Origin of the sequence: Cryobacterium breve (genome assembly GCF_027594785.1) — a bacterium.
In the GTDB taxonomy this organism is placed as follows: domain Bacteria; phylum Actinomycetota; class Actinomycetes; order Actinomycetales; family Microbacteriaceae; genus Cryobacterium; species Cryobacterium breve_A.
This window is the reverse complement of the sequence record NZ_CP075584.1, coordinates 2,068,231-2,125,041: the sequence shown is the minus strand read 5'-3', so window position 1 is coordinate 2,125,041 and position 56,811 is coordinate 2,068,231. Positions and strand designations below refer to the sequence as shown.

General features: G+C 68.8%; 46 protein-coding genes, 1 tRNA gene and 8 pseudogenes. 16 read left to right on the top strand and 39 right to left on the bottom strand.

Annotated elements, in window-relative coordinates; all coding sequences use genetic code 11:
* Positions 1-14: 14 nt before the first annotated feature.
* A complete protein-coding gene (locus tag KIV56_RS10370) occupies positions 15-872 on the bottom strand; it encodes a PhzF family phenazine biosynthesis protein (RefSeq protein WP_281533387.1) in 858 nt (285 codons plus the stop codon).
* Here KIV56_RS10370 and KIV56_RS10365 point away from each other — a divergent pair.
* Positions 754-1,488: pseudogene (locus tag KIV56_RS10365) on the top strand (alpha-amylase family glycosyl hydrolase); the annotation flags it as partial. The gene KIV56_RS10370 and the pseudogene KIV56_RS10365 overlap by 119 nt on opposite strands.
* Before the next feature lie 211 nt (positions 1,489-1,699).
* Positions 1,700-2,320, top strand: a complete 621-nt coding sequence (locus tag KIV56_RS10360; protein ID WP_348648563.1) for an alpha-amylase family glycosyl hydrolase — start codon at positions 1,700-1,702, stop codon at positions 2,318-2,320.
* Positions 2,321-2,459: 139 nt separating this feature from the next.
* On the opposite strand, the gene KIV56_RS10355 is transcribed toward KIV56_RS10360, so the two are convergent.
* From KIV56_RS10355 to KIV56_RS20390, 3 genes and pseudogenes are all read right to left on the bottom strand, one after another.
* Positions 2,460-2,798 carry a DUF2461 family protein gene (locus KIV56_RS10355; protein ID WP_281533386.1) on the bottom strand — a complete coding sequence of 113 codons (339 nt, stop codon included), beginning with the start codon at positions 2,796-2,798 and terminating at the stop codon, positions 2,460-2,462.
* Positions 2,799-2,856: 58 nt separating this feature from the next.
* Positions 2,857-2,952: pseudogene (locus tag KIV56_RS20395) on the bottom strand (DUF2461 family protein); the annotation flags it as partial.
* A 38-nt stretch (positions 2,953-2,990) separates the two neighbouring features.
* Positions 2,991-3,149: pseudogene (locus tag KIV56_RS20390) on the bottom strand (DUF2461 family protein); the annotation flags it as partial.
* A 103-nt stretch (positions 3,150-3,252) separates the two neighbouring features.
* Between KIV56_RS20390 and KIV56_RS10350 the strand changes: the two are divergent.
* On the top strand, positions 3,253-3,849 hold the full coding sequence (locus KIV56_RS10350) for a hypothetical protein (RefSeq protein ID WP_281533385.1): 597 nt from the start codon (positions 3,253-3,255) through the stop codon (positions 3,847-3,849).
* A 59-nt stretch (positions 3,850-3,908) separates the two neighbouring features.
* Here KIV56_RS10350 and KIV56_RS10345 read toward each other — a convergent pair whose 3' ends face one another.
* The gene (locus KIV56_RS10345; protein ID WP_281533384.1) at positions 3,909-4,397 is read right to left on the bottom strand and encodes an Lrp/AsnC family transcriptional regulator; all 489 of its coding nucleotides are present in this window, start codon (positions 4,395-4,397) and stop codon (positions 3,909-3,911) included.
* 146 nt (positions 4,398-4,543) lie between these two features.
* Between KIV56_RS10345 and ald the strand changes: the two are divergent.
* Positions 4,544-5,660: pseudogene (gene ald / locus KIV56_RS10340) on the top strand (alanine dehydrogenase).
* Between the two features lie 324 nt (positions 5,661-5,984).
* Here ald and KIV56_RS10335 read toward each other — a convergent pair.
* The 4 genes from KIV56_RS10335 to KIV56_RS10320 all read right to left on the bottom strand — a co-directional run bounded on the left by KIV56_RS10335 (position 5,985) and on the right by KIV56_RS10320 (position 9,495).
* Positions 5,985-6,521, bottom strand: a complete 537-nt coding sequence (locus KIV56_RS10335; protein ID WP_281533383.1) for a hypothetical protein — start codon at positions 6,519-6,521, stop codon at positions 5,985-5,987.
* Positions 6,522-6,618: 97 nt separating this feature from the next.
* The gene (locus tag KIV56_RS10330; protein ID WP_281533382.1) at positions 6,619-7,368 is read right to left on the bottom strand and encodes an alpha-amylase family glycosyl hydrolase; all 750 of its coding nucleotides are present in this window, start codon (positions 7,366-7,368) and stop codon (positions 6,619-6,621) included.
* Positions 7,369-7,397: 29 nt separating this feature from the next.
* Positions 7,398-7,946 carry a DUF1003 domain-containing protein gene (locus KIV56_RS10325; protein ID WP_281533381.1) on the bottom strand — a complete coding sequence of 183 codons (549 nt, stop codon included), beginning with the start codon at positions 7,944-7,946 and terminating at the stop codon, positions 7,398-7,400.
* 25 nt (positions 7,947-7,971) lie between these two features.
* Entirely contained in the window at positions 7,972-9,495 is a 1,524-nt protein-coding gene (locus KIV56_RS10320; protein ID WP_281536124.1) for an APC family permease, read from the bottom strand.
* Between the two features lie 392 nt (positions 9,496-9,887).
* Between KIV56_RS10320 and KIV56_RS10315 the strand changes: the two genes are divergently transcribed.
* On the top strand, positions 9,888-12,953 hold the full coding sequence (locus tag KIV56_RS10315; RefSeq protein WP_281533380.1) for a cell wall-binding repeat-containing protein: 3,066 nt from the start codon (positions 9,888-9,890) through the stop codon (positions 12,951-12,953).
* Positions 12,954-13,029: 76 nt separating this feature from the next.
* Here the strand turns inward: KIV56_RS10315 and KIV56_RS10310 are convergent, their stop codons facing one another.
* Genes KIV56_RS10310 through KIV56_RS10300 form a run of 3 tightly spaced genes read right to left on the bottom strand, consistent with a single transcriptional unit; the run spans position 13,030 to position 18,183 of the window.
* Positions 13,030-13,692, bottom strand: coding sequence for a TetR/AcrR family transcriptional regulator (locus KIV56_RS10310; protein ID WP_281533379.1), 663 nt, complete (start codon positions 13,690-13,692; stop codon positions 13,030-13,032).
* Positions 13,643-17,170 carry an EAL domain-containing protein gene (locus KIV56_RS10305; protein ID WP_281533378.1) on the bottom strand — a complete coding sequence of 1,176 codons (3,528 nt, stop codon included), beginning with the start codon at positions 17,168-17,170 and terminating at the stop codon, positions 13,643-13,645. The genes KIV56_RS10310 and KIV56_RS10305 overlap by 50 nt, the downstream gene beginning before the upstream one ends.
* A complete protein-coding gene (locus tag KIV56_RS10300) occupies positions 17,167-18,183 on the bottom strand; it encodes a hypothetical protein (RefSeq protein ID WP_281533377.1) in 1,017 nt (338 codons plus the stop codon). The genes KIV56_RS10305 and KIV56_RS10300 overlap by 4 nt, the downstream gene beginning before the upstream one ends.
* On the opposite strand from KIV56_RS10300, the gene KIV56_RS10295 reads away from it, so the two are divergent.
* Positions 18,176-18,457 (top strand): hypothetical protein, encoded by a 282-nt coding sequence (locus tag KIV56_RS10295; protein ID WP_281533376.1) that lies wholly within the window; start codon positions 18,176-18,178, stop codon positions 18,455-18,457. The genes KIV56_RS10300 and KIV56_RS10295 overlap by 8 nt on opposite strands.
* Here the strand turns inward: KIV56_RS10295 and KIV56_RS10290 are convergent.
* The 11 genes from KIV56_RS10290 to KIV56_RS10240 all read right to left on the bottom strand — a co-directional run bounded on the left by KIV56_RS10290 (position 18,433) and on the right by KIV56_RS10240 (position 29,310).
* Entirely contained in the window at positions 18,433-18,807 is a 375-nt protein-coding gene (locus tag KIV56_RS10290; protein ID WP_281533375.1) for a hypothetical protein, read from the bottom strand. The two genes, KIV56_RS10295 and KIV56_RS10290, sit on opposite strands and share 25 nt — an antisense overlap.
* Entirely contained in the window at positions 18,740-21,970 is a 3,231-nt protein-coding gene (locus KIV56_RS10285; RefSeq protein ID WP_281533374.1) for a hypothetical protein, read from the bottom strand. The genes KIV56_RS10290 and KIV56_RS10285 overlap by 68 nt, the downstream gene beginning before the upstream one ends.
* Positions 21,967-23,067 carry an endonuclease/exonuclease/phosphatase family protein gene (locus KIV56_RS10280; protein ID WP_281533373.1) on the bottom strand — a complete coding sequence of 367 codons (1,101 nt, stop codon included), beginning with the start codon at positions 23,065-23,067 and terminating at the stop codon, positions 21,967-21,969. Before KIV56_RS10280 ends, KIV56_RS10285 begins: the two co-directional genes overlap by 4 nt.
* Complete coding sequence (locus KIV56_RS10275) at positions 23,064-23,453, bottom strand: response regulator (protein ID WP_281533372.1); 390 nt, start codon at positions 23,451-23,453, stop codon at positions 23,064-23,066. The genes KIV56_RS10280 and KIV56_RS10275 overlap by 4 nt, the downstream gene beginning before the upstream one ends.
* A gap of 9 nt (positions 23,454-23,462) precedes the next feature.
* On the bottom strand, positions 23,463-23,831 hold the full coding sequence (locus tag KIV56_RS10270; protein ID WP_281533371.1) for an STAS domain-containing protein: 369 nt from the start codon (positions 23,829-23,831) through the stop codon (positions 23,463-23,465).
* The gene (locus KIV56_RS10265; RefSeq protein WP_281533370.1) at positions 23,824-24,279 is read right to left on the bottom strand and encodes an ATP-binding protein; all 456 of its coding nucleotides are present in this window, start codon (positions 24,277-24,279) and stop codon (positions 23,824-23,826) included. The genes KIV56_RS10270 and KIV56_RS10265 overlap by 8 nt, the downstream gene beginning before the upstream one ends.
* A complete protein-coding gene (locus KIV56_RS10260) occupies positions 24,276-25,406 on the bottom strand; it encodes a PP2C family protein-serine/threonine phosphatase (protein ID WP_281533369.1) in 1,131 nt (376 codons plus the stop codon). Before KIV56_RS10260 ends, KIV56_RS10265 begins: the two co-directional genes overlap by 4 nt.
* A gap of 267 nt (positions 25,407-25,673) precedes the next feature.
* Positions 25,674-26,006, bottom strand: coding sequence for an STAS domain-containing protein (locus tag KIV56_RS10255; protein ID WP_281533368.1), 333 nt, complete (start codon positions 26,004-26,006; stop codon positions 25,674-25,676).
* A gap of 9 nt (positions 26,007-26,015) precedes the next feature.
* Positions 26,016-26,852: a dolichyl-phosphate beta-glucosyltransferase gene (locus tag KIV56_RS10250; protein WP_281533367.1), complete on the bottom strand. Its 837-nt coding sequence runs from the start codon at positions 26,850-26,852 to the stop codon at positions 26,016-26,018.
* Entirely contained in the window at positions 26,849-28,060 is a 1,212-nt protein-coding gene (locus KIV56_RS10245; RefSeq protein ID WP_281536123.1) for an oligosaccharide flippase family protein, read from the bottom strand. The genes KIV56_RS10250 and KIV56_RS10245 overlap by 4 nt, the downstream gene beginning before the upstream one ends.
* Before the next feature lie 62 nt (positions 28,061-28,122).
* Positions 28,123-29,310, bottom strand: coding sequence for a glycosyltransferase (locus KIV56_RS10240; protein ID WP_281533366.1), 1,188 nt, complete (start codon positions 29,308-29,310; stop codon positions 28,123-28,125).
* 321 nt (positions 29,311-29,631) lie between these two features.
* Here KIV56_RS10240 and KIV56_RS10235 point away from each other — a divergent pair, with 321 nt between their 5' ends.
* Positions 29,632-32,763 (top strand): hybrid sensor histidine kinase/response regulator, encoded by a 3,132-nt coding sequence (locus KIV56_RS10235; protein WP_281533365.1) that lies wholly within the window; start codon positions 29,632-29,634, stop codon positions 32,761-32,763.
* 2 nt (positions 32,764-32,765) lie between these two features.
* On the top strand, positions 32,766-33,278 hold the full coding sequence (locus KIV56_RS10230; RefSeq protein ID WP_281533364.1) for a hypothetical protein: 513 nt from the start codon (positions 32,766-32,768) through the stop codon (positions 33,276-33,278).
* Between the two features lie 272 nt (positions 33,279-33,550).
* On the opposite strand, the gene KIV56_RS10225 is transcribed toward KIV56_RS10230, so the two are convergent.
* From KIV56_RS10225 to KIV56_RS10210, 4 genes are all read right to left on the bottom strand, one after another.
* Complete coding sequence (locus KIV56_RS10225) at positions 33,551-35,536, bottom strand: HNH endonuclease signature motif containing protein (RefSeq protein WP_281533363.1); 1,986 nt, start codon at positions 35,534-35,536, stop codon at positions 33,551-33,553.
* Positions 35,537-35,646: 110 nt separating this feature from the next.
* Complete coding sequence (locus KIV56_RS10220; protein WP_281533362.1) at positions 35,647-37,431, bottom strand: APC family permease; 1,785 nt, start codon at positions 37,429-37,431, stop codon at positions 35,647-35,649.
* A 174-nt stretch (positions 37,432-37,605) separates the two neighbouring features.
* Complete coding sequence (locus KIV56_RS10215; protein WP_281533361.1) at positions 37,606-39,225, bottom strand: carboxylesterase/lipase family protein; 1,620 nt, start codon at positions 39,223-39,225, stop codon at positions 37,606-37,608.
* A 93-nt stretch (positions 39,226-39,318) separates the two neighbouring features.
* Positions 39,319-40,053, bottom strand: a complete 735-nt coding sequence (locus KIV56_RS10210; protein ID WP_281533360.1) for a flavodoxin family protein — start codon at positions 40,051-40,053, stop codon at positions 39,319-39,321.
* 83 nt (positions 40,054-40,136) lie between these two features.
* On the opposite strand from KIV56_RS10210, the gene KIV56_RS10205 reads away from it, so the two are divergent.
* The 3 genes from KIV56_RS10205 (at position 40,137) to KIV56_RS10195 (ending at position 42,594) form a co-directional block, all read left to right on the top strand.
* Positions 40,137-41,591 carry an MFS transporter gene (locus KIV56_RS10205; protein ID WP_281533359.1) on the top strand — a complete coding sequence of 485 codons (1,455 nt, stop codon included), beginning with the start codon at positions 40,137-40,139 and terminating at the stop codon, positions 41,589-41,591.
* Positions 41,592-41,623: 32 nt separating this feature from the next.
* Positions 41,624-41,696, top strand: a tRNA-Arg gene (locus tag KIV56_RS10200).
* Positions 41,697-41,826: 130 nt separating this feature from the next.
* Positions 41,827-42,594 (top strand): DUF427 domain-containing protein, encoded by a 768-nt coding sequence (locus tag KIV56_RS10195; protein ID WP_281533358.1) that lies wholly within the window; start codon positions 41,827-41,829, stop codon positions 42,592-42,594.
* Between the two features lie 59 nt (positions 42,595-42,653).
* Here the strand turns inward: KIV56_RS10195 and KIV56_RS10190 are convergent, their stop codons facing one another.
* Positions 42,654-43,259, bottom strand: coding sequence for a helix-turn-helix domain-containing protein (locus KIV56_RS10190; protein ID WP_281533357.1), 606 nt, complete (start codon positions 43,257-43,259; stop codon positions 42,654-42,656).
* 78 nt (positions 43,260-43,337) lie between these two features.
* On the opposite strand from KIV56_RS10190, the gene KIV56_RS10185 reads away from it, so the two are divergent.
* Positions 43,338-43,886 carry a class I SAM-dependent methyltransferase gene (locus tag KIV56_RS10185; protein WP_281533356.1) on the top strand — a complete coding sequence of 183 codons (549 nt, stop codon included), beginning with the start codon at positions 43,338-43,340 and terminating at the stop codon, positions 43,884-43,886.
* Positions 43,887-43,975: 89 nt separating this feature from the next.
* Here KIV56_RS10185 and KIV56_RS10180 read toward each other — a convergent pair whose 3' ends face one another.
* The 5 genes and pseudogenes from KIV56_RS10180 to KIV56_RS20380 form a co-directional block, all read right to left on the bottom strand.
* On the bottom strand, positions 43,976-45,082 hold the full coding sequence (locus KIV56_RS10180; RefSeq protein ID WP_281533355.1) for a DNA alkylation repair protein: 1,107 nt from the start codon (positions 45,080-45,082) through the stop codon (positions 43,976-43,978).
* 191 nt (positions 45,083-45,273) lie between these two features.
* Positions 45,274-46,704: an HAD-IC family P-type ATPase gene (locus KIV56_RS10175; RefSeq protein ID WP_281536122.1), complete on the bottom strand. Its 1,431-nt coding sequence runs from the start codon at positions 46,702-46,704 to the stop codon at positions 45,274-45,276.
* Positions 46,684-47,021, bottom strand: a pseudogene (locus tag KIV56_RS10170) (cation-transporting P-type ATPase); the annotation flags it as partial. The pseudogene KIV56_RS10170 and the gene KIV56_RS10175, both read right to left, overlap by 21 nt.
* 154 nt (positions 47,022-47,175) lie before the next feature.
* Positions 47,176-47,424 (bottom strand): annotated as a pseudogene (locus tag KIV56_RS20385) (hypothetical protein); the annotation flags it as partial.
* Positions 47,399-48,016 (bottom strand): annotated as a pseudogene (locus KIV56_RS20380) (cation-transporting P-type ATPase); the annotation flags it as partial. The pseudogenes KIV56_RS20385 and KIV56_RS20380, both read right to left, overlap by 26 nt.
* A 193-nt stretch (positions 48,017-48,209) precedes the next feature.
* On the opposite strand from KIV56_RS20380, the gene KIV56_RS10160 reads away from it, so the two are divergent.
* Positions 48,210-48,602 carry a PLD nuclease N-terminal domain-containing protein gene (locus KIV56_RS10160; protein WP_281533354.1) on the top strand — a complete coding sequence of 131 codons (393 nt, stop codon included), beginning with the start codon at positions 48,210-48,212 and terminating at the stop codon, positions 48,600-48,602.
* Positions 48,603-49,947: 1,345 nt separating this feature from the next.
* On the opposite strand, the gene KIV56_RS10150 is transcribed toward KIV56_RS10160, so the two are convergent.
* The 4 genes from KIV56_RS10150 to upp all read right to left on the bottom strand — a co-directional run bounded on the left by KIV56_RS10150 (position 49,948) and on the right by upp (position 52,979).
* The gene (locus tag KIV56_RS10150) at positions 49,948-50,139 is read right to left on the bottom strand and encodes a DUF1918 domain-containing protein (RefSeq protein ID WP_281533353.1); all 192 of its coding nucleotides are present in this window, start codon (positions 50,137-50,139) and stop codon (positions 49,948-49,950) included.
* A 25-nt stretch (positions 50,140-50,164) separates the two neighbouring features.
* Positions 50,165-50,653, bottom strand: a complete 489-nt coding sequence (locus KIV56_RS10145) for a MarR family winged helix-turn-helix transcriptional regulator (protein ID WP_281533352.1) — start codon at positions 50,651-50,653, stop codon at positions 50,165-50,167.
* A gap of 440 nt (positions 50,654-51,093) precedes the next feature.
* Complete coding sequence (locus tag KIV56_RS10140) at positions 51,094-51,795, bottom strand: winged helix-turn-helix domain-containing protein (RefSeq protein WP_281533351.1); 702 nt, start codon at positions 51,793-51,795, stop codon at positions 51,094-51,096.
* Between the two features lie 551 nt (positions 51,796-52,346).
* Positions 52,347-52,979: a uracil phosphoribosyltransferase gene (gene upp / locus KIV56_RS10135; RefSeq protein WP_281533350.1), complete on the bottom strand. Its 633-nt coding sequence runs from the start codon at positions 52,977-52,979 to the stop codon at positions 52,347-52,349.
* A 33-nt stretch (positions 52,980-53,012) separates the two neighbouring features.
* Between upp and tadA the strand changes: the two genes are divergently transcribed.
* Complete coding sequence (tadA, locus tag KIV56_RS10130; protein ID WP_281533349.1) at positions 53,013-53,492, top strand: tRNA adenosine(34) deaminase TadA; 480 nt, start codon at positions 53,013-53,015, stop codon at positions 53,490-53,492.
* On the opposite strand, the gene KIV56_RS10125 is transcribed toward tadA, so the two are convergent.
* Both KIV56_RS10125 and KIV56_RS10120 read right to left on the bottom strand, forming a co-directional pair.
* Entirely contained in the window at positions 53,461-54,210 is a 750-nt protein-coding gene (locus KIV56_RS10125; RefSeq protein ID WP_281533348.1) for a glutamine amidotransferase, read from the bottom strand. The genes tadA and KIV56_RS10125 overlap by 32 nt on opposite strands.
* Positions 54,207-55,169, bottom strand: coding sequence for a cation diffusion facilitator family transporter (locus tag KIV56_RS10120; RefSeq protein ID WP_281533347.1), 963 nt, complete (start codon positions 55,167-55,169; stop codon positions 54,207-54,209). Before KIV56_RS10120 ends, KIV56_RS10125 begins: the two co-directional genes overlap by 4 nt.
* 57 nt (positions 55,170-55,226) lie before the next feature.
* On the opposite strand from KIV56_RS10120, the pseudogene proC reads away from it, so the two are divergent.
* Positions 55,227-56,097 (top strand): annotated as a pseudogene (gene proC, locus KIV56_RS10115) (pyrroline-5-carboxylate reductase).
* Positions 56,098-56,257: 160 nt separating this feature from the next.
* Entirely contained in the window at positions 56,258-56,809 is a 552-nt protein-coding gene (locus KIV56_RS10110) for a hypothetical protein (RefSeq protein ID WP_281533346.1), read from the top strand.
* The last annotated feature ends 2 nt before the right edge of the window (positions 56,810-56,811 follow it).

Below are 56,811 nucleotides of genomic sequence, written 5' to 3'. Positions count from 1 at the left end.
CGAGGAGAGCGAGTTCAGGAGATGACCGAGGCGGTGCCGGACACCACGATGCCGCCCGTCGCGGGGATGTCGACGGTGAGCAGGCTCGGGCGCCCGACGTGACGGCCCTGCCGGATCAGCACCCGCGCCGGGGCGTCGACGAGGCCGAGCGTCCGGAGGTAGCCGCCAACGGAGGCCGCCGCGGATCCCGTAGCCGGGTCCTCGGTCATCGTCCCGACCGGGAACAGGTTGCGGGCCTCGAATTCGAGCGGCCCCAGCACGCGGAGGGTCGTCACGGTGCCCGCCCAGCCCTCGGCATCCATCAGGGAACGCACCGCGGCCGGGTCGAATCGGAAGCCGTCGAAGGTCGCCGTCTCCGCGAAGACGAGCACCGGGTGCACGTTGCCCGCGAAGGCGAGCCGGGGCGGGTAGTCCGGATGCAGGTCGGCGGCGTCGACGGCGAGCAGCCGCAGCAGGTGCTCGAGCACGGATGCCCCGACCGGCTCCACCCGCCGCTCGACACTCGTGAACGAGGCCACGATCCCGTCAGCGGTGCGCCGGGTGTCGATCCGCACCTCACCGATGTTCGTCTCGAACACGAAGGATTCCGCGTCACCGCGGCCGGCGAGCGCGACGGCGGTCGCGATCGTCGCGTGACCGCAGAACGGCACTTCCGCCGTGGGGGAGAAGTAGCGGATCCCCGCCCGGCCGGGCTCCTGCCGGGTCGGCGGGCGGGTCAGGAACGCGGTCTCCGCATACCCGAGCGACGCCGCGATGCGCTGCATCTCGGCGTCGGGAAGTGCACTCGCGTCGAGCACGACGCCGGCCGGGTTCCCGCCGTGCGGTTCGGAGGCGAAGGCCGTCAGGCGCAGGATCTCGGTCTCGTCGGACATGCCCACCACCCTAGGCCACCGGTGCCACGCCGCCCGGGGGAGTGCCAAGCTGAGAGACATGATGATCAGCACCACGGATGCCGCCGGGCGCGTCGAACCCGACTGGGTACGCCACGCGATCTGGTGGCAGCTCTACCCGCTCGGTTTCGTCGGCAGCTACCCGATCGCCGCGGGCGAACCCGTCCCGACGGCCGGCGAGCACCGCCTGCTGCGGATCGTGGCCTGGCTCGACCACGCGATCGAGCTCGGCGCCTCGGGCGTGGCCCTCGGCCCGATCTTCGCATCCACGACCCACGGCTATGACACGAGCGACTACTACCGCATCGACCCGCGCCTCGGCGAGGACGCCGACTTCGACACCCTCGTCGCCGAAGCGCACGCGCGCGGGCTGCGGGTGCTCCTCGACGGGGTGTTCAACCACGTCGGGCCCGACTTCCCGCGCTACCGTGAGGCGCTCGAGCAGGGCCCCGGCAGTGACGCGGCCGCCTGGTTCCAGACCGACACCCCGGACAGCGCCCAGGGAGGCGAGGCCGGCTTCGGGACCTTCGAAGGGCATTCCGGACTCATCAGTCTCGACCACGGCAACCCGGAGGTCGCCGACTATGTGACCGGCGTGCTCGAACACTGGCTCGACCGCGGCGCGGACGGCTGGCGGCTCGACGCCGCGTACGCGGTCCCCGCCGAATTCTGGGCCGGAATCCTGCCCCGGGTGCGCGAACGACACCCGCAGGCGTGGTTCCTCGGCGAGGTCATCCACGGCGACTACCCCGCGATCGTCTCGGCGGCCACCCTCGACTCCGTCACGCAATACGAGGCTCTGGAAGGCGATCTGGAGCAGCCTCAACGACCACAACCCGCACGAGCTGGCCTGGTCGCTCGACCGGCACAACGGCTTCCTCGACAGCTTCACCCCGGCGACCTTCGTCGGCAACCACGACGTCACCCGAATCAACAGCCGCCTCGAGGACCCCCGGCACCTCGCGCACGCGCTCGCCGTGCTCTTCACGACCGGCGGCACCCCGTCGATCTATGCGGGCGACGAGTACGGGTACACCGGGCTCAAGACCGAGGAGTTCGGCGGCGACGACGCGATCCGGCCGGAGTTCCCGGCGGACGGCCCTCCGGCGCTGACCGACCCCGAGCGCGCGGTCTACCGGCTGCACCAGGGCCTGATCGGGCTGCGCAGGCGGCATCCGTGGCTGCACGAGGCCAGAACCCGCCTCCTCGACAGCGGGGCCGACCACCTCGTCTACGAGGCGCGGTCCGGAGATGATGCGCTTGTCGTCGCGCTCAACCTCGGCGACGAGCCGTGCGGCGTCGACCTGGGCCGCTCGGGGCTGGCCCCGCTCCTGCCCGGGGGCACGCCGACGCCGCGGGGGTCGCGTGCCACGATCGCGCCGCACGGCTGGCAGGTGCTCGCGCCAGCGGTCGACGACTCGGCACGGTAGACCCGATGCGGCCAGGGCCGGTCGGGTTCTGCAGGCCATGCTGGCGATGACGTAGGTCGAGATCCGGGTGCTCGAGGGTGCCTACGACGGTTCGTAGCGGCATCCGCCGGGCGACCGGCCGGGGCGGCGCATCCCCCCGTCAGTGGCGCTGCTCGAGGCGCAGCGTGGCCAGCGGCACGTTCAGGAAATCGACCAGGGGCGTCAGCGCCTCGAAGCGTTCGATCACGAGGGTGAGGAAGGCATCCGTCTCGGCGACCGATGCCGGCAGGGTCGCGAAGGTCGCCCACTGGCGGCGGCGCAACAGGTCGACGGCGGGGTGGTCGACGGGGTATCCGCGCGGCGGACGCACGAGCGGATTGCCGTCCACGGGGTCGAACAGGCCCGTGACGCGGGGATCGGCGAGCAGGGCGCGAAGCTCCCCGTGGTGCGCGACGATGTGGTCGCGAATCGCGGTGAGCCTGCTCGGGGGAGGGTGCATAGCATCCGCCCGCGATCAGGACCTCATGGCCGGACACGCTGAGGAAGTAACTCGCACCGGTCTTCTCCGAACCCCCCAGCGGCCAGGATGCGGCGACGTTCGTCTTGTACGGGGACTTGTCCTTCGAGAACCGCACGTCGCGGTAGATGCGCATGATCGCCTTCTGCGGCGGCCGCACGTGCCGGGGGCGAATCCCGCGAGGGACTCGTTGACCCGGTCGACCAGGTCGAGCATCGGCTCCCGGACCTCGCTCAGGTACACCGGCTTGTGGTCCTCGAACCAGCCCCGGTCGTTGTGTCCTTCCAACTCGCGCAGGAACTGCAGCGCCTCACCGGAAAAATGCGTCGTCATACTCTCGCCTCCTCTCGTAGTCTGGCAGCATCGCTGGGCGGGCCGTCGCCCGGATGCGGTCCAACGCTGGCCAGTGTCCGTGGCCCATGCTACTTTTTGCGACATGGAGCAGAGAGAGCTATTTCTTCAGTCGGATGCCGCGTTGCGCTCCGTCATCGACCGGATCACGCCGGAGCAGCTGACCCTTCCTGCCCCCGCGGAGTGGACCAGTAAAGAGGACCCCACGATCAGGGACATCCTCGCCGCGCACGCACGTGACGAGGCCTGGGTCGGGGACGTGCTCGCGGGCCGCACCATCGAGGAGGTCGGTGACCGTTTCAACGGCGACCTGCTCGGGTCGGATCCGATCGCGAGCTACGACCGGATCAACGACGAAGCCACGGCCGTCGTGCTGCAGGACCTCGATCCCGCTGCGATCGTGCACCTCCAGTACGGCGACTACCCGCTCGCCGAGTACCTGCAGCACACGAGCATCTACCGCGCCTTCCAGGCGTGGTCGATCGCGAACTTCCTCGGCCAGAAGTATGCGCTGCCGGCTCCACTTGTCGATCTGCTCTGGGAGCAGATCCTGCCCCAGGTGGACGAGTGGCGCCAGTATGGCGTGTTCCCCGCCGAGGTCGAGGTTCCCGCAGACGCCGACAAGGAGACCCGGCTGCTCGGCAAGACCGGCTTCTGGAAGCCCAGCCGCAGCACGGACTGACCAGGCCGACCGACTGGGCCAACCGGCACCGCCCGGCGAGACTCCTCGACGCCCGGCTGCTACTTGCCCGAAGAGAGCCCGTTGTAGTGGTGCTCGAAGACGAGGCTGGTGCGCGTCGAGGCGACCGCAGGGTTCGCCGACAGGTTCTCGAGCACGAAGTCGCGCACATCGTCGGAGTCGCGCGCCACGAGATGGATGATGAAGTCCTCGGTCCCGCCGAGGAAGAAGACCTGCACGACCCGCGGCATCGCCCGGATCTCGTCCCGGAACGCCGGGATCTGCGTGCGCGCGCCCGAGCGGATGCTGACGCTGATCAACGCCTGAAGGCCGAGCCCGAGGGCCTTCGGGTCGACGAGGGTCGTGAAACGGGTGATGATGCCCCGTGTGACGAGGGAGCGCACCCGGGCGATGCACGTCGATTCCGCGATCCCCGCCGCGGTCGCGAGCCTGCTGTTGCTCATCCGCGAGTCGGCCTGGAGCAGCGCCACGAGCGTGTTGTCCACGGTGTCGAGTTCATCGCCGCCCCGAATCCTCTTCGTTTCCGTCATGCGTTGGCCCCTCTCAACTGAATATCGCGCTGTCTTTCGACCAAGTATCGCGGATTCCACGCTTGTCACGTACAGGAAACGAATACCAAGCATTATTTTCCCTATCCACCGGTAAGTCCGGCCATCCACCGCAGACGGAGTCCCCCATGAAGGTCGGCATCCCCACCGAGATCAAGAACAACGAGAATCGCGTGGCCATCACTCCGGCCGGCGTGCACGAACTCGGCATCCGCGGCCATGAGGTCCTCGTGCAGGCCGGCGCCGGAATCGGCTCCGGGTTCAGCGATGACGCCTTCCGCGTGGCCGGCGCGGCCATCCTCGGCACGGCCGCCGAGGTCTGGGCCGCCGCGGAGCCTGCTGCTCAAGGTCAAGGAGCCCATCGAAGCCGAATACCCCCTGATGCGCGACGGGCAGGTGCTCTTCACCTACCTGCACCTCGCCGCGTCCCGTCCGACCACGGATGCCCTCCTCACCTCCGGCACGACGGCGATCGCCTACGAAACGGTCCAGCTCACCGACCGCAGCCTGCCGCTGCTGTCCCCGATGAGCGAGGTGGCCGGGCGCCTGTCGGTGCAGGTCGGCGCGTACCACCTGATGAGCGCGAATGGTGGCACCGGAATCCTCCTCGGCGGCGTCGCGGGCACCCCCAAGGCGAAGGTCGTCATCATCGGCGGCGGTGTCGCCGGAGAGCACGCAGCCGCGAACGCCCTCGGCATGGGCGCGGACGTCACGATCATCGACCTGTCGATCGCCCGGCTGCGCCAGCTGGAGAACCGGTTCAACGGCGCCGTCCAGACCCGCGCGTCCACCCGGTACGAAATCGCAGAGCAGGTCCGCGGTGCCGACCTCGTGATCGGCTCCGTACTGATCCCGGGTGCCCAGGCGCCGAAGCTCGTCACAGACGCCATGGTCGCCACGATGAAGCCGGGTTCCGTGCTCGTGGACATCGCGATCGACCAGGGCGGCTGCTTCGAGGGATCCCACGCCACGACCCATGACAAGCCGACCTTCGCCGTGCACGACAGCATCTACTACTGCGTCGCCAACATGCCGGGAGCGGTCCCCGCGACGTCGACCCGCGCGCTCACCAACGCGACCCTGCCCTACGTGGTCGCGCTCGCCGACAAGGGCTGGAAGCAGGCCATCGCCGACGACGCCGCACTCGCCAAGGGCCTGAACGTGCACGCCGGCCGCATCACGAACGAGCACGTCGCCGCAGCGTTCAGCGCTCCCGTGCTGACCCTCGCCGAGATCATCGGCTAGCGTCCCGCCCCCGCACCCGCGGCATCCGCCTCGCACGTCCGCGCACCGCCCGCCCTGTCGCGAGAGTACGATTTTGGCCCTTAAGACCGCGTTTTAAGGGGCCAAAATCGTACTCTCGGGCAGCCGCGGGCAGCCGCGGGCAGCCGCGGGCAGCCGCGGGCAGCCGCGGGCGGCCGTGAGCGTGGGGCTCCGGCGGGGCAGGGCGGGGTCAGTGAGTGTCGGCGGTCCAGGCTGCGAGGGACTCGACCGTGTCGAGGACCTCGCTGCCGTCGGCGTCCGCGAGCCGGATGCGGAAACTCGTCGCTCCCAGCGCGGTGCACACCGTCAGGACCGCGCGGGCATCGCGGGCCGCATTGACCCAGCGCAGGCTCGAGCACGTCCCTGCCGTATATCGACCAGGTGAACAGGCCGTCGAACGCGGGATGGGTGGAGCGGAGCCGCACGAGGCCGAGCTGGGCGCGGGTCACCTCGCTCGCGAGCGCCTCCTCGACCTCCGCCGCCGGGTAGCGGTGCCGGTTCACGTCGCGGCCGCTGCCGGTTTCGGCGAAGAGCCTCCCGGTCGTCGAGACCGCCGAGCAGGCCGACGTAGTAGGTCTGCGGGCGTCCGGGCAGGAAATGCTGCACGGCACGCGCGACCAGGTAGGCGACGACGTCGCCGCCGAGAGTGCTGAAGAAGGTCGCGTTGATCTGGTGCGGGAGCGTCGCCCATTCCGGCACCACCGAGGCGACGGATGAGTGTCCGTGCGTCGCTTCTGCGGCCCGCGCGAACACCTCTGCCATTTCCGCCTCGCTCAGCAGCCCCGGCCGTCCTCCGGCCGGACCGGCGTCGATCACGCCGATGCCGTCGTGGGTGTCCAGCACCGTGACCGCGTTGGCCGGTCGGATCTCGAACCAGTTCGCGAGGCGGTCGACCGTGCCGGTGCCCAGGGAGTGCAGCAGGAGGGGCGCGAGCGCGAAATCATAGACCCAGTCGACGAGGGGCGCGATCGCGAGCCTGCTGGGCGTAGTACCCGTGCACCTCGACGAGCACGGCGAGGTCTTCCGCGCGGGCGAGGTCCGTGACGACCTCGACGAAGGCGAGGGTCTCCGGGGTCATGAAGCTGTCGGTTCCCGGGGTCTTCACGGCGTAGCCGACCGCGTCGAGCCGCACCGTCGTGACTCCGCCGTCAGCGAGCACGTGGAGCACCCGGCGCAGGTAGGCCAGGGCGACTGGATTGGCTACGTCGAGATCGACCTGGCTGGGCAGGAACGTCGTCCACACGAGGTGCCGGGAGCCGTCGGCCCCGCGGTACCCGGTGAAGGGCAGTCCCGGCCGGGGCCGGTAGAACGCCGTGAGTTCCGCCTCGCTCGCGCCGTGCGGGAAGACGGTGCCGTAGGTGAGGAACATGCCGTCCCAGGGCGACTCAGCGCCGCGGGCCAGCCAGTCGGTGAACTCCACAGAGGATGCCGAAACGTGGTTGACCACGAGATCTGCGGTCAGCCCGCGGCTGCCGGCCAGGGCGCGGACCTCGGGCCAGGTGCCGAGGCGCGGATCGACCGCAGCGTGGTCGACCGGGTCGAAGCCGGCATCCGCCCCGTCGAACGGTACGTAGAACGGCAGCACGTGCACACTGCCGAAGGCGCGCAGGGGCCCGTCGAGGAGCGCAGCCAGCGCGGGGATCGTGCCGCCGATGCGGTCGGCGTAGACGAGGAGTTCAACGTCGGTCATAGGTCCATGCCTTCCCTGGAACCGCCACCCTACGCCGCGCGGTCAACTCGCGGGTGAACCGACGGGGGATGCGGTGACCGTGTCGCTCCCGGCCGTCGTCGGGGCGACCGGCCCTGTCGCGAGGGCAGGGGCGACAGCGGCGACCCCGATGATGTGGGCGTGGATTTCCTTCGTGAGCTCATGAACGCGTCGGGTGAGCTCCCGTGTTGGTCAACAGGCTCCTGGTCGCTCATCTTGAAATCGTGGTCGGCCTTCGCCTGCTGGAACCCGGCTTGCCGGTTCTGGCCGATCATCACGAACGTCGAGAGGAAGATCGCCTCGAGCGACACCACGAGCGTCAGGGTCGGCCACGGGCTCGGCTCGAAGAAGAGCATCCAGCCGGCGAAGACGACGGCATGCAGGTACACGAACCGCATCGATCCGGCGAAGGCGGTGACGGCATCCGCAATACGCAGCTGCACACTCGCCGCGCGCCGCTTCGCCTCGGCGAGCACGATCGGGTGGTGGTCGCCGCTCGTCAGGATGTGCTTGGGAAGGACGGACGACAGGTGCGGGGTAGCCGCGGTGCTGGTGCTCATGCCCCGAGGCTACCCGGCGCGACTGTTATTCCGGCACGACCAGTGCGGGGGTGTCCTGGCGCAGCGTTTCGCCGCGGAAGAAGCTCGGCCGGGCCAGGAAGGTGAGGCCCATCACGGCGAGTCCGAGCACGAGGAGACCGACGCCGATCACGAAGACCAGTCCGATCCCGAAGAGCTCAGAACCGCTGCCGAAGTCGGGGCTCCAGGCGCTCACGGCGGTCTGCACGAACACGATCGTGAGTATCAGGCCGCCGGCCGCCGGCACCACGAGCCGCAGGAAGAAGTTGCGCACGCTCGAGAACAGGCTCTGGCGGAAGTACCAGACGCAGGCGAAGGAGGTGAGTGCGTAGTAGAAGCAGATCATCAGCCCGAGCGACTGGATGGTGTCGTTGAGCACATTGACGCTGATGATCGTCATGACGGCGTAGAACCCGGCGGCGATGGATCCGGCTGCGATCGTCGCGAAGCCGGGCGAACCGAAGCGCTTGCTGACGCTCGCGAACTGCGGCGGGAGTGCGTGGTAGTGCGCCATCGAGAGCAGGGTGCGGGCCGGAGAGGCCATCGTCGACTGCAGCGAGGAGGCGGAACTGGCGAGCACGGCCATCGACATCAGGATGGCGACCGGGCCCATCACGGGTCCGGCGATCGCGGCGAAGATGTTGCCCTGGTTGTCCGGGTTGCTCAGGCCGATTCCGTCGGCGCCGACACCGGACACCATCATGGTGGCCACGATCAGCACGAGGTAGAGGCCGAGCACGACGAGGGCGGTCAGGGTGCCGGCCTTGCCCGCGGTCCCCTTCGTCCCCTTGGTTTCCTCGTTCACGGTGAGGCAGACGTCCCAGCCCCAGTAGACGAAGATCGCCAGAGAGATGCCGGCGGCCAGCTGGCTGAAACTGTCGACCCGGGTGGGGTCGAACCAGGTCCAGTCGAAGGCGAGCGCGGTCGTGGACGCACCGTTCGTTGCGTTGACGATGGCCGAGACGCTGAAGATGAGGAGGACGACGATCTGGAAGCCGACCATGCTGTACTGCACGAGCTTGGTGGCGTGCAGCCCGCGGTAGCTCACCCAGACGGCGAGGGCCACGAAGACGAGACAGGTTGCGATGTTGATGAAGGTATTGTCGGCGAGCGCGGCGAGATCCGGGTTGGCGAAGACCTCGCCGAGGAAGACGTAGAAGAAACTGACGGCCACGCCGGCGAGGCTCGAGAGCACGATGATGTTGGCCGCGAGCATGCCCCAGCCGCTCATCCAGCCGACGAAGGGACCGAACGCCTTGGTGGTCCAGGTGAAGGAGGTGCCGCTGTCCGGGGAGTCGGCATTGAGCTCCCGGTAGGCGAGGGCGACGAGGATCATCGGGATGAACGCCAGGATGAACACGGCCGGCAGCTGCTTGCCGACCTCGGCAACGGTCGCGCCGAGCGAGCTGGTGAGGCTGTACGCAGGGGCGACGGAGGAGATGCCGAGCACGACGACAGCGAGCAGGCCGAGCTGCCCGCCCTTGAGGCCCTTCTTCGTGATGCCGTGCTTGCTCCCCGCGGCGTCGTGCAGCGTTGAGCCTGTGCACGAGGTGGACGTCGGTGAACGGCTGCGATGAGGTCGGCGCCGACCCTCGGGTGGACTGCTGGGTCATGTGTGGTCCCTTTCCTCGGGCCGGGCGCATCGACGCGCGAACGGCCCATTCGGGTACTGCGGTGTATCCGATGGACTAAATGAATTGAGTTCGTTTATTCTGGGGGTGAGTCAGGCGGATTGCAAGCACTTACCGCAGATTCATCGGCCGGAGATGACGCGTCACGTGTGGTTAACCGCACACTTGCGCGGTAATTCGCTGGTAAACCGCTTTTTTGGGCACAGCCGTTGTTCGGGGGCACAACGCTCAGCACACTGGGCGCGGGTGCTGGGATTCCAGGATCAGTCACGATTCACGAGGAGCACCTCCCATGACCGGATTCTTGCTGGCCCCTGCACGCTCGCTCAAGCTGATCGCCGTCCTCGCCGCCGTCGCCGTGGGCATCACCCTCGGCGCGACCCCGGCGCGGGCAGCGGTCACGGATCCGCCGACCGTCGTCAGCCTGACCTTCGACGACGGCAACGCCGACCAGCTCGCCGCGGTGGCCACCCTGAACCAGTTCGGGATGAAGGGAACCTTCTTCATCACGACCGGGTTCATCGACAACCCCGGCTGGCTGACCAGGGCAGACCTGACGAGCATCGCCGCGGCCGGTCACGAGATCGCCGGCCACACGGTCACCCACCCCGACCTCCTCACCCTCCCCGCGGACGAAGCCACCCGGCAGGTCTGCCAGGGCCGGGCGACCCTCGCCGACTGGGGCTTCGCGACCAGGAGCTTCGCCTACCCCTTCGCAACGGTGAATGCCGCGACCGAGGCGATCGTCCAGGCCTGCGGCTTCAACAGCACCCGCGGCCTCGGCGACATCAACACCCGGTTCGGCTGCACGGGCTGCGGCTTCGCGGAAACCGTTCCGCCCGCCGACCCCTACCTGACCCGCGCGCCAGACGAGGTCGACACGACCTGGACCCTCGCAGACCTTGAGAACACGGTCACGAACGCCGAGACGGCGGGCGGGGGCTGGGTGCAGCTCACCTTCCACCACCTCTGCGCAGGAACCTGCGACGCGCTCTCCGTCGACCCGGCGGTCTTCGCCCAGTTCGCCGCCTGGCTCTCCACGCGTGCAGCCTCGAACAACACCACGGTCAAGACCGTCGGAGACGTCATCGGCGGCACCGTCAAGGCGGTCGTTCCCGTGACGACGACCTCGACCGCGGCCCCCGGTCCCGGCGTGAACGGCGTCGTCAACCCGAGCCTCGAGACTGCCGGCACCAACGGCCTCCCGCAGTGCTGGGCCATCGGCGGTTTCGGCACGAACACCGCGGCCTTCAGTACGGTCGCCGCCGCACACACCGGCACCAAGGCGGAGCAGCTAGTCGTGAGCAACCTCGTCAGCGGCGACTCCAAACTCATCCTCACCCAGGACCTGGGCGCGTGCGCGCCCACGGTCACCCCCGGCCACACCTACGACCTCCGCGCCTGGTACACCTCGACGGTCACCACCCAGTTCGACGTCTACCTGCGCAACTCGATCGGCAGCTGGAGCTACTGGACGTCGAGCCCGTATTTCCCGGCCGGAACGTCCTACGCGCAGGCGCTCTACACGACGGCCGCCATCCCGGCCGGCACCACCGGACTGAGCTTCGGCCTCAACCTGATCCTCAACGGAACCCTCGTGACCGACGACTACGCCCTCTATGACACCGTCGGCGCCCCGGGAATCCTCGTGCCGGCCACCCCGACCGTCACGGGCTCCGCCTCCGTCGGCAGCACCCTGACCGCCGTCCCCGGCGACTGGTCACCGGCCACCACCGCCTTCGCCTACCAGTGGCTGCGTGACGGCGCGGACATCCCCGGCGCGACATCCGCCACCTATGCACCCGTCGTTGCGGACCTCGGCACTGCGCTCTCGGTGCGAGTCACGGGAACAGCGACCGGCTACCTGCCGCCCTCTGCCGCGGTCACCTCTGCGGCGACAGCGGCCGTCGTCGCCGGCACGCTCGGCGTGGGTACTCCGGCGATCACCGGCACGGCCGCCGTCGGCGCGCTGCTGACCGCGAGCCCGGGAACCTGGACTCCCGCCGGGGTGAGCTTCGCCTACCAGTGGCTCGCGAACGGCACGCCCGTCGCGGGGGCTACCTCTGCCGGGTACACCCCGGTCGCCGCGGATGCCGGCGCGGCGCTCAGCGTGCGGGTCACCGGAACCGCGCCCGGCTACCAGTCCGCGTCAGCGGTCTCGGCGCCGACCGGCGCGGTCGCGACCGGCGGGATCGGAACGGCGACACCGGTGATTTCCGGGACAGCCACGGTCGGTGCGCTGCTGACCGCGAGCCCGGGAACCTGGACGCCCGCCGGGGTGAGCTTCGCCTACCAGTGGCTCGCGAACGGCACGCCCATCGCCGGGGCCACGTCTGCCGGGTACACCCCGGTCGCCGCGGATGCCGGCAAGACCCTCACGGTCCGGGTCACCGGTTCGGCGCCCGGGTACCAATCGGCGTCCGCGGTCTCGGCACCCACAGCACCGGTCTCCTCCGGGACGGTCACCCGGATCGCCGGAACCGACCCGTATTCGACGGCGATAACCGTCTCCCAGGGCTTCGCGCCCGGAGTCTCCCGCGTCTACCTCGCCAGCGGCACGAGCTTCGCCGACGCCCTCAGCGCCGGCCCCGCCGCCGCGCATTTCGGCGGACCCGTGCTCCTGACCACGCTCACGGCGCTTCCGGCCGGGGTCAGGGCCGAACTGACCCGGCTGCACCCCGGCAAGATCGTCATCGTCGGCGGGACCGCCAGCGTCTCTGCGGCAGTCGCCGCCGAACTCGCGGGCATCGCCCCTGTCGTGCGGCTCGCCGGCGCCGACCGCTACGCCACCTCCCGCCTCGTGGCAGCGGATGCCTTCGGCAGCCTCGCGGCGACGGCCTACGTCGCTACCGGGGCCGACTTCCCAGGGGCACTCGCGGCAGCATCGGCCGCCGCCCGCGTGGGAGCACCGGTCGTGCTCGTGCCGACCGGCGGCCTCCTGCCCGACCTCGCGACGGCCGTGCTGCTCCGTGCGCTGCACACCAGGACCGTGAAGATCGCGGGCGGGACGGCCGACGTGACGAGCCTCACCGAGTTCTGGCTGAAGCTGCAACTCGGCGGCGCCTCGGTGACCCGGTACGCCGGCGCAGACCGCTACGCGACCAACGCGGCGCTCAACCTGAACGCCTTCACCTCCGCCACGACCGTGTACCTCGCGAGCGGAACGAGCTACCAGGACGCCCTGGTCGGCTCGGCGCTCGCCGGGGCGAAGTCGGCTCCGCTGTATCTCACGCCCGCGACGTGCGTGCCCAGGGCGACACTCACCGAGATCACCCGCCTCGGCGCGACCCGGGTGGTTCTGATCGGGACGGCGACCGCCCTCACGGGCGACGTCGCTGCGCTCAAGCCGTGCCTGTGAGTCAGCCATGCTCCGGGCGCCGCACGACCCGCGGCGCCCGGGGCACCTCGCATGGCAGGACAAGCCGGGCGGATGCTCAGGGTCTGCGCAGGCGGCCGATCCGGTCAACGAGGGCCTCCAGCCCGAACTCGAACGCGACGTCCGCCCGCGCCCTGCCCTGGCTCTGCTCTCCCTGCCTCACTGCGGCGCTGAAGATCGGGCTCGACTCGGCGAGCGCACCGGTCTCGAAGATGTCAGCAGGGGCCGTCACGTCGAAAGCGGAGCCGAAGATGAACGACTCGAGTGCGACGATCGAGGGCACTATCTGTGCCGAAGGCACCCGGGCGGAGGACAGTCCGGCGGCGACGGTCTCGTACATGCGCAGGGTTTGCGGTGCGCCGGTGACAGGGAGGACCGCCACGATTGAGATCAGCGGAACGTGCGTCGCGAAGATGTCCCGATAGGACCATGCCCAGCGCCGGAGGGCCGTGTCCCACGGCTCTACACCGAAGCCGGCCACATCGACCATCGTCATAACGTGGTCCTGCAACCACTGCAACACGACGTGCTTCGACGCCGCGTGGTTGTAGAGCGCGGAGGGAGCGACCCCGAGGCTCCTGGCCAGGCCGGACATCGTGAAGCTCTCGTAGCCGGTCGCCCCGATCAGTCGGAGGGCCGCAGCGGTGATGCGCGGTTTCGTCAGAACCGTCTCAAGCGGCCTTCCGGCCCTGCGGTGACCGGCGTCGTCTGCGTCGCTCATCGGGCTCTTCTCTCGGTGGGCAGTCTCGGTGGATGGCGTCGTTACAGTACATCACCCTGTTGATATAGCGCCCTGTCGACGACACGGGGTCAGATCGCAGTGTCGAGGAGGACCTGGACGAGTTCAGGCGTTCGATGCTGGAGAACCCGGTGCCGAAGTCGTCCATGGAGATGAGGGCGCCGGCGTCGCGCAAGTGCGCGATGTTCACGGCGACCTCCTCCGACCCCGATCCGAAGTCCGACTCCGTCGCTTCGATGCCGAGCAGCGACACGCTTAGGCCCGCCGCCGCGCACACGTCGATGACCCGCCCGGCATAGCCCTCCATGGAGAGCTCCCGGGCAGACGCATTGACAGCGACCGTGACCGGCGAACGGCTGGCAGGCAATGAGCGGTTCCACGCGGCCGCTGCGGTGATCGCCTGGCCGAGCACCCAGCCGCCGAGAATCGTGATCGATCCGCTGGCCTCGCACAGCGGGATGAATTCGACGGGAGAGATCGCGCCCCTGGCCGGGTGGTTCCAGCGGGCGAGGGCCTCAACCCCCACGATGGCCCCCGTGCGCATGTCGACGCAGGGCTGGTACTCCACGTATATTTCGCCGTTGTCGATGCCGTGACGAACGGCGACAGGCGACGCATAGTAGCCGCCGTGGACGGTGATCCGCCCGAGGCCGCCGCGCTTGGCCTCGTAGAGGGCGGCGCCGGCCCGGCCGAACAGTTCAGAGGCGGACTCATCCCCCTCGTGCTGTGCGATGCCGGCGGAGAATCCGCGGACGGTGAGTCGCGCGTGCCTGAGCAGGCCCCGGACCTCCTCCGTGGTGCTCCCCGAGATCAGGACAGCGAAGGCGTCTCCCTCGATCCGGCCGAAGACGGCGTCGACGGGGAGGAAGGATGCGAGATCGGTCGCGAATTCGCCGAGGGCGTCGTCTCCGGCATCCGTTCCGAAGCGCTGGTTGACGAGGGCGAACTCGTCGATGTCGAGGCGTGCGAGGGTGAGGGGCACGCCTGATCGCGCATCCGCTCGGGCGTCCTGCACTGTGGTCGCGGTCGCACGCTCGAAGCCGGCGAAATTGAGGATGCCGGTGAGCCAGTCCGTTTCGAAGGCGGTCGCACTGCGCACGAACCAGGTGAGGACGGAGGTGGTGACAATGGCCAGGAGACCGGTCAACTCGACATTGGTCGCATCCGCGCCCGGCTGCAACGCGGTTGCCGCGATACCGAGGGGAACCACGACGAGGGGATACCAGAGCATCGTACGGGACCGGATGACCGCGAAGGCCAGCAGGATCGTGACACCGAGACCGCCGGAGAACGTGGACGCGATGGGAGTCCCGGTGGTCGCCACGACGCTCGCGACGGCCAGGGCGATGAAGCAGCACAGGGAGACGTGACGCAGCGGGATCGTGATGCGCCTCCGGAAGACGAGGATGACGAATCCGCCGACGAGGAGGGTGGAGGCGACACTCCGAAGGGTCGCGAGCCCGACAGGGCCCAGGCCGGAGACGTCGCTCACGGTGTACACCGCCATGGTCGTTCCCGCGAGCAGGGCGATTCCCCCGAGCAAGAGGGCAACGGACCGGGAGGTGTCGAACAGGTCGGGGCGGAAGCCGAGATTGCGCCCACGGCGTGGGCGGTGGGGGCGCGTGGCAATCATTGTGGGGTGCCTCCTGGGCGGTCGTGCTGCCCTGCGGTGGGGGGAGAGTGCGGAATCCACTGCCGGCAGCGCGCGCTTGCGCCGACGGCGACGGGCCAACAGCAGCGCCCCGGCGCCGGCGAGCAGGACCGCGAACACGAGGATCCAGAATTTCGACGTGGCGTAGTCGAGCAGGCCCGGCGCCGGAATCGTGGTGAGCTGGGCGCCGGACTCGAAGAGGGCGGCGGAGGGCTTGGCAGAGCCGTCTGCGCGGAGCAGCCCGCCGGCATCCGTCTTCGTGTCGGCAAAGGTCGCCACGCTGAGATGGGACAGTCCGGCGCGCTCCGCACCCAGGAGCACCCGGGCGACGTCGGAAGCCTGTCGTGCCTCGGTCTTCGGCAGGGGCCCCCAGCCGCCCTCGGTGCTGAGCCCGGTCACCGTCAGCAGCATGGCCCGGTCGGGGAGCGCGGTGCGCACAGCCTCGATCGCTGCGGCCGGGTCACCGCCTCCGGTCAGGTGCAGGGACACGGCGTCGACCAGGCCCGCCATCGACGGATCGGACGCGGCCGTGCTCGTCGCCCAGGAGATGGTCTGCGGCGTGCCCGGGTCGAGTTCCCTCAGGGTGGCGCCGGTGTGCAGGAGGAACGCGCGGATCTCGGCGGGGCTCGGAGACCCGGTCGAGCGCTGTTCCGGTCGGTCGGCGAGGTCCCACAGGGCGAGGGCCGGTTGGCCGCGCACCGCGGTCGCGATGGCGGTGAGGTGGGCGTCGGCAGCGAGCCAGTTCGCGGGAGTGAGGTCGGGGAAGCCGTCGAAGAGGACGAGCTCGACCCGCAGTCCGTGCCGGTCCGCCTGCTCGAGCAGCGTGATCAGTCCGGTGATGGCGTCATCGGTGGGTTTCGCGCCTCCCAGCTCGGTGTACGGGAGCGGAACCCGGATGGTGTCGAAACCGAGAGCCCGCAGGCGGGCGAAGTCGGCCCCCAGAGTGGCCGGGGCGAGCACGGTCGGCGCGGGAACGGGAGTGACAGCGGGCGCAGCGGTGGGGGTCGCACCGGGAGTCAGGGTCGGTGTCGCGGTCGCCTTGGCGACAACCGGCACAACGGGCGCCCAGCCGGCCGGACGGTATTCGGTGGCCAGGCTCTCCGGGATGGTGAGGGGAGTCGTCGTCGGGGCGCCGGTGATCACGGTCGCCCCAGCGGCATCCGTCGTCAGTGTGACAGTGTCGCTCCCCGCGGAGCGCCGAAGCTGGTGGATGCGCCAGAACCCGTCCTCGAGCACCATCACGACGTCGTAGCTCTCGTGGCCGAGCAGCACCGTCTCATTCAACCCGGTGCCGACCGTGCGTGCGATGTTCGCACCCCCGTCATGGAAGGCGACGGTGGCGCCGTCGAGCGCGTAGAACTCGAGTTCGAGGGAGTGACGGAGGTCCCACGTGGCGCTCGGGCCGGTGCGCGGCAGCTCGAGCACGGCCCGCCTCGCCGCACCGCTGAACGTGTCGTTGACGGCAGGCCGCTCGCCCGTGGACTGGAAGTGCCCGATCGCGGCCCAGGCCCGGATATAGCTGGCTGCGATCATCATGCGCGTCGCCGGCTCGAGGACGCGTTCGCGCTGCCACGCGTCTGGCAGCCACGTGACGAGCTGGCTTGCGTTGACCGGCACCGTCGCGACTTCGTGGAGTCCGGATGAGACCGTGGCCCCCGTCGAACTCTGCAGCGTGATTTGCCCGCTCAGCACGAGGAGCCCCATGGTCGCGGCGATGAGGCCGAGGCCGAGTAGCGCTGCGATCAGCCGCTTGATGCGGCTGCGCCTCAGGTTTCCGGGCGCGCGGAACGGGAGTCCGGACCTCGTCATCGGAGCGTCTCCGCACCCTCTGCGCCGAGCACCGAAACTCTGACCGTGACCGGACCGACGAGCGGTCTGGTCGCAACGACGATGTCGAGCACGCCGTTCACGAGCCCGGCGCTCGTGGCGCCCGCCTCGCCGTCGCGGTCGGCCACGGAGACACGTGCCGTCGTTCCATCCGGCACGAATGTGCCGCCGAATCGGTTGACCGGGCCGATACTCACGAAGACGCCGGCGTCGACCAGGCGTGCGCGCACCGTGACCGTGCCGACGGTGGCCGCGAACGGCAACGTGAGGGCGCTCGCCGTGTGCACACCGCGACAGAATCCGGTGATCTGGAATGCGCCCGGCGTCGCCGGCGCCTGCATCGAGAGCTGGGCGACGCCCGAGATCGTCGCCGCGGTCGTGCGCCCCGCGCCTTCAGGGCCCGTCCATTCCACCGTGACCTGGGTGCCGTCCGGCTCGACATTGCCGTAGCGATCCCGCAGCACGGATGTCCGGATCGGCACGAGCGTCTGGCCGTCGGCCCCCGCGTTGGCGGCGAGCACGGACTCGACGGGTTCGAGGGAAAAGGGCAGCGGTGGCCCGGCGACTTCGTCGAGGCTGACGCTCGGCCCGGTCACGGGACCGGAAGCGACCCAGACCAGGCCTCGACCGGCGAGGGTGCCCGAAAAGAGTTCCTGGAAGGCGAGCAGGTGCGAAACGAACGCTCCGCTCGAACTCCGCACTCCGACGGGGTTCTCACGGGAGACCAGCACCGGCGAACCCTCCGCGATGGAATTGCCCCAGGCGTCGACCGGGATCGTGACGACCATGGACATGTCTGCGGCGTCGGCCACGATGGAGCGGGCGCCGACGACGGCCTGTATCGGGCCGACCGCGGCTCCGGGGGTGAGCTCTGCGGTGCCGCGCCCGACCGCGCCTGCGGAACTCGCCACGAGGGTGACGGACCCTGCACTGCGGGTCAGGGCGACCGGAAGCCGGAATTCCGCCGTGTCGTCGATGCTCACGGCGGTGAGCACGAGCTGGCCGAGCGAACCGATCGCGACGAGCCTGCACAATGGCGCCGTCGGCGGCTCCTGCCACGGTCACCGGAAGCTCCGTGCCCGCAGGCGCGGTCGGCGCGACCTGCAGCACGAGGGCGGCCGCGGCGTTCTGTGCTGCCCGCGCTTCCGCGTGGGAGTCGGCGCCGGAATCGGTGGCGAACCCGACCGCCAGGCCGAGGGCGAGCGTGAGGATCAGGCCGGCTGTGCGGCGCGTGCCCGGCCGCGTCATGGCTGGCTCGCTCTGGCGTAGGTCGTCGCCGTGAGAGACAGCCCGGAAAAGCCCGTGTCGGCGGGCAGGGCGATCGAGGCGGCGAGGGCGGATGCCGGTGGAGAGTGGGCGGGACCGGCATAGCCGGTCGTCGGCACCCCGGAGGCCGCGATCGGGGTGCTTGACGCGAGCGGAATGCGGAAATCGCTGACCGATTGCGGGGCGATGCTGTGTTCGAGATAGGCGTGGTCGACCCAGGACAGGCTGCCGTCCGCTGCCGTATACGACACCAGGAGGTGCGGAACGGAGGCTTCGACGGTGCTGTCATTGCGCAGCTCGCCGACGACAGCGTAGCCGTCGGCGGCCGAGCCGGTGAGCCGCAGGTGCTGCACCTGCAGGCCGCGTGCGCTCGCCCGCGGAGTCACTACGCCGCGCGCGTAGACGGCCACCGACGCGACGGTCGCACCGGCGGCGAGCACAAAGGGGGTGATCGTCTGCGGGTCGAACTCGACAGGGCCGTGAATGTTGGACGACGTGGCCGGAGCGGCGACAGTGACACTTGTCGCAGAAGGGGCCGTCACCTCCGTCGTGTTCTTGAGGCCGCCGTCGGCTTCGAGACCGTAGTCTCCGGTGCCGGCGATGCTCTGGAACTCGATGCGGAAGGGACTCGTCGCTCCGGGCAGCAGTTTGTGGGCGAGCACCTGGGCCGCATCCCAGCTGGCGAGCAGCGCGCCGTCCGGATCGCGCAACTGCGCCTCGACGGTGACGTCTGCGGGGTCGACGTCGGTGTTCGTCACCTCGCCGATCACGACCCAGCGACCGTTCACGAGCAGGGAACTGACGTTGCCGAGGGTCAGCTCGGGTCGGTCGAGCACATCCATCGTGGAGGTCCCGTCCGAGCCTGAGTGCGCGACGACCCTGCGAAAGGAAGCCGACGGCGGGTCGGCTGGTGAACTGGTCGGGCGGAGATGTCGCGTCTGCGGCGGGCAGGTCGATGAACCAGCCGGTCGGTTCCTGGATCAGGGCCACCGGCGTGGTCACCTGATAGGACTGCAGGGAGGTGAGGTAGTCGAGGGTTGCGGTCATCACCTGTCTGCCCGGCGTGCTCGATGCGGGCACTGCGGTGACGGATGCGAGCTTGGCGAAGGAGGCGACGAGGCCTCCGTCCCTGCCGAGTTCCTGCTGGTACACCGTGTAGTCCGGCCGGGTCGAGGGGTCGAGCAGGGCGTATGCCGCGGCGAAGCGGCGGAAATCGAGGTGACCGTAGTAGTCCTCGACCACTTCGGCGGCCGTGGGCGCGCTCGGCTTCGCCACCGCGAGGGCGCCGCCGGCAGTGACCATGACCAGCAGAAGGGTCACGGCGGCCGCCTGCCAGCGGCGGCGGCGCTTCCGTACGCGGGCGCGTGCCCGCGTGCGGAGGCGCGGGAGCGCCGCGCCCCAGGGCAGCCAGCCGCCGGCGGGTGGCGCGGGCTCCTCGGTGTGCGGGATGCGGTCGCTCGCCCTGGCGAGGGCGGCGTCGACGGCCCCGACGGCGCGGGTCACCGGGCTCGTGAGCTTCTTCAGTGCGGAGCGCACGAGGCGGGCGACCGCTCGGGGCGGGCGTGACAGCATCCGTCGGAGCCTGGCCGGCACGATACGGCGCACGACGGCGCCTGCGCCGGGCACCCGCGTCGGTGCTCCGATGAGGGACCACACCATGAGCACGAGGGCCAGGGTGATCGAAGCAGGCGGGACCAGTCCCCACCACAGGCGCTCCCAGAGCGGTGCCTGGTGCGAAACCTCGCTCGTCGGCAGCGGGGCCACGTCGGAGCGTTCCCAGATTTCTATGCCGTTCTCGAGGGGACCCAGGTCGGTCCACCCGCTGGCGTCGAGCAGCGGGGAGTAGAAGGCGTCGTTGCTGAAAACGTATTTGAGGGAGTACCGGCCGGGAACGGCGAGGAACTGTTGCAGGCTCCCGATCCCGGGCACACCGGAGTACTTCGCTCCCTCGAGGCGCTCGATCGGCCGGGACGTCAGCTCGGGCAGCTGCCGGGCGGAGTGATAGTCGCCGTCGACGGTTCCGGCCGTCATATTGGCGCCGAGCCAGGCCATCTGGTCGCCGAATCCCAGCGTGAGGTATCGCCACTGGGAGTGCTGGTCCTTGTTCATGAAGGTCGTGATCGGGGTGACGTCGATCGGGGCAGGCTGGAATGCCCGGTACTGCGTGAGGTTGGCCGCGTAGAGGGTCGTGGTGAGGTGTGCGGCCAGCAGCAGGCCAGGAAGCACCACCGAGAGGGTAGGCCCGACATGCGCGAGCAGCCAGGCTCGGATCGAACCGTTCGTGACGCTCGACACGAACTGCCCGACGAGCGGCAGGATGGAGATGGTCGCCCAGAACGTGAAGCGGTCGAGCGTGAGGATGTCGTACGCGCCGCCCAGGAGGATCTTGGGGAACGGTGTGGTGCCGCCGGTGCCGAGGAACGCGAGCACTCCGAGTGAGAGGGTGAGCGGCCACGCCTTGCCCGCCATGCCGCGAATCAAGGCGTATGGCAGCACGAGCAGCGTCGTGCCCCACGGGATCAGCCAGAAGACCAGGCCGGCGTTGACGTTGACCAGGAAACTGTCGCGGCTGGCGTGCGGGATGGAGACCTGGGTGATCGGGTCGCTCTTGGAGTACAGCCAGTACGGCAGGACGACGCAGAGCAGGGCCGTGACCACCAGCACACCGAGGATCCCGGTTCGCACCAGGGAGGGCATCACCCGGCGAATCCGGCGCGCGATCAACGGCCAGAGCAGCCGGAAACTGAATCGGGGCGGGTGTCCGTCCTTCTCACCGGCGAGCGGGGTGCGCACGGCGAACACGAGTGCCCCGAGCAGCACGGGCCCGAGGAAGAAGAGCGATCCGAACAGGGTCGTCACATGGTGGCAGGCCGTGGTTGCCATGATGCAGCCGACCCCGGCGAGCAGGGCCTTCCGGTTGCCGGTGCGCACCCAGGTGTTCGCGAAGGGCAGCCCGTTGAGCAGGAACCCGAGCGAGAGCGTGGTGGGAAGCTGGCCAAAGACGTGCACGGTTTCAGCAATCGACGACGCCAGCACGAGGGCGATGGCCGCCCAGCCGGCCGAGGTGCGGTTGACCCAGATACCGCTCCAGCGATAGACCCCGATGGTGAGGTTGAGGAGGGCGAAGACCTGCACGACCACGAAGCCGGGGCGCAACCCGATGATCTTGCTCAGGGCCGCGATCATGAAGTGGCCGCCCGGCGGGTAGCTCAGGGTGGAAAACCCGGTGTACCAGCGCGTGTCCCAGCTCGAGAACCAGTCTCTGGCGTAGTGGTCGGCGAAGAAGATATGCACGTAGGCGTCGTAGGTGCGCTGGTAGCTTCCGGCAAGCAGCAAAGAGCCGTGGAACACGAGCACAAGGATGAGCGCGATGAAGAGCAGGCGGTGGCGGCGCACGAAGCCCTTGCGCGAGCGTCCGTCCGGCGCTTCTTCCGGCCGGTGCACCCTCGCCTTCTCCGCTGCCGGTGCGGGGGCTGCCGGTGCGGGGGCCGGGGCCGGCTCCGTCACCAGGGTCATGGCGTCGGAGTCTTCTGCGGCGAGGGAGCCTGCGACGAGGGACCCTGTACCGACGGATTCTGGGACGACGGGAGGGCGAGGTCGACGACGAGGCGGCGGTGGTCGCTCCCCGCGCTCATCTGGTCGGTCACGGCGACGACCGTGAGCTGCTGGCTGACGAGCACATGGTCGATACGCATCAGCGGCGGAACGACGCCATCCCAGCGTGGCCAGGTCGCCCCGAAACCGCTGCCGGACTCCACAAAAGCATCCCGCAGCCCGGTGGCGACGAGCCGCCGCAGCGGTGCATGGTCGAGGGTCGCGTTGAAATCGCCCGCGAGGATGAGGGTGCCGGGGTCACTTTCCGCGATCCGGGCCAGCTCGGCGTACTGTCCCCGCCAGAGCCCGGTGTTCTCCGCGGTGACGGGCGCCACCGCGTGCACATCGATGATCCGTACGAGGCCCGCGGGGGTACGGATGTGCGCCTCGAGCATCGGGGACCCGGCTACGTCGATCGGGCCGCCGTCTTCGATCGGCAAACGGGAGAAGATCGCCGAGCCGTGGTATCCGGGCAGGGCGTCGAGCACTCGTTCCGGGTAGGCCGCCCAGAGCGGCGAGGCGGTGAGCGTGGTGAGGTGTTCGGGGGTGACCTCTTCGAGCACGATCACGTCGGCATCCGTCGCGACGAGCTCTCCGGCGAGCGTGGCGAGCTCGGTGTTGTCGAGGAGGACGTTCGCGCTCACGATCCGGAGCGGAATAGCGCCGACGGGCGCCGTTCGCGGGCCGTTCCAGCCGATGGCCGGTACGAGGAGGGTGGCCTGCACGACGGCCAGGGCGAGCGCGATAACAGAGAGGGTGAGTGGCCATCGGAGACGGGCCGGGCCGCCGGAAGGTCTTTTGGCCCTCCGGGCGCGACGCGCGAGCACGATTCCCGTGCCCGCGAGCAGAGGGTACGCCGGGAGGAGCAGCCAGACCGCGACGCCTTGCACCCCGATCAGCAACGGTTCGGTTTCACTGGCGAGCGCCCGGGTCAGGGCGATCGCGGTCATGCCGCCTGCCGCCAGCCAGCCGAGGCCGCACGCAGTCCGGGTCAGGGCACGCGTGACGCCGCGACTCACCGGTCCCTTTGGCGCGGCAGGATCGTGGCGAGGCACTCGGCGAGCGAACGGGAGCTGATCGGCTTGATCAGGTGCCCATCGATAACGCTCGCGAGGTCGAGTCCGACGGAGGAGTGCTCCACGATTCCGGTCACGAGCACGAAGAGCGGGCGCGTCGGCGTTGGTGGCAGCGAGTTCAGCAGGTCGACACCGGTACCGCCCGGCATGGAGAAGTCGGAGAAGATCGCCGTGAAGGTGCCCGACCGTGCGATCGCGATCGCCGGGGCGACATCGTCTGCCTCGGTGACGTCCCAGCCCGCCCTGCGCAACATGTGGGAGAGCACGAGGCGGGACACTGTTTCATCGTCGACGACAAGGGCGCTGTGTGAAAGGGGCGTGCTGTTCATGGTGCGGCCTCAAATGTCTTGCTGCTGCGGCAGCATCCGGAAGATCTGGTCGAACTGGGTCAGCCGGAATACCCGCATCGCATGGTCGGAGTCCGGGCGCACGAGCACGACGTCACCGGCGCGGGACCGGCAGGTGCGCCGCTGCCAGACCAGCACGGCGAGGCCGGCGCTGTCCACGAAATCGACGGCAGCGAGGTCGAACACGACCTGGGGACATCCGGCGACGTCCGACTGGTCGAGCCTGGCGCGCAGGTCGGGCGCTGCAACGGCGTCGAGTCGACCGACGAGCGTCACGACGGCGAGTCCGCTGGCCGGCGTCGCGACGCCGACGGTGAGGTCACTGCGAGGGGACGCGCGGAAGGTGTCTGGATTATTCATGGCTGCTGCTCATTTCCGAGTGGTCGGCCGGCGGGGTGCGGTTGACACGGAGGGTCCAGCGGTTGCCGGTGTCCAACCGGTGGTAGCCGAGGTCGTTGACGAGTTTGCGGACGAGCATCAGGCCGTAGCCGCGTTCCTGGGGGACCCCGGCGACCGGGATCCGGACCCCGGTCGGGTCGAACGGCCGCCCGGGATCGGTCACACGGATCTCGACGACGGAATCGGTGATTTCGGCGCTGAACCGGATCTCCGCGGTAACCGGCAATCCGGCGTGATCGATGATGTTCATCGCGACCTCGTGCACAGCAAGTTCCAGACGTGGGGCGATCGCGCCGGCCTCGTGGTCGGGGAGATCGTCGAGCACGTCGTGCAGCCACGGACCGATTTTGCGGACCATCGCGGTGGTGCCCTCGATGACAAGGTCGACCGGAGTGGATGACGCGGTCATGAGACACCCTCCACTGCCCGGAGGATGACAAGGGTGCGGTCATCGGAGGGCGGGGTTCCATCTGCGTGCTTTTTCACGGCATCCAGAATATGGTGTCCGAGCCGTTCGGCGGACTCCTGCGGGAGCTCCACGCAGAGTTCGGTCAGACGGTCGTAGCCGAGCATGACGCCGTGGGCATTCTCCTGTTCGGCGAGTCCGTCGGAACCGAGTACCAGGGCGTCATTCGGCCGCAGGTCGAAGCGCACCGTCCGACCTCGCGGCTCGGGTAACACACCGAGCGGTGGCATCGACGCCGGAATGAGCTGGGTGATGCCGCCCAGCACGAGCATCACCGGGGAATGGCCGGCATTGCATACGTGGAGGGCGCCCGTGCTGGGCCGGTATGCGCCCAGGGCGACGGTGATGAACAGGCCGACGTCTTCGAGATAGTCGTAGAGTTCGATGCCCATCGCGCGCATCGCCCCCGCGGGATCGTCGGCGTCGTGGGTGAGGAAGGCCACCCGGGCGGCGCTGACGGCCCGTGTCATCACCATTGCCGCGGGGAGGCCCTTTCCTGCGACGTCGCCCACGGTGAACCACAGCACATCCCCGACGACCGCGAAGGCGAAGAAGTCCCCGCCGGCAAGGCTCGCCGGTTCCGTGTGGGCGAACACCTCGACTCCCGCCAGGGTCGGCGCCGGCTGGGAGAAGACTGCCTGCGCGAGGCTTGATGCGACCTGGTGCTCGCGCTCGAAAGTGGCGCGCTTGATCTCGAGGAGATGCAGCCGCGTGAGAGTGAACCGCATGTCGGCGGCGGCAACAGCCGCCTTGACCAGGCGCAGGTCGCCTGTGGTGTACACCGGTCCGTTCGTTCTGACGAAGGCGAGCGCGCGGATGCCGCCGCTCTGGTCGTTCAGGGGAGCGATCACAGCCTTCCCCTGTCCGACGAGTCTCGGCTCCAGATCGTCCGTACTCGTGGTCGCCTCGCGGATGACCTCCGTGAGCTCGTCCGAGTCCGAGGGCGGACCTCCCGTGGTGTGCACCAGGCGATCATCGACCATCACGACGAGGTCAGACGCTGTCAGCACCCTGGCCTGGTCGAGCAGGTCGTGAAGCGCCTCGGACATGCCGAGGGTGCTCAGGTTCACCTGGGTGAGAGCCCGAAGGGCAATCAGGTGATCCTGACTTGTGATCAGGGCTTCCGTGACATCGTCCTGGGCGGAGTAGATCCCGTGGATCGCATGGCGAATGGCGTTGGCGGCGTCGATGGCCTGGGGAGCCTGCGTTCCCGGAGACAGTCCAGTCGGAACCGGGTGGCCGGTGAATTTCGCTGACCCCGGCCGTCACCAGCAAGCGTTCGAGAGCGGCGTCGGCGAGGTCGCTCTCGATCAGGTGGGTTTCGGGGGAAGCCGGCGTCATGATGTGGGCGTGGTCGTGTCCGTCCGGGACTCCAGGGTGAACACCTGCTGGAGTTCGGTCAGTTCGAGAATGATGCGGACCGGGTCTGAGACGTTCACGAGAATGACTTCGCCGCCGACGGCCTTGGCCGCTTTCTGCGAGCGCAACAACTCGGCGAGGGCGCTCGAGTCGACGAACACGACGTTCGAGAGGTCGAGTCGCAGGGTTGCGTTCGCCGGGCCGATCAGGAGGTCGACGACATTGCGGAAGTCGCCGGTCTCGTGGGCGTCGAAACGACCGGCAAGGCTGACGGTCGTGTGGCCGATTCCGGATTCGGTGCGTATTCTCATCGTGGTTTCCTATTTGATCGATGCGACGGATGCGGGGGAAGAGGCGCGCGAGACGGGCGAATGGCCGGTGACGGTATACCCGCCGCGCAGGTCGTGGACCTTGATCTTGACGAGGTCTGCAACGAACTGCAGGCTCACCTTGGCGGCGTCGACCGTGGAGCCGGGAGCGTCGATCCATTCGACGGGGACTTCGGCCGTGCTCAGCCCGAGGCGTCCAGCGAGGTAGATCACTTCCAGATCGAAGGAGAAGCCGTCGACGACCTGGAGGTTGAACAGAGCCCGGGCCGCCGGAGCGGTGAAGAGCTTGAAGCCGCACTGCGTGTCGGCGATCTCGATGCCGAACCCGACCGAGACCATCACGTGCAGGCCCTTGCTCAGGACCTTGCGCAAGGCACTCTTGCCGCTCACTGCGGCGCCTGCGGCCGCCCGGGAGCCGACGACGACGTCGTAGCCGGCATCGATCTTCTCCATCAGGTTGTCGAATTGCTCGATCGGCGTCGACTGGTCCGCATCCGCGAACAGGATGAATTCGCCGCGGGCCGCAAGCATTCCCCGGCGGACTGCGTCACCCTTGCCCGTGTTCTTGGCGGCGACGAGCACGGTCATGTTCGGAAAGCGCAGGTCCTGGAGGAGGGAGACTGTCGTGTCCGTTGAGCCGTCATCGGCGATGATCAGTTCCCAGGGCTCGCCGCGGGAACACATGTGGGTGGCGATCGCGCCGACGGTCGGCAGGATCCGCCACTCCTCGTTGTATGCCGGGATGACGACGGAGACGCGTGGCGGCACCGTCGACTTCTCGGTGACCCACTTGCGGTATGCCTGGTAGGTGCCGGTTTCCGCGCTCATCTGGGCAGCCCTTCTTCGGTGGAAATATGGGTGGAAGATCTGGCGAGAACGTTGCGGGCGACCATCACGCCGAGCAGGAGCGCCATCGCCACGAATTGCACGGTGATCAGTTGCGCGGTCGACTCGTGCCAGACGAGCAGCAACACGAGCTGCAGGAGAGAAGCGCCGAGCAAGAGCCAGGACTGGGTGTTGCGTCCCTGGGACAGCTCATGGCTGGCCACGAGGTTCGCGATGGCGAAGAGGGTCGTCATTCCCGCGTATGCGGCGAGGGGCGCAGAAAGGTCGCCATAGGCCGGGCCGAGGATGAAGCCCAGCACGGGGCCGCCCAGCAGCAGCGCGCCGAACGTGCACGCCGCACCGATGCCGGCGACGGCCGCGATGCCGCCGGTCAGCAGGGACCCGGTGTCACCGCCGCTCGCGTGTCGGCGCGCCACGACAGGGAACACGACGGTCGCGACCGACCACGCCAGGAAGAACACGGCCCGGCCGACGAGGGCTATCGCGGCATAAATCCCTGCGGCATCGGGGGAAAAGAACGCCTTTGCGACCAGGACGTCGCTGTTGTTGGCGATGATCTGACCGAGCAGGAGCACCGACACCAGGACCGCGTAGCCGCGCACCGTGACCAGGTCGGGTGCGGCTCCGGTCCGTCCTGGTCCGGTCCTGGCAAGCATCTTCACGGCGAGCCAGGTGGCGACGAACGACGCCGACAGGCCGATGGTCGCACCGTTGACGCCGAAGCCGAGAGCGACGAGGGCCACGCCACAGCCGAGACGCACAACCATCTCCACCACGAAGGACGTGGCGAGGCCGGGGAAGCGCAGCCGACCCTGCATGACACCCCGGCCGACGGACTGCACGAGGTAGAACGGCATCCCGGCGCCGAGGATGACGAATGGCCAGAATGAGGCGGTGTGGAATACCTGCGACCAGAGCGCACTGCCTCCCGCGAGGACCAACCCGGTCACGATCCCGGCACCGAGCGCATAGCCGCGCAGGGTTCGTGCGAGCCGGTCGGAACGGGCCGGCTCGCCGGATTCATCATAGATTCCGACGAAGCGGGCCGCCACGAGCTGCAGGCACAGCGCGATCGAGGTGATGGTGAGCATGAGCGTCACCATCAGGTTGGCATCCGAGAACTCTGCTGGGGTCAGCACCCGGCCGAGGAACAGGTTGAGCACGTAGTTCCCGGCGTTGGCCACGATCATGGCCACTGCAAGAGCGGTTCCGCCACCCACCAGGGAGGGGCGCGCGGAGGAAGATTCCGCCGTCACCGCTTGGCCCGCCTGTCGATCAGGCGCTGGATGTGGATCAGGTGCCAGTGCACGACCTCGGACATCGGGATGCCCGAAGCGGCCGCGAAGTTGCGACGGCCGAGCGACACTCGCTGTTCGGGGTGGTCGAGCACCTCAGCGAGAGCGTCGGCGAGACTGGTCGCGTCACCCGGTTCGAAGTAGACGCCGAGGAAGCCCTCTTCTTCGATGATGTCGACCAGGTCGCCGATGCGGGGCAGCACGGCGGCGCGGCCATACTCGCCGGCCTGGTGCAGCACACCCGAACTCCCGGTCGTGGACGTGTAGGGGAAGGCGACGACGGTCGCCGAGGAGAACAGCGGCGCCACCTCCTCCTCGGCGACATAGCCCGTGAAGACGAGGTCAGGCAGGTCGGAGAAGCGTTCAGCGACCGACTGCATGTAGCCGGCGGAATTCGGGCTGTCCGTGCCCGCGAGTACGAGTTCGAGGTCTCCGTACCCGCGCTCGAGGAGCTCCTGGTATGCCTCGACGAGCACGTCGACGGTCTTGTATGTGCCCCATTTGCCGAAGGCGAGGATGCGCCGGCGTCCGGCCGGTACGCCGAAAGAGGGGAGCGCGACTTCCTCGAAGCTTCCGTGCGGTGCGAGGAGGGCGTTCGTCGCGCCGTAGCTCTCCTGCAGGTATTCGACGTAGCGCGGGATGGTCAGCGCCACCAGGTCCGCGCGAAGCAGGGCGCGGGTGAGGATGCGTCCCGCGAATTTCATCAGGCGCGCCGTCGTCGCGGAGCCCGCGAAGCCGGCATCCTGCATGTCGACGTTGTCCGCGAGGTTGTGCAGTACGACGACGGTCGGCACCCGGGAGAATCGCAGCAGGGCGGGGATCAGCAGCCCGAGCGCTCCGGGGATGCGCTTGTCCCCGAACGTGGCGAACTGGAGGTTGAACAGCACGGCGTCCGGGCGCGTGCGTCGGATCGTCCGGGTGAGTCTCACGATGTTCGCCACGCTGTTGAAAGTCCAGCTTGGGTACACCGTCACGCCGTCGAGCGGGGCCGGAGTGCCGGCATCCGTCACGTCGGCGTACAGCAGAACCTCGCCGACCTCGGCCTGCCGGGCGAGGTGTTTGACGAGGTGGAAGCCGAACTCGTTCAGGCTGTTACGGCCCGGGGGAAAGGCCGTGACGACACCGACCCGCAATGCCCCGCTCATCGGGGCGGAACCAGACCCGCCGGCGTCAGTGCGTATGGGTTCATGCGTACCCCCTGTGGATCGTGAAAACCGCAACGGCGCTCGCCGACGGCCGTGTTGCATTCAATTGCCTGCCCTACGAGCTCGGAACCGAGCACATCTCGAGGTGAAACCGGGCAGTGCACCACGTGACTTACTCCTGTGTTCGCGCGGTGTCTTCGGGGGTACCGTGCAGACACAGTATGACGTATCCTCAGGGGGAATTGTATGCAAATCTGGTCGATCCGGAATGTGCACATCCCTACCCGTTTCCTCGTTCGACCAAGAAGAGAGGCCCCAGACGTGGGACCTGACCGCCCCGACCTCGACCAGACGCCCTCGTCGCCGAACCGCGCGATCGTGATGCCTCGTCCCGTGTTCGTAGCCTTCGTCGTGGTGAGTCTGGGGGTCGCCGCGTACGCCTGGGCCACGGTGACCAGCGTCGCGGCCGAACGTCCGGTCTGGGTCGACTACGCGTACTACCTCGGGCTCGAATTCGCGGTGGCGGGGCTGGTGTTCACCCGGGCCGTCCTGGTGAAGGCCGAACGACTCGCCTGGGCGTTGCTCGGCGCGGCGATGCTGTGCATCGCCGCGGCAGACACGGCCGAGTCGATTCTTTTCCCGCCGCGGGTTCCCCATGGGGCTTCGCTGGCGGCCATCATTTTCTTCGCCCTCTTCCTGGTGCTCGCGGTGTCGTTCCTGCTCGTCCTCATGCGGCGACGGCTCAACCCGACGTCGGCGACCGTCTGGCTGGACGGTGTCATCGCCGGGCTCGGCCTCGTGGCCGTTGCGGCGGCGCTCCTGTTCAGACCGGTCTCGGACATCGTCGTGGACGACATCCTGGGCCTGGCTTATCCGGTCTCGCCGCTGATTCTCGTCGCCCTGCTGGTGTGCGCCCTGACCGTCTACGGTCGGCGCCCGAGCCGGGCATGGCTCCTGCTGGTCACCGCCTTCCTGGGCTTCGCACTGGCCAACACCTTCCTCGTGGCCGGCGTCGCAAACGGCACCTATATCCGGGGCGGACTCGTCGACGTTGCGTGGCCCGTTGTCGGCGTCCTGCTCGGCGTCGCCGCGTGGAGCCCGGGCGTTTCGGCCCTGCCCGACCGGGCGAGTGCAACGCTCGCGCTTGCCGCGCCGGCGATCTTCAGCATCTGCGCACTCGGCGTGATCGTCGTGAATGAGTTCGTGCCGCTCGCCTCGCTTGCCGTCTTCGTCGCGTTCTGCACCCTGTTGGTCGGTGCGGTGCGACTGGTGCTTGCGGTGCGGGATGCGGATCGGTTGCGGGTGCGGCAGGTGGAGTTGAATGTGAGTCTGGGGTTGGCGCGGGATGCGGCGTTGGCGGCGACGACGGCGAAGTCGGCGTTTTTGGCGACGATGAGTCATGAGATTCGCACGCCGATGAATGCGGTGATCGGGATGACGGGGTTGTTGCTGGATACCCGGTTGGATGCGGTGCAGCGGGATTATGTGGAGACGGTGCGGCGCAGTGGGGATCTGTTGCTGGATTTGATCAATGACATCCTGGATTTTTCGAAGATCGAGTCGGGTGGGTTGGAGTTGGAGGATCGTCCGTTCGATTTGATTTCGGCGGTGGAGGATTCGGTGGGTTTGTTGGCGGTCGCGGCCGATAAAAAGGGTTTGACGTTGTTGTGTGATTTTGCGGATGGGTGTCCGTCGTGGGTGAGCGGGGATGTGACGCGGTTGCGGCAGGTTCTGGTGAATCTGGTGGGTAATGCGGTGAAGTTCACGGAGTCGGGCACGATCATGGTGCGGATCGAGCCGGCGACGCAGGTGGTGCCCGGTGGGTCGGGGGAATCTGGGGTGGTGGCGCTCAGGTTCCTGGTGTCGGATACCGGGATCGGGATTCCGGAGGATCGGATGCCGCGGTTGTTCCAGTCGTTCAGTCAGGTGGATGCGTCGACGACGCGGGTGTATGGCGGTTCGGGTCTGGGTTTGGCGATCAGTCAGGCGCTGGTGGAGATCATGGGGGGCCGGATCGAGGTGACGAGCACGGTCGGGGTGGGCTCGACCTTCGCATTCACCATCGCCTGGCGGGAAAGCCCGTCTCCGGAGCGTCGCGTGACTGAAACGATCTCGCTTTCTGGTCTCCGCGCCCTGATGGTGGACGACAACGAGGCCAACCGTCGGATTCTGTCCGGTCAGCTCTCCCGGTGGGGGATGACATGTACCGTGACGGCGACATCCGCTGAGATGATCGCGGACGCCCGGAACGGCCCGGTTCCCGATATCGCGATCCTCGACATGCAGCTGCCGGGGATGGACGGCGCCGCGGTCGCGCGGGTGCTTCAGGACCTCCCGGGATGGCAGGACACCCCGATGATCCTGCTCACGAGCATGAGCGCGACACTGAGCAAGGCGCGCAAGGCGCCGTTCGCCGCGGTCCTGACGAAGCCGGTGCGCAGCGCGCAACTGCAACGCGTCGTCATCGAAGTGCTCTCCGGCCAGGTCGCTGTGGGTGCCGAAACGCCCGCGCGCGCGGACGCCGTTTCCGGATTGCGGATCCTCCTCGCGGAGGACAACCTCGTCAACCAGAAGGTCGCGCAATTGATGCTCGCCAAGGGCGGTCACCGCGTGGACACCGTCAGTAACGGTCTGGAAGCCGTTCAGGCGGTCCAACTCGGCGACTTCGACGTCGTCCTGATGGACGTGCACATGCCGATCGTGGACGGGCTCGAAGCCACGCGGTTGATCCGGGTACTGGGCGACAGTATCCGCCAGCCCATGATCATCGCGCTGACCGCGAGTGTTACGGCGGAAGCGCGCCGGGCCTGTGCCGACGCGGGCATGGACCAGTACCTCAGCAAACCGATCCGGGTCGAGGAACTCGTGGAGGCCCTTGCCCTCACCACCAGGGTTCCGGCGCGTCAGTCCGTTCCGTCCGTGCCCGTGCGTGCCCTCAGCGAGCCGAAAGATGAATCGGTTCCGGTTCCGGTGCCGAGTCCAGTGCCGGAACCCGCAGCCGACGTCCCTGCGAAGCTGGCGGCAGAGAAAGTCCCGGTGCTCGACCCCGAGTTGTTCGGCTACCTCGACGAGATGGGCGCCGAGACCAAGGCCGTTCTGTTGCAACACTTCCTCGACGAAAGCGGCGGCCACGTCGCGGCCCTCCAGGCCGAGCTCGACCGCGGCAACCTGGTGCAGGCCGCGTTCATCGCCCACCGGCTGCGCGGGAGCAGCGCCACGATCGGGGCCAGCTCGCTGGCGGGGGTGTGCGGTGAGATCGAAGCCTGCGCCAACGAGGGCGGACGCATCACGGAGGATCACCTGGCCAGGCTGGAGGCCGCCATCGCCGAGGTGACGGCGGTACTCGTGCCCCACCCTCGCCGCTACGCTCGACGCGGGGTGACCCTGCTGCTCGTCGGGCAGCATCCCGTTGATTTCCTGACCGCGAGCGGTCGTCAATCGTCGCGGCGCTGAGCGTGGTGGCCGTCTTCGCGGTCATCGGTATCGCCGTGTACTCGGCGACGACCGGCACCCATGGAGACGAGCGAACGGCCGCTGCGGCGGAGGGACCTGCGACGCAGTTCACTCCGCAGGCGACGTCTGCGGGACTGGCGCCCTCGACCGGGGCCCCTGAACTGGAGAGCCTGGGCCGGGTGCACCCGAGCCCGGGTGCGATCGTCGCGGCGGCCGGTCCGTTCGACGACCGGTTCGTGCTGGAGGACCTCGCCTTTGACGGGGGTTCGGTCTCGGGTGCCGTGCGCGTGACAAGCGACGTGAGCGACGTGCTCGACCTCGAGGTGCCGGCCGGGTTCTATGACGCCGATGGTGTCCTGGTCGGCAACGGTCGTTTCGTCCACCACCTGAGCGAGGACACCACCCACACCGGTCCGCCCGTGGAACGTCAGGAGTTCACAATCGCGGTGCCCGCGGACGTGTCCGGTCGGGCCGTGGCTGTGTCGATCGGCGTCCCTGTCCTCGTCAACGAATGAGTTGACTGCAAAGTCGACACCAAATGAGTTGACACCAAATGAGCCGGCAGCGAATGGGTCGACAGTGCATGAGTCGACAGCGCATGAGTCGACTACGAATGTACCGGGCACGAATACATCGGCTACAAATGTGCCGGATACGAACGCGGTCGGGTCGGGTGCCTGTGCACTGGCCCGGCCGTCGTCGAATCCCGATGGTCACCATCAGTGCGGTGCGGTGCGGTGCGGTGCGGTGCGGTGCTGTGAACGTGACGAGGTGAGCTTCGTGCGGATCAGAACCGGCCATCAACCGGCAGGACTGGGTTCTTGCTGGTCAGGAGGACGGGTTGATGGTCGGGGTCGAGTCCGGGTGGCGGGGTGAGCCAGTACTGGCCGGTGTGGTCTCGGGTGATGTGCCAGTGTTCGTTGTGGAGTCTGAGGTGGTCGGACCGGCAGAGCAGGATCCCGTCGGCCAGGTTGGTCTCGCCCCTGTCGTCTTTCCAGTGTCGGATGTGGTGGGTTTCGGTCCAGGAGGGTGGTCGGTCGCAGCCGGGCCACATGCAGCCGCCGTCGCGAAGGGCGAGGGCGGCGCGTTGGGCGGGGCTGAAGGTGCGTTGTTCCCGGCCGAGGTCGACACCCCTCCCGTGGTCGTCGAAGGTGACGTCCAGGAGTCCGCTGTCGCACCGGTTCCGTTCCACGGTCTCGGCCGAGACCGTGACCGCGGTCCCCTCGATGAAGCCCGGCTGGAGCGTGGGCGTCTCAGTTTCGGGGCCCGCAGCGGCGTCGGAGGCGAGTGCATCCGCGGCCAGAGTTGGGCCGCCCGTTTCAGTGCCACCGGCTGCGGCCCCGATAGACGCGGTGCTGACCTGGGTGGTCCCGGTCGGTGCGGTGCTCGTGGGTGCGGCCCCGGTCGACGCGATCCCTGTGGGTGTGGTCTCGGACTGTGAGGCGCCGGTGGGTGCGGTCCCGGTCGGTGCGGCGTCGGTCGCCGCTGGCCCGGCGGGCGACGACCCTGTCGATATCGCCCCGGTGGGTGTGGTGTTCCTGGGGCGGATGGTGACCATGCGCACGGCGGGGCTGCGGCCGCCGGCGATGCGTTTCGGGTCGGCCTTGACGCCGAGTTTGGTCAGGGCGAGGAATGCGTCGGCGGTGAGCTGCTCGGTCGTGCGCGGGTCGTCCTGTACCCGCTTCGCCCACGCGGCCTGCTCCTTGTCGACGAAACGGACCCCGCCACGCCTTGGGCTGGTGATGGCGTCGTAGGTCTGCATCAGGTATTCGCCGTCTTCCGGGGCGAACAGGCCGACCAGGCGGACCTGCCCCGTGTGGAGCCGGTAGAACCGCAGGGACCGGTCGTCGTAGGCGGCTTTCTCGCGGGCGGCGATGCCAGCCTCATCGAGTACGTCCCGCACCCTTCTGGCCCGTTTGAACAGCTGGTCGGCGTTCAGGGTTCGTGCCTCCGTGAGGAGCCGGGTGAGGGCGCTGGCGAGTTTCTCCGGGGTGATCGCCCGATCTAGGTCGCCGAGACCTTTGCGGAGCGCGTCTGCCTTCTCGACGCTGAGCCAGCCCTCGGCGAGGGCCCGGCCGATCGGGGCGTGCCACGGCGGCACCGCGGCCGCCGGAACCGGTGGCACGTTCGGGGCGGTCCCATCGAGGGGCGGTTGCTCGCTGTTCCCGCCCTGCCCATCGAGCCCATCGCTCCCGCCGTGCCCGCCCTGCCCGTCGAGAGTCGGTGTGCCATCGAGCAGCTTCTGGGCCTCGGCGGCTTCCCGGGCGGCCTTCTCGGCGGCGTCGGCCTCGGCCAGTAGCCTGCCCACCCCGAGGAGCTTGACGGCATCGCCCTTGCTCGACCCGGAGATCGACTGCAGCAGGTCCTCCGGGGTCCGGAAGCCCTTCCGGGCGGCGAGGCCCTTCCCGCCGAGTTCGGGCCGGGACCGGCGGGCGAGGGTCGCCGCGAACCAGGCCGCCTGTGTGTCGAGGGCCCGCCGGGCCCTGGCGATGAACACCTGTCCTTCCAGCACGGCCTCGTCGGTGAGCGCGTCGACAATCGTCGACGAGCCACCGAGCCCGGCGATGACATCCGCCAGCGACCGCAAGCCGGCGAGCACACCGCCGCCCTGCCCCGGGTTATTTAGTACCGGGCGGCCCTGCCCCGGGTTATCCAGCACCGGGTTATCCAGCACCGGGTTATCCAGCGCCGGGCCGCCCTGCACCGACTCGCCGAACACCCGGTCGCGATACGGCTGATCGGATGTAGCGGGCGATACCGGGAGGGTGGTCATGCCCTCACGTTACGACCGACCACCGACACTCTCTGAGCAAGGCTCAGGTCTGTGGAAACTCCCGTTGATCAGGTATCTGTTGAGGACAGAACCATTCGATCACCCGCCGGCTATTCGTCGTCGGTCTCGGCGCGGGGATGCCGTTTCGTGTCGGTCGGGGGCAGTGCGCCGGGCCTGGTGACCTCCTCGCCGGTTTCGGCGTTGACGGCCGTCTGGCCGGGCGGAAGGTTCGACAGGTCCGGCGCGATCATGGTCGGCATCAGGCCGGAGTCCGGCAGGCCGAACCGTGCAATCGACTCCGCTTCTGTCGTGGCGAGCACGAGGTCGTCGGTCTGGCGTGGCAGGGTGCGGCCGCGGAAGAAATTCGGGTTGATCGCCCACCAGATCAGCATCACGATCACGCCGAGCACCAGAGCGCCGATCCCGACGACGGCGACGGCGCCGATGCCGAAGATCGTGACGTTGTTCCCGTTGTCGTCGGTGAGCCAGTCGACCGTGGCGTACTGCTGCAGCCCGTAGACGAAGGCGGCGGTCAGCATCAGGCCGCCGAGCAGCGGGAAGAGGCCCCGCATGATCACGTTCCGGAACGACGACCACATCGACCTGCGGTAATACCAGACGCACGCGAAACCGGTGAGCCCGTAGTAGAAGGCGATCATCAGGCCGACGGAGCCGATCAGCGCCCCGAGCAGCTGGACACTGATCAGTGTGAAGAGCAGGTAGAACCCGATCGAGATGCCACCCATGGCGAGCGTGGCCCAGGTCGGCGTCAGGTACCGCGGGTGGATCTTCGCGAAGCGCGCGGGCAGGGCGCGGTAGACGCCCATCGACAGCGCCGTGCGTGCGGTCGGCAGGATCGTGGTCTGCGTCGACGCGGAGGCCGAGGTGAGGATCGACGCGGAGAGGAGGAGCATGGCGAGGTTGCCGAGGGTGCTGTCGCCGAACAGGGCCGGCCCGATCGCGGCGAAGACGTCCGCCGAGTTCGCGTCGTTGCCGAGCCCAACGCCGTCGGTGCCGACGCCCGCGAAGGCGACCGCCGCGACGGTCACGAGGGCGTAGGTGCCGAGGAGCAACAGGGTGCTGATGATGGCTGCGCGGCCGGGAGTCTTCGCCGGATCGGCCGTCTCCTCATTGACCGAGACGGCCGTGTCCCAGCCCCAGTAGATGAACACGGCGGTCAGCACGGCCGGGGCGATCACGCTGCCGAAGTCAAGCGTGAACGGGTTGAACCAGTCGAGTGTCGGGGTCAGCGAGTAGCTTTCCGCACTCCCGGTGTAAACGCGGATGAGGGCGAAGACCGCGAAAATGATCAGTGCGACGACCTCGATGCCGAGGAGCACGTACTGGATGCGGGCGGAGAGTTCGATGCCGCGGTAGCAGATCCAGGTCATGATCACGATCCAGATCACGCCGGCGACCGTCGACCAGAACTGGTCGTTCGCGAGGTCGGCGACACCGGTCAGTCCGAGGTCGCCCATGAAGGTGAAGGAGTACGAGCCGGCGACCTGGGCGAGGTTGGCCATCACGATGACGTCTGCGGCGATGATGCCCCAGCCGCCGAGCCAGCCGGTGATCGGGCCGAACGCTCGGGTGGCCCAGGTGAACGTCGTTCCGCAGTCAGGTTCCGCCTTGTTAAGTTCCTGGTATGCGACGGCTATGAGGTACATCGGCACGAAGGCGAGAAGTACGATCCCCGGCGCCTTGACGCCCGCGAGGAGGGCTCCGCCGCTTGCGACAATGAAGCCGAGGCTCGCGGCGAGGCTGTACGCGGGGGCGGTCGACGCCATTCCGACGACCACGCTCGACAGCAGGCCGAGCGCCCCGCCTTTCAGGCCCTTGCTGTCGACCTGGTCGGAACGTTTCTCGCCGGCTTGGGACGAAGCGCTATCGGTCATCAGTACTCCCCACAGGAGGGCCGACCGGGGTCGGCAACAGGGCGGAACAGGACGAACGCGGTCCCTCAGCGGTGAGCGATCGTGATTGACATCGTTCTACCCCTGTTTCCCGCGGCCCGCACCTGCCGAATGTTCCGGTTTCGCATGTTTCTGGGCCGCGGGAGGGACCGGCGATCACCAGTCGGGCAGGAATTCCTGCCAGACCGCCCGCCGGTCCCCGCGGGGATCCGACTCGACGCGGTCCGCCGCGTCGATGATGAGGGTCAGGCGGTCCTCCTCGGTGAAGCGGGGCCAGCCTGCGTCGGGACGGCCCGTGACCGCGAAGTGCAGCCAGTTCCGGCGCATCCGCTCGCCCGCGTTGATGAAGTGCTCGCGACCGCCGAGCACGCTCATGATCCGGGCGACGGGCAGGTCGGCCTGGTCGAACAGCGCGAAGAGCTCGATGCCGTGGGTCGCGCCGAAGCCGAGCATGTGCATCAGGCGCGGCGCGAGGTCGAAACGGTAGACGTACACCGGCGCGATCCTCGAGTGCAGCTCGCCGAGCTGCAGGCTCGGGTACCAGAACACGAAGTCGCTGCCGAAATCGACGGAGCCGCGCAACGGCGACAACCCCGCGTACGCCGCGCGCATCGCCTCGTGCGCGCTCTCCGGCGCCTGGTCGAAGATGGCGTTGATCCGGGGGGCCGAGCGCGGCAGAATGTCGACCCTGCCGCGGAAGAGGGTGCCTTCCCTCTCGTTGGAGCCGATGATGAGCGGGACCCGGTGTTCGCGGCCGGCGCGGAAGGCGTCGACCGGGCGTTCCGGCAGGAAGTCCCCGTCGACGACGGGCACGAGGCAGAAGGTGCCCGGGTTCGAGTCCGGGGTCCGGGTCTGCACCGCGACGGCGGCCTGGGAGATCACGTCGGCCGGTGCCATCGTGAGCAGCTGGTCCGGCGCCAGGCCGACCGCTCCGGCGTCGGCTTCCGTGAGCGTGCGCAACTCCTCGACGACCTCCTCGGCCCAGGCATCCGTGAGTTCGCGCGAGAACGCGGCGTTCGATGGCGAGCTCTGGGCGATTGCGCGCGCGAAGAGCCCCTCGGCCGCCGGCGTCGCCATCAGCGTGACGACCGCGTTTCCACCCGCGGATTCCCCGAACACGGTGACGTTGTTCGGGTTGCCGCCGAAGGCGCGGATGTTGTCCCGCACCCAGCGGAGGGCGGCAACCTGGTCGCGCAACCCGAGATTGCTCTCGAGAGGGTGCTCCGGTGTCGAGTACCGGGTGAAGTCGATGTAGCCGAGCGCCCCCAGGCGGTAGTTGAAGCTCACGTAGACGATGCGGCCGCTCCGCACGAAGCGCTCGCCGCGGCCGGTGAAGTCCTGGGAGGAACCCACGCTGTAGCCGCCGCCGTGAATGAATACCATCACCGGCAGGCCGAGGCGCCGTGGGTGCGCCGCGGCCGGTCGAATGACGTTGATGGTCAGGCAGTCTTCTCCCGAGGGCCTGCGCGGCCCGTGCGCGCGAAACTGCCCGCGGTGCGGTTGCGAGGCGATCTTGCCGAACTTCGAGGCGTCACGGATGCCCGTCCACGGTTCCACGGGACGCGGCGCCCGGAAGCGCCCTTCGCCGACCGGCGGCGCCGCATACGGGATCCCTCGCCAGGCCAGGATCCCGTCCTCGTGCACCCCGCGCACGAGCCCGCCGGTGACGCGGACGTCGAGTCGTCCCCGGGGGAGTGCAACGGAGCGCAGGGGCATTCCCAGACCCGGGTCGGCGCCCGGGTGCTGTTCGTCGTCGAGGGTCACTGCTGTGGACATGCGCTCCTCCTCGGGGGACTGTTCTGGAGTTGTCTGGGTCCTTCAGGTCGGCGGTGATCGTGCGGGGTTCGGGGCGGCGGGCCGGTTGCCGGGTCAGCGGTACTCGGGGTTGGGTTCGAAGCCGAAGCGCTCTCCGGAGTCCCAGTCCTTGCGGAGATTCCCATAGGCGGGGAAGCCGCCGTTGGCCTTCAGGATCGCCGCGAGGTGCATCAGGTTCCAGGTCATGAAGGTCGTGTTGCGGTTGGTGAAGTCATTTCCGGGGCCGCCGGACCCGGCATCCAGGTAGCTCGGCCCCGGCCCGATCTCGCCGATCCAGCCGGCGTCCGCGGCGGGCGGGATCGAGTATCCGATGTGCTGCAGGCTGTAGAGGATGTTCGACGAGCAGTGCTTCACACCGTCCTCGTTGCCGGTGATGATGGCGCCGCCGACCTTGCCGTAGTAGACGTACTGGCCCTTGTCGTTGAACTCCCCGCTCATCGCGTAGAGCCGCTCGATCACGCGCTTCGTCACGGAACTGTTGTCGCCGAGCCAGATCGGGCCGCCGATCACGAGGATGTCCGCGGTCCTGACCTTGTCGAAGAGCGCCGGCCAGGCATCCGTCTTCGAGCCGTGCTCGGTCATGTCGGGATAGACGCCGGTCGCGATGTCGTGGTCGATCGCCCGGAGCGTCTCGGCGTACACGCCCTGCTCGTGCATCAGGTTCATGCTCAGGTCGATGATCGCCTGGGTGTTGCTCGCTTCGGGGCTGCGCTTGAGCGTGCAGTTGATGAACAGGGCGCGCAGTCCGGAGTAGTCGTAGGAGGCCTGGGTGTTGCGGCTCGGGGTCATGGCGCCAGTGTGGCACCTGCTCCGCGCACCGGCTACCCCGGGTGCGGGTTCACTTCAACCGGGATCCGGGGTTGAATTGCCGGGTGACTCCTCGCGAACGCCGTATCCTGATCGTCGCCATCCTCTCCTCCTTCGTCGCCTTTCTCGACGGTTCGATCATCAACGTCGCACTCCCCGCGATCTCGCGCGAACTCGGCGGCGGACTCACCCTGCAGCAGTGGGTCGTCGACGGCTACCTGCTCTCCCTCGGCGCCCTGATCCTCGTGGCCGGCTCACTCTCGGACACCTTCGGCCGGATCCGCGTGCTGCGGGTCGGCCTGATCTGGTTCGGGATCACCTCGCTCGCGTGCGCCGTCGCTCCCTGGGGCGCCGCGCTCGTCGTCGCGCGCATCCTGCAGGGCGCTGCAGCCGCCCTGCTCGTCCCGAGCTCCCTCGCACTCATCACCTCGACGTTCAGAGGACCGGCCCAGGGCCGGGCGATCGGAGCCTGGACCGGCTGGACCGGCATCGCGGGCATCGCCGGCCCCATCCTCGGCGGCATCCTCGTCGACACGAGCAGCTGGCGACTCGTCTTCGCGATCAACGTGCTGCCGATCGTGGTGACCCTCGTCGTGCTCGCCGGGGTGCGGGAACCGGCGCGCACCGGTCCGGCGGCCCGGATCGACGTCGCCGGTGCCTGCCTCGCCGTCGTCGGCCTGGGCGGTCCCGTCTTCGCGCTCATCGAGCAGGGCAGGCTCGGCTGGGGCAGCCCCGTCGTCTTCCTGCCTCTTGTCATCGGGTTGCTTTCCCTCGCCGCCTTCATCTGGTGGGAGGCCCGCGCACCGCACCCGATGATGCCCCTCGGCCTCTTCCGGGCGCGCAATTTCTGGGCGGGCAACCTCGCGACCGTCGGCATCTACGGCGCCCTGAGCCTCGGCTTCTTCATCTTCGCCGTCTACCTGCAGCAGGTCGGTGGCCTCTCGGCGACGAGCGCGGGACTCGCGGGCATCCCGGCGACCCTGATGATGCTGTTCTTCTCGACGCTGTTCGGCGGGCTCGCGGGCCGGTTCGGCCCGCGACTCTTCATGACCCTGGGCCCGATCGTGGCGGGCAGCGGTTTCCTCCTCCTCACCCTCGCCGTTCCCCCGGTGGATGTCTGGCGCACCGTGATCCCCGGCATCGCCGTCGTGGGCCTCGGGCTCGCCGTCACGGTGGCGCCCCTGACCGGCGCCGTGCTCGGCTCCATCCGCCCAGAGCAGGCCGGAATCGGCTCGGCGATCAACAACGCCGTCTCCCGGGTCGCCGGACTCATCATGATCGCCCTCGCCGGCACGATCGCCGGCGAGCAGCTCGGCGTCGCCGGGTTCCAGCGGGTCCTGGCGGTCACCGCCTCCCTGATGTTCGCCGGCGCCCTCGTCTCCTGGCTCGGCATCCGCACCCCGAAGAGCGTGGCGGATGCCGCGACACCGGTGGCAGGCGAGCACACTTTAAACGCTGCATCCGGTGTCTCTCGCAAGCCCTCGAACGGGAGGGGCCCGGAAATCTGTTATAGTTTCTAAGTTGTCTTCGCGAAGGATTTCGCCTGGCACATGCGCTCGTAGCTCAACGGATAGAGCATCTGACTACGGATCAGAAGGTTGGGGGTTCGAATCCCTTCGGGCGCACAGTATGAAAGCGGCTCACTTCGGTGGGCCGCTTCTTTTTTTCCGCCGCGGTATTCCCCGCGACCCTTTTCCCGGCAGGGTCGGAGGGGGAGACTGTCCGCATCAGGACAGTCGAGCGAGGGAGACCTCTATGAAGACCTATCCAAGCGAGCGGTGGGTTCGCGCGTTCGTCGGGGATGTGACACTGGTGGAGAGCCGCGACCCACTCCTGTTCTGGGAGGACGGCTTTCCCGTTCCCGGCTATGCGTTCTCTCCGGCGACCATCGATATGACACGGCTCTCCGAGTCCGGTGCGGCGCCGGAGCGCGGCGGCTTCGACTTCTTCGGCCCGAAGGGCCAGGTGCAGACGTGGTTCGATGTCGTCGTGGGTGGGCGGGTGATTCCGCACGCAGCGTGGATGCTCGCCGGACTCGGCGACCGGATCGTGTTCAGTTGGCGTCCGGGCGGGATCGATCGGTGGCAGGAGGAGGATATCGTCGTCTGGGCTCATCCGCGGGACCCGTTCCACCGCGTCGATGCTCTGCCGAGCAGTCGGCACGTTCAGGTGTCGGCGAACGATGTCCTCCTGGCCGAGAGTCGGCACCCGGTGCTCCTATTCGAAACGGGGCTCCCTCCGCGCTTCTACCTCCCGCAGGCCGACGTCAGGCTTGAGTTGCTCCGGGCGACGACCACGACCAGCGTCTGCGCCTATAAGGGGCAGGCCGATCAGTACTGGGATGTTGTCGACGACCCGAACCTCGCGAACGTCGCCTGGAGCTATACCCGGCCGTCTGCCGCTGTAGCGGAGATTGCGGGCCTCGTCGCGTTCTACAACGAACGGGTCGACATCACCGTCGATGGGGTGGCTCTGGGGCGCCCGGTGAGTCCGTTCAGTGATCCGGCGCAGCGCCCCTCGTAGGGCCCGTGTGCGATCCTCCGTGACGTGACCCGGCCGACCACCCCGCATCGCGCCGCGAGTCACTCGCCCAGACGGCCCGGCGGGGCGGCGCGCACGTGCATCCGCTCGCCCTGACGGCCGAAGAGGGTGAGGAACTCGACGTCGCCAGGTCCGACCCTCCCGAACCAGTGCGGCGTGCGGGTATCGAACTCGGCGGCCTCCCCGGCCGGGAGCACGAGGTCATGCACGCCCAGCACGAGCCGCAGCCGGCCGCGGAGCACGTAGATCCACTCGTATCCCTCGTGCACTTTCGGATCCGGCTCCCGCTCCGCCACCGAGGCCGGGATCAGGTGTTTGAACGCCTGGGGCCCGCCACTACCGCCGCGGGACAGCGGCACGATCGTCTGGTCGCGATGCCGGGTCGGTCGCAAGTGGATGCGCGGGTCACCCGTCTCCGGTGCCCCGACCAGCTCGTCGAGCGGGACGCCGTAGGCGCGAGCCAGCGGCCACAGGAGTTCGAGCGCGGGACGCCGCTGCCCGGATTCGAGCCGGGACAGCGTGCTGACCGAGATGCCGGTGGCGCCAGACAGTTCGGCAAGTGTCATCCCGTGCTCGCTGCGCCGCGCGCGCAGGAGCGGGCCGACGGCGGCGAGCATCGTCTCCGTCGTGGGGGAAGTGTCGTCCATGGGTTGATCTTGCCACTTCGGCAAACGAGCTTGGCGATTCCGTCGATCCTGGCCGAGCATCGGAGCTGGAGGTCTGCCATGACACACGAGGAACACCCGTTCGGCCGCGACTATTGGGAAGAGCGCTACGCCGCTCCCGGTCTGGCCTGGAGTGGGGACCCGAACCCCGTGCTGGTTGCCGAAGCCACGTCACTCACCCCGGGCAGAGCCCTCGACATCGGCAGCGGGGAAGGCGGCGACGCACTCTGGCTGGCGATGAGCGGGTGGCAGGTCACCGGTGTCGACATCTCCACGAACGCGCTCGCCAAGGCGCGTGCCCGGGCGGAGTCCGTCGACGGGCATGCCGCGGCGCGCATCCGCTGGGAGCGGCACGACCTGACATCCTGGTCGCCGGAGCCTCGGTCGTCCGACCTCGTCTCGTCCCAGTTCATGCACCTGCCCGGGTCCGCCGGGAGCATTCTGTTCCGGGCCCTCGCGGAGGCCGTCGCGCCAGGCGGCACGCTGCTCATCGTCGGTCACGACGTCTCAGAAGCCGATGCCGGCGAGCACCGGGCTCACTTCCGAGAGCTGATGTTCGGGGTCGACGATGTGCTTGCCGCGATCGACGGCGCGGAGCCTCGAGGTTGATCTGGCCGAATCGCGCGAGCGGGACGCCCCCGCCGCCCATGACAGCGTGACTCGGGTGCGAGACGTGGTGGTCAGGGCGACCCGGCCGGTCAGGCCTCCGGCAGCAGGATGAACGGCGTCCGGCCGTGGGTCACACCGTTCACCTGCAACTCGACGGCGTGCTCCCCCGGGTAGTAGCGGCGGGTCGTGATCGGCCGGAGTGAATGGCCCTTGGACAGCAGGACGAGCTCGCCGGGCGCAAGGGTCAGAGTCGTGAGCTTGAACGTCTTGCCGCTGAGGGTGCCGTTCGCCTTCTGGTGGTGCACGACGTAGTCGACCGCCAGGCGGGTGGCCACCCGGGCATTGTTGCGGATGCTGGCGGTGAAGTCGACCGTTCCGCCGAACGCCACCTTCGCCTCGGCCAGCACCGGGCCGGCCACGGTCACGTCGGCGGCATGGAAGCCGAGCTGGGCGAGCGCGGCCGGGTGGCCCCGCTTGACGAGGGTGCGCAGCGCGTGCCGCACGAGTCTGGCGGTGTGCTCGTCCGGTTCGGCGAGCCAGGCGGCCGTCGCGGCGACCGCGAGCCCCGGATGCTGCCTGCTGAGGTCGTTGAGATGGTTGGCGACCGACCGGCGCACGGCCTCGTCCGCGTCGCGGTAGAGCGCGTGCAGGATCGGCAGCGTCGCGGTCGGTTCGGCGAGGATGCCGGGAACGCGCCGGGCCCACGGCAGGAACGGCCGGGTACCCTCTGTCGCGAGCCGGCGCACGTCGGCGTCGGCTGACGCGGTCCAGCCCAGCACGACCGGGAGCGCACGGTCGAGGTCGTGGTCGAGCAGCAACCGAATGGCGAACTCGGAACTGAGCCGGCCCGTGAGTTCGGCGAGCATGCCCAGGGCGTCGTCGAAGGCGGCATCCGTGCCCGCCCCGATGCCCTTGACCGCGATCGCTGTCGACACCGGCCAGATCAGCCAGCCGGTGAACGGCAGGGTCCCCGAGGCGGCGGCGCGCAGCGTCGCGGCGAACGAGTCGTAGTCGCCAGGCAGGTCGGCCAGCAGGGCGTCGCGCAACAGGTCGCTCCGCTCTCGAAGCGAGAACGGGCCGAGTATTTCGGTGGCTTCGCGCAGGGCGGTGAGTGACGCGTGCGGCTTGACGGCCTGGATCGCCGCGGTGAGGGCGACAGCGGTCGGCACTCCGATGAGTTGGTCGGCGAAGGGCATGGGACTCCTGGTGCTGGTGTAGCGGTGTACCCCACCAGCGTGCCAGATTGCGGTCGCGCCGAACACCCCTCCGGTTTCAGCAGGCCGCGCCCGAAACGGCGGGCGCGGTGTGCCGAAACCGGCGCGGGCGCGGGCGTGAGCCGCCGAAACCGGCGCGGGCGCGGTGCCCGTCACAGCGAAAGGCGGATGCCTCAGGCCCGGCCGGCGGGCGCGCTCGCACCGCGGCGCCGAAGGGCCGCAGCCCCCTCCCGGACCCCGAGGAACAGGACCGCGGCACCGAGCACGAAGGCCCAGTCCAGGACGCCGAGCCCGCTCGTGCCGAAGAAACCCGCGACCAGCGGCACGTACACGATCACGAGCATGATCGTGACGGCGAGGGACACGGCATACCAGAATGACGGGTTGGCGAACTGGTACCTCGTGAAGAACCCGTGCACGCTGCGGCGCTGGATGATGCTGACGAGCTGGCAGACCATGATAGTGACGTAGGTGGTCGACATCGCCTCGGCGAGCAGTACGGCGGGCACCGGCTGGCTGAACGGGTCGATTCCGTTCCGGCTGAAGAACACCAGGTAGTTGACCATGGCGAAGACCCCGATCAGGGACCCGCACCAGAGCACGTCGACGATCGAGCGTCCGTTGAGGATCCGCGCGCGGGAATCCCGGGGCGGGTCCTTCATCGTCTCCCCTTCGGCGGGGTCCTTGCCGAGCGCCGCGATCGGGAAGATCTCCCCGAGCAGGTCTATCGCGAGGATCTGCAGCACGTTCAGGGCGAGGGGCACGCCGAACAGGGAGGCCAGAGCCAGACTCGCGGTGTTGACGACGAACTCGGCGATGTTCGAGGTCAGGCAGCTGAGCACGCCCTTGGTGATGTTGCGGTAGATCGTCCGACCCTCTGCGATCGCGTTCACGAGGGTTGCGAAGCTGTCGTCGAGTAGCACGATCTCTGCGGCCTGCTTGGCCACGTCCGTCCCGGAGGCGCCCATCGCGACCCCGATGTTCGCGTGACGCAATGCGGGCGCGTCGTTGATGCCGTCGCCGGTGACGGCGACGATGTGCCCGGAGGCCTTGACGAGGTCGACGATTCGCACCTTGTCCTCCGGTGCGACCCGGCTGAACACCGTGCCGCCGCCGAGTGCGTGACGGAGGACCTCGGCGTCGGGCATCGTCGCGAGCTCCGCGCCGGTGACGATGCTGAGACCGTCGTCGCCGGAGAGCCCGGCCTGATGTGCGATGGCCTCGGCCGTGAGGGAGAAGTCGCCCGTGACGATGTTGACCTTCACGCCTGCGGCGAGAACGGTCGTCATGGCGGCGGGGACGGCGTTGCGGATCGGGTCCTGCATCGAGACGAGTCCCAGGATGGTCAGGTCGCGTTCGATGACGCCGATATCGGCGCTGGCGGCATCCGCTTCGGTGAGCACGCGCGTCGCGAAGACGAGGTTGCGGAGTGCCCGGCCCGCCTTCTCGGTGTGCCGGGCGAGCAGCGCCGCCCGGTCGGCGTCCGTGATCGGGCGCACGGCACTGCCGTCGTCGATCAGGCCGGCCCGGGCGAGGAGACTCTCCGGAGCGCCCTTCGAGTACGCGGTGACGCCTCCGGCCGGATCCCGGCGGATGCTCGTCATCAGTTTTCGGGTGGAGTCGAACGGCAGTTCGCCGATCTCGGGGAGCCCGCGCGCAGGGCATCGAGGTCGATTCCTGCCTTGCCTGCCGCGACGAGGAGTGCGCCCTCCGTCGGGTCGCCCAGGATCCGCCAGCCGTCGTCCCCGGCCGGGGCGACGAGGCGGGCGTTGTTCGCGAAGACCCCGACGGTGAGGAACGCGCGCAGCCGGGCCGTCGCCGTGTCGCTCCGGGACTCCGGTTCGATGACGCCGACCGGCGCGTAGCCGATTCCGGTGACCCGGTAGTCGGCGCCGCCGACCACGAGTTCGCTGACCGTCATCTCGTTCTTGGTGAGCGTGCCGGTCTTGTCGGTGCAGATCACGTGCGTCGCCCCGAGCGTCTCGACCGAGCCTGAGCTTCTTGACGAGGGCGTTCTGCCGGGCGAGGGTCCCCGCGGCGGCGGCGAGCGCGGTATTGACCTCGGCGGGCAACCCCTGCGGGATCAGGGCGCAGGCGAATCCGACGGCGAAGAGCATCGCCTCTCGGAGCGGCAGCTCGGACTGCACGGCAACGACCAGCACGACGAGAGACACCACGGCGACGCCGTACGTGACGTACTTCGCGATCTTGCCCGTCTCCACCTGCAGCGGGCTGCGGGTCTGCGGGGCCGACTGGCTGAGACGCGCGATTCGCCCCAGGCTCCGTGTGCATCCCGGTCGCCGTGACGAGTCCGAGCGCCTCACCGGTCGCAACGCTGGTGCCCGCGAACGCCAGGTTGCGGCGGTCCGCGAGCGGCACGTCGTGCGGGATCGGTCGCGCGTACTTGCGGGTCGGGTCGCTCTCACCCGTCAGGGCGAAATCGTTGGTGGAAAAGGCGGTGGTGTCGACCAGTCGTACGTCCGCGGGCACGGAAATACCTTCGGTCAGCCGCACCACGTCCCCTGGAACGAGCGCCCGGGATTCGATCTCGGTGAGGACGCCGTCCCGATAGACCTGACTGGTCGGGTCGACGAGCCTTTCGAGCGCCTCCATGGTCTTCTCCGCGCGGTTCTCCTGCACGAAACCGATCAGGGTATTGAAGCCGACGAGGGCGACGAGGACGCCGGCAGTGCCGAGGTCGCCGAGGAACCCCGTGATGGCGGCGCTCGCGAGGAGCAGCACGATCATCCAGTCGGCGAACTGGCGCAGGTAGCGCGTCAGTGTGGATTCCTTCTTGAGCGCGACGATCGCGTTGGAACCCGCAGCGAGCCGCCGCTCGTCCGCAGCGCCGGTCGTCAGCCCCGAGCGGGAGCTGTCGAATGCTCTGAGCACTTCATCAGCCGTTTCCCGATAGATCGATGCGGCGGGGTCAGCGGAATCGGCGGGGTGGAGCCTGCGGCAAGCTCATGGCCCAAGGCTACGCTTCGGCCCGGGCGGCGGAGGCCGGGGCACACCAGCCCGGGGTGGCCGGACGGACGTGCACGGCCTGCGGACCGGGCGTACGCTGTGCTCGTCGGCTACCGCAGAGGGTGACACCGGGGAGAAGCGCATGACACACACCAGGAAGAAGAGCTCGAAGCGATTGGCGCGGCAGCGGGCCTGGAACGACCTCAGCCCGCGTGAACAGACCGGGGTCCTCGTCGCCGGATCGGTGCAGCTCGCGCTCGCCGCGACCGCGTGGACGGATCTGGCGCGGCGTCCGGCCGCGCTCGTCAACGGGCCGAAACTCCTGTGGGCCGTCATCATCGGCGTGAACTTCATCGGGCCGATCGCCTACTTCGTGGGCGGCAGGCGGAAAGCACCCGCAGCAACTCCAGTGCCCGCAGCAAATCCGGTGCCCGCAACAACTCCGGTGCCCGTGGCGGCATCGGAGCCCGAAGCCGGTTTAGTGCCCCCTGTGGTCGACGAAGGCGAGTCGGGGCCCATGCCGGGGCTTGCCTAGGCTCCCGGAGACCTCCAGCAGGCGGACCACCCGGTACCGGTGCGGCTGCCAGATGCGCATCGCGGCGACCATGAGCGCGTCGTCGAAGTCCGCGTCGAACAAGGTGTGGCCGATCGCCCCGGCGAGGTGGTAGTCCCCCCACCGAGAGCGCATCGGCGTCACCGAACGCCCGCTGGGCGACTTCCGCCGCAGTCCACTCTCCGATCCCCGGCACCGCGCGCAGCCGTGCGCTCGCCTCGGCCGCCGACAGGTCGCTTGCTGCCTCCAACTGCCGCGTCACGGCGAGGCAGGTCATCACCGTGCGGGACCGCTGCGGGTCGACGCCGGCGCGATGCCATTCCCAGGAGGGAATGAGTTGCCAGGCTCGCGTCGACGGCGGCACGCGCATTCCGGCGGGTGCCGGGCCGGGCGCCGGTGTCCCGTGCGCACGGACGAGGGCGCGGAACGAGGCCGTGGCCTGCAGGCTGATGACCTTCTGTTCGAGGATCGCGGGGATGAGCGATTCGATGACCCGCCCGGTGCGGGGGATCCGCAGGCCGGGCCAGTGCCGGTGCGCGTCCCGCACGAGCGGATGCTGCGCGTCGAACCCCGAAGGATCGTCGCGCTCCCCGAGAAGTTCCGGCGCGCCCTCGACGGCCTCCTTCGCGCCCTCGCCCCACGCCTCGCAGCGCAGCTCCGTCAGGCCGGACTGGGTGAGTCGCAGGGTTGCGGGCCCGGACCGCGTGAGCGTGGTGCGCCACACGGCACCGTCCGGGCTCACCTGGAACGTGGGGTCTGCGCGGCCCCGGCGCAGGCGGGAAAGGGTGAGGCCGACATCCGTCGGGTGGGCCGGCCGCCACCGGCTCGAGCAGTCGGGCACCCCCGGTGCGTTGTCAGGTCCCGTCGCTGTGCCCACCCTGACAGCCTAGGGACTGCGTCCGACAGGCCGGGCGTTTCCGCAGGATCAATGCGCTTCGGGTGCGCTTCGAACCTCGGACGCTGAACCTCTGAACGCCGGGTGCCTGGTCAGTGCGCCCCGACCGTGAGGTGCTGCTTGACAATCGGCTCGATCCGTACACTCGTGCGTTCGCAGCCCGAGCACTTGAGCACGTAGAGCGGCAGCGTGACCTGCTTCGCGTGCGCGGCGTTCGGCGTGAGCCTGCGCCGATGAATGACAGAACGGACACGTGATCAGCATGGTTGAGTCCCCTAATTCTCTTACCCGCCACGGTTTTGTAACGTGTACTTCAACGCTAACTCTCCAAACCCGTCGTGGTACCCCCTAGACGGATGTGACGAACTATGTATCCGCACAGAAACGGATGCCTGCCACCGGTCGTGCCCGTCCGATGGCGCCGCTATGGGCTCAGTCCGTGTCGGAGTGCTCGACGACGAAGTCCGCACCCGGGTAGACGACACTCTGGTGCCCTTCGCCGAAGCTAACGAGGTACGGCGGCTGGCCGTCGGGGCCGCGGACCTCGATGATCTCCCCGTGTTTGTCGGGTGTCTCGACCGTCCGGCCGCGAATGATGATTCTGTTGCCGATGATTGCGCGCATGCCCACGCACCTCCTGCGGTTCAAACTACGCCGGGGTGGCCGTTCTCAACAGGGCAGGTCTTCCGGCGGCGGGCAACCCGCCGGCCCGATCCGGAGCCGGTCGCAGAGGGCGGTGAGCCTGCTCGAGTTCCTCGTTGGAGAGGGCGTCGCCGAAGCGGGCCGAGATCGAGCCCATGTGGTCGACCGCGACCCTGCGGAACAACGCGTACCCGGCATCCGTCAGCTCGACGATGGCGCCGCGCCCGTCGTTGGGGTCGGTGACCTTGCGGATATACCCGCGCGAGGCCATACGGTCGATCAGGCGGCTCACGCTCGGCTGGGTGAGCAGCACGTGCTGGTTCAGTTCACGCAGGCGGATGCGGCCATCCGGCTCCCTGGAGAGGTTGAACAGTACGTCGTATTCGTTGAAGGAGATCTCGCGGGACGGGAAATCGCTCGCGAGGCTGCGCATGATCGCCACTTGTGCGCGGAAGAGAGACTCCCAGGCGGATACTGCGGCCGCTCGATCCGTCACCGGTCCTCCTCAGTCGTGTCTTCCCAGACTAGAGAATCTACGCCGACCCTCGCTGCACAGCTCTTGGCGAATTCGCAGAAAAAATACAGGCGCACAGCTAGCGTTCCGTTACCGGTTCGTTATATATTCGTTGTGCGTCAACCGTTTGCTGTGGCGGAAGACGCGAAATGTGATTGCAGGACACTCTTGGTGCAAGGGAAGAGGGTCGGTCGTTAAACCTCTACGACCGGCCCTCAATCACGTTAACGCCCCGTCCGCGTCATGACCCCGCCGCTCACTGCCTACCGCGCACCGCCGCGGGTCATCGCGTATCCGCTCGCGCCTGGGCCTCACGTCTTCTGAATTACGGAAAGAACACCTTCGTGCGCTCGACGAAGGTGTTCTTTCCGCAACTCAATCCAGCTGAGCGTCGGTGAAGGGTGCCGGGTGCCGGACTGACCCTAGAAGACGTCGGGGCTCGGCGTCGTCGACTGGCGGATGGAGACATCCGCGTGACGGTCGAAGCGGTAGCCGACGCCGCGCACGGTGCGCACGATGTCTTCGTAACGGCCGAGCTTGGCGCGCAGGCGGCGCACGTGCACGTCGATCGTGCGCTCGTTGGGCGCGTCGTCCTCATCAGCGGCGTCCCAGAGCTTTTCGATGAGTTCGGCACGCTCGATGGTGCGGCCTTCACGCAGCACCAGGTACTGCAGGAGTTCGAATTCCTTGTACGTCAGCGCCGCGGTCTCGTTGTCGAGCACGACGCGCTTGCGGGAGATGTCCACGACGACGCCGCCGGCGGCGCGGTCCGGGTCGGCCACGGTGCGGTGGCGGGCCAGGGCGGCCGGGTCCTGAAGGGCGAGGCGAACGACGTCCACGTCGCGGCCGCCGGCCCCTGCCGGGGCGAGCGCAACGGCGGCGTGGGTTTCCGCGTGCGGGGCGAGTTCCTCGGTGAGGGCCTTGAGCGCCTCGACGATGCGGTGCAGCGAGGTGCCGGCCGCGGCGGCCTTGGCCTCGTCGATGCCGACGTAGAGCACGAAGCCGCGGGCCTCTGTGCCCTCCGGGACGGCGCGGATGCGGGGAGCGGCGGGGGCCGGCGCCAGGGCGAGTGCCGGGCGTGCGTTGTGGATGGAGCGGGCGGTGTCAATGTGTGCGAGCGACATGGCAGGAGTCCTTGGGGGGTGATGATGCTGGGGTGAACCCGGCGCTCTGCGCGGTTGCGGGTTCGGCAATGGTCGTTGCGACCGGGTGCGGAGCGTCAGAGAGGCTCCGGGAGTTCAACCGACCGACTCAGAACCGCGGTGTGCTACACGGGGTTCGGAGGCGAGACGGGAAGCTCGGCGAGGGTGTCGCGATTCAGCGGCACATTCGGCAACACTCAGCGCGCATGCCGGGCATCATCATGCCGGCATTCCCAAGGGCCTCGAGGGAGGTCAGGGGGCGGGGGGAGGTTGTCATAACTGTGAGTAAAGCCCACTGTTACGGCGTGTGTCAACTTTGTGACGCAGGAAGCCGGGAAACCTGCTGCATCACGTTCGCCCCGGTCGGGTCGAACGGGAGGATCCGTGCCCGATGGTCACTTTGTCAGATCTTCCTCGATGAAAAGCCACTTCATCAAAGATTCGTGAAAGTACTGCCTTGCTGCGCTCGTGTGTCGCAGGACCTGCGCGTTCCGCCGGTGTGGTTGGGGCCGGCGGAACGGGGGGAGTGTGCTCTAGACGAGTCCGTACAGACGGTCGCCGGCGTCGCCGAGTCCGGGAACGATGTAGCCGAGCTCGTTGAGGCGCTCGTCGACGGCGCCGAGGACGATCGAGACCTCACGACCGGGGAATGCCGCCTCGACGGCGGCGAGGCCCTCGGGCGCTGCCAGGATGCAGATGGCCGTGACGTCGACGGCGCCGCGATCGAAGAGGAACTTGATGGCCGCGATCAGCGAGCCTCCGGTGGCGAGCATCGGGTCGAGCACGAAGCACTGGCGGTCGGAGAGGTCGTCGGGCAGGCGCTCGGCGTACGTGGTCGGCTGGAGGGTCTCCTCGTTGCGGGCCATGCCGAGGAAGCCGACCTCCGCGGTCGGCAGCAACTTGACCATGCCCTCGAGCATGCCGAGGCCGGCGCGCAGGATCGGCACGACGAGCGGCTTCGGGTCGCTGATCTGCACCCCGTGGGCCAGCCCGACCGGGGTTTCGACGGTAATGTCTTCGACCCGCACCCCGCGGGTTCCCTCGTAGGCGAGGAGCGTCATGAGCTCCTCTACGAGGGAGCGGAAGAGCGGTGAGGAGGTGCGTTTGTCCCGCAGAACCGTCAGTTTATGGGTGATGAGCGGATGGTCGGCTACATGGACTCGCATAGGCTCAATCTACTAGCTGGGGGAGGTATCCGGATGGGCGAGCAGGGTCGCGAGCACCGCGAATGGATGGAGCTTGCCCTCCGGGAGGCCCGTGCCGCCCTCGAAACGGGCGACGTTCCCGTCGGCGCGATCGTGGTCGACGCCTCCGGGGCTGTCATCGGCCGCGGCCGCAACGACAGGGAGGCACGGCAGGACCCGACCGGCCACGCCGAGATCGTCGCCATCCGGGCAGCGGCCGCAGCTCTCGGCGATTGGCACCTGACCGGTTGCACGCTCGTGGTCACGCTCGAACCCTGCGTGATGTGTGCGGGCGCGATCCTGGCCGCGCGCATCCCGGTCGTCGTCTTCGGCGCCTGGGACGAGAAGGCGGGCGCGGCCGGCTCCGTCTACGACGTGCTGCGCGACCGCAGGCTCAACCATCGTGCCGAGGTCTACGCCGACGTCGACGCCGAGGAGTGCGGCGCCCTGCTCCGGGAGTTCTTCAGCGATCCAGCCCGTCGAGCCATTCGCTGAACGAAGCGCGGGACGCATCCTGCATCGTCCCGGCGTAGAGTTCGCGCTCCGCGCGCAGCGCCTCAGGGTCGAGGCCGGCAGCGGCGAGCTCGGCGGCGGATGCCTGCATCCAGACCTCGTGCATGGCCGGTGTCACTTCGGGGTGGAATTGCACGGCGAGCGCCCAGTTGCCGATGGCGAAGGCCTCGTTGCCGTACTGCGGGGAGCCGGCGAGGCGGGTCACGCCCTCCGGGAGGTCGAAGGTGTCGCTGTGCCACTGCAGCACGGGCACGCCGGCCACGTGGCGGAGCGGTCCGGCGGCGCCGAGACCCGTGGGCTCGACCGTGCGGAAGCCGATCTCGTTGGTCGGCCCGGGATAGACCCGGGCGCCGAGAGCGTTGGCCATCAGCTGGGCGCCGAGACACACGCCGAACACCGGGCGCTCCGCGGCGAGCCGGTTCTGCAGGATCGTGATCTCCTCGGCGAGCGCGGGGAACCGGTCGGTCTCATACGCTCCCATCTCGCCGCCGAGTACGACGACGAGGTCGGCGGCCGTCGGGTCGATCTCCGCGAGGTCGTCGCTGAGGATCTCGACGTAGTCCACCGTGTAGCCGTGCTCGTGGAGCACGGGCTCGAGGTTGCCGAGATGGATGGTGGCGTCGTGCCGCAGCACGAGCGCCGTCCGCGTCACAGCGACCGGTGCGGCATCCGGGGCCGCGGCGGTCGGCGCTGCGCTCATTCCCGGCCCCGGATGATGATGGTGTCGGTGAGCGGGCCGTGCTGGCTCGGGTCGTGGAACACGTCGGGCTCGAGGTAGATCGCGCGGGCGCTCGGCATGGCCGCCCGCACCCGTTCCTCGATGACGTCGATCGACGCCGCGACGTCGGAGAAGCGCAGTTCGGCGTCGAACGCGAGCTTCGCGGCCACGAGCAGTTCGTCCGGCCCGAGGTAGAGCGTCTTCATGTGGATGATGCGCTGGGTCTCCGGGCCGTTCAGGATCGCACGCTGGATCTTGGCGGTGTCGGCGGTGCCGGCGCCCTCGCCGACGAGGAGGCTCTTCGTCTCGATTCCGAGCACGATCGCCACGAGCACGAGGAGCACGCCGATGCAGATTGTCCCGATCGCGTCCCAGATCGGGTCGCCGGTGACGATGGTCAGGCCGACGCCGAGGAACGCGAGCACGAGGCCGCTGAGCGCCGCGACGTCTTCGAGCAGCACGACGGGCAACTCGGGGGCCTTCGCGTGGCGGATGAACTGCACCCAGGTCTCCGTGCCCCTGGTGTGGTTCGACTCCTTGATCGCGGTGCGGAGGGAGAAAGACTCGAGGGCCATCGCGACGAGCAGCACGAGGATCGGCAGCCACGGCACCTCGAGCGGGTGCGGGTCCTGCAGTTTCTGCACGCCCTCATACAGGGAGAACACGCCGCCGATGGAGAACAGGATGATCGAGACGACGAAGGCGTAGACGTAGCGTTCGCGCCCGTAGCCGAACGGATGCTCGGTGTCGGCGTCCTTCCGCGACTTGCGGCCCCCGAGCAGCAACAGCAGCTGGTTGCCGGAGTCGGCGAGGGAGTGCACGCCCTCCGCGAGCATCGAGGAGGAACCGGAGAACGCCCAGGCGATGAGTTTTGTCGCGGCGATGCCCAGGTTCGCCCCGAGTGCCGCGATGATGGCCTTGTTCCCCGAAGATGCGCTCATGGAGCAATTCTAGGAGGCCCCCGAGGCTGCGAAACGCTCCGAAAGTAGACTGGTTGCATGACCGAGACTGCCGCCGCCGCGGTGACCCCCACCGTCCTGCCCGCCATCGCCTTCCTCGGGGCCGGATCGATGGCGCGTGCCGTCCTCACCGGGCTGCTGACCCCCGCCGTGACGGTCGAGGGCGGCATCCGCGCGACCAACCGCACCGCGGAGAAGGCCGCAGAGCCTGCGGGACCTGCCCGGCGTCACCGCGTGGGCCACCGCGCTCGATCCGGACGCCAACCGCACCGCTGTGACCGGGGCCCGCATCGTCGTCGTAGCGGTGAAGCCGGCGATGGTGCCCGACCTCCTTCGCGAGATCGCATCGTCGCTCGCGCCGGGCACCCTGGTGCTGAGCGTCGCGGCCGGCGTCACGATCGCCACGTTCGAAGCGCTCCTGCCGGCATCCGTCGCCGTGATCCGGTCGATGCCCAACACCCCCGCCCTCGTCGGCAAGGCCGTGACCGGCCTGAGCGCAGGCACCCGCTCCACCGAGGCCGACCTCGACCTGGCCAGGGCCCTGTTCGGCACCGTCGGTTCGGTGCTCGTCGTTCCGGAGGAGAAGCTTGACGCGCTGAGCACGATCAGTGGCTCCGGCCCGGCCTATGTGTTCTACCTGATCGAAGAGTTCACCCGCACGGCCATCGACAAGGGCTTCACCCCCGAGGAGGCCGCCGTGCTCGTCAACGGCACCTTCCTCGGGGCGAGCACCCTTCTCGCGGCAAGCCCGCTGTCGCCCGGCGAACTGCGCCGCCAGGTGACGAGCCCGCACGGCACCACGGAGCGCGCGGTGTGGGAACTCGAGAAGGGCGGCCTCAAGGACCTCTTCGACCGGGCGACGGATGCCGCACTCGCCCGCGCCCGCGAACTCGCCGCCCCGGCGGAGTAACCAGCCGGCGTCACACGGTAGCCGCCCGGCGTCACGCGCGGCACGATCCGTGTGCTGCGGCGCAATCGAGGCCGGGACCAACGACCTGGGGCGTCGGCACTGAGGAACGCACCCCGCCAGGCTACGCAATTCTGCCCGTCATCTGGACTAAGTTTCGACTATGACTCAACGACGGTATGCACGGCTCACCCTCCTCGCTGCAGCCGCCGTCGCCGCGCTGATGGCCGGCTGTGCGTCACCGTCGACAGACGTCGCCGCGCCCGCACCGACTGCAACGACCAGCGCGAGTGACCTGGCCACGACGACGCCCACCCCGGCAGAGACGCCGACGACGGCTCCGTCTTCGGCCCAGACAACCTGCCCGACAGCGTTCGTCGACGCCGAGAATGCGAAGCTGACCCAGGACGGGCTTACACCGCGAAGCCCCGGCGCGAACACGGACCTCGACGCTCTGGCGGGCGCGACGGGTCTGCGTTGCACGTGGGCCAAACCGGGCACAGACATCGTGGTGTGGTACGGAGAATGGCCCGGCGACCTGGGAACGTGGGAGGACGTGCGCACGAGGCTCCTGGCCGACGGGTACACGGCGACGGGGGACCTGTCGGTGTCGAGACCGGTTTCCGAGTACGATTCGGCCGTCTCCTACCGCGGTGGCATGCTGTACTACGTGAGTCCTTCCTCACTGATCGCCTCGGTTCGAGCCCTGGAGTAGAA

Excerpts from the sequence above, each read along its gene's own strand:
- KIV56_RS10325 (WP_281533381.1), bottom strand. The coding sequence starts at position 7,946 with ATGAGCACCAGCACCGCGGCTACCCCGCACCTGTCGTCCGTCCTTCCC.
- KIV56_RS10180 (WP_281533355.1), bottom strand. The coding sequence starts at position 45,082 with ATGCCCTTCGCCGACCAACTCATCGGAGTGCCGACCGCTGTCGCCCTC.
- KIV56_RS10190 (WP_281533357.1), bottom strand. The coding sequence starts at position 43,259 with ATGGACGACACTTCCCCCACGACGGAGACGATGCTCGCCGCCGTCGGC.
- KIV56_RS10265 (WP_281533370.1), bottom strand. The coding sequence starts at position 24,279 with ATGACCGCGTCATCCACTCCGGTCGACCTTGTCATCGAGGGCACCACC.
- KIV56_RS10210 (WP_281533360.1), bottom strand. The coding sequence starts at position 40,053 with ATGACCCCGAGCCGCAACACCCAGGCCTCCTACGACTACTCCGGACTG.
- KIV56_RS10250 (WP_281533367.1), bottom strand. The coding sequence starts at position 26,852 with ATGAGCGCGGAAACCGGCACCTACCAGGCATACCGCAAGTGGGTCACC.
- KIV56_RS10330 (WP_281533382.1), bottom strand. The coding sequence starts at position 7,368 with ATGACCGACGTTGAACTCCTCGTCTACGCCGACCGCATCGGCGGCACG.
- KIV56_RS10240 (WP_281533366.1), bottom strand. The coding sequence starts at position 29,310 with ATGAGCGGGGCATTGCGGGTCGGTGTCGTCACGGCCTTTCCCCCGGGC.
- KIV56_RS10140 (WP_281533351.1), bottom strand. The coding sequence starts at position 51,795 with ATGTCGCTCGCACACATTGACACCGCCCGCTCCATCCACAACGCACGC.
- KIV56_RS10225 (WP_281533363.1), bottom strand. The coding sequence starts at position 35,536 with ATGACCACCCTCCCGGTATCGCCCGCTACATCCGATCAGCCGTATCGC.
- KIV56_RS10345 (WP_281533384.1), bottom strand. The coding sequence starts at position 4,397 with ATGACGGAAACGAAGAGGATTCGGGGCGGCGATGAACTCGACACCGTG.
- KIV56_RS10350 (WP_281533385.1), top strand. The coding sequence starts at position 3,253 with ATGGAGCAGAGAGAGCTATTTCTTCAGTCGGATGCCGCGTTGCGCTCC.
- KIV56_RS10270 (WP_281533371.1), bottom strand. The coding sequence starts at position 23,831 with ATGAATAATCCAGACACCTTCCGCGCGTCCCCTCGCAGTGACCTCACC.
- KIV56_RS10110 (WP_281533346.1), top strand. The coding sequence starts at position 56,258 with ATGACTCAACGACGGTATGCACGGCTCACCCTCCTCGCTGCAGCCGCC.
- KIV56_RS10185 (WP_281533356.1), top strand. The coding sequence starts at position 43,338 with ATGACACACGAGGAACACCCGTTCGGCCGCGACTATTGGGAAGAGCGC.
- KIV56_RS10160 (WP_281533354.1), top strand. The coding sequence starts at position 48,210 with ATGACACACACCAGGAAGAAGAGCTCGAAGCGATTGGCGCGGCAGCGG.
- KIV56_RS10125 (WP_281533348.1), bottom strand. The coding sequence starts at position 54,210 with ATGAGCGCAGCGCCGACCGCCGCGGCCCCGGATGCCGCACCGGTCGCT.
- KIV56_RS10275 (WP_281533372.1), bottom strand. The coding sequence starts at position 23,453 with ATGAACAGCACGCCCCTTTCACACAGCGCCCTTGTCGTCGACGATGAA.
- KIV56_RS10315 (WP_281533380.1), top strand. The coding sequence starts at position 9,888 with ATGACCGGATTCTTGCTGGCCCCTGCACGCTCGCTCAAGCTGATCGCC.
- KIV56_RS10285 (WP_281533374.1), bottom strand. The coding sequence starts at position 21,970 with ATGACCCTGGTGACGGAGCCGGCCCCGGCCCCCGCACCGGCAGCCCCC.
- KIV56_RS10310 (WP_281533379.1), bottom strand. The coding sequence starts at position 13,692 with ATGAGCGACGCAGACGACGCCGGTCACCGCAGGGCCGGAAGGCCGCTT.
- KIV56_RS10370 (WP_281533387.1), bottom strand. The coding sequence starts at position 872 with ATGTCCGACGAGACCGAGATCCTGCGCCTGACGGCCTTCGCCTCCGAA.
- KIV56_RS10175 (WP_281536122.1), bottom strand. The coding sequence starts at position 46,704 with ATGACGAGCATCCGCCGGGATCCGGCCGGAGGCGTCACCGCGTACTCG.
- KIV56_RS10120 (WP_281533347.1), bottom strand. The coding sequence starts at position 55,169 with ATGAGCGCATCTTCGGGGAACAAGGCCATCATCGCGGCACTCGGGGCG.
- KIV56_RS10245 (WP_281536123.1), bottom strand. The coding sequence starts at position 28,060 with ATGATCGTGGCCAACGCCGGGAACTACGTGCTCAACCTGTTCCTCGGC.
- KIV56_RS10150 (WP_281533353.1), bottom strand. The coding sequence starts at position 50,139 with ATGCGCGCAATCATCGGCAACAGAATCATCATTCGCGGCCGGACGGTC.
- KIV56_RS10195 (WP_281533358.1), top strand. The coding sequence starts at position 41,827 with ATGAAGACCTATCCAAGCGAGCGGTGGGTTCGCGCGTTCGTCGGGGAT.
- KIV56_RS10220 (WP_281533362.1), bottom strand. The coding sequence starts at position 37,431 with ATGACCGATAGCGCTTCGTCCCAAGCCGGCGAGAAACGTTCCGACCAG.
- KIV56_RS10355 (WP_281533386.1), bottom strand. The coding sequence starts at position 2,798 with ATGCACCCTCCCCCGAGCAGGCTCACCGCGATTCGCGACCACATCGTC.
- KIV56_RS10215 (WP_281533361.1), bottom strand. The coding sequence starts at position 39,225 with ATGTCCACAGCAGTGACCCTCGACGACGAACAGCACCCGGGCGCCGAC.
- KIV56_RS10255 (WP_281533368.1), bottom strand. The coding sequence starts at position 26,006 with ATGAGAATACGCACCGAATCCGGAATCGGCCACACGACCGTCAGCCTT.
- upp (WP_281533350.1), bottom strand. The coding sequence starts at position 52,979 with ATGCGAGTCCATGTAGCCGACCATCCGCTCATCACCCATAAACTGACG.
- KIV56_RS10305 (WP_281533378.1), bottom strand. The coding sequence starts at position 17,170 with ATGACGAGGTCCGGACTCCCGTTCCGCGCGCCCGGAAACCTGAGGCGC.
- tadA (WP_281533349.1), top strand. The coding sequence starts at position 53,013 with ATGGGCGAGCAGGGTCGCGAGCACCGCGAATGGATGGAGCTTGCCCTC.